Annotated in this window: 53 protein-coding genes and 1 other RNA gene (2 of these 54 only partly in view); 41 read left to right on the forward strand and 13 right to left on the reverse strand. The window is 31.4% G+C overall.

Annotated features, from left to right (window positions below):
• Positions 1-1,094, forward strand: partial view of an MFS transporter gene (locus RD055328_RS03025; RefSeq protein WP_244087331.1) — the 3' portion only. The gene continues 73 nt to the left of window position 1, outside the view; 1,094 of the gene's 1,167 nt are visible here — the last part of the coding sequence; its start codon lies off the left edge, out of view; its stop codon occupies positions 1,092-1,094.
• A gap of 220 nt (positions 1,095-1,314) precedes the next feature.
• On the opposite strand, the gene RD055328_RS03030 is transcribed toward RD055328_RS03025, so the two are convergent.
• Complete coding sequence (locus tag RD055328_RS03030; RefSeq protein WP_244087332.1) at positions 1,315-1,824, reverse strand: aminoacyl-tRNA deacylase; 510 nt, start codon at positions 1,822-1,824, stop codon at positions 1,315-1,317.
• Positions 1,825-1,987: 163 nt separating this feature from the next.
• Between RD055328_RS03030 and RD055328_RS03035 the strand changes: the two genes are divergently transcribed.
• The 7 genes from RD055328_RS03035 (at position 1,988) to RD055328_RS03065 (ending at position 7,796) form a co-directional block, all read left to right on the forward strand.
• Positions 1,988-2,404, forward strand: coding sequence for a hypothetical protein (locus RD055328_RS03035; RefSeq protein ID WP_244087333.1), 417 nt, complete (start codon positions 1,988-1,990; stop codon positions 2,402-2,404).
• 83 nt (positions 2,405-2,487) lie between these two features.
• Entirely contained in the window at positions 2,488-3,384 is an 897-nt protein-coding gene (prmA, locus tag RD055328_RS03040; RefSeq protein ID WP_244087334.1) for a 50S ribosomal protein L11 methyltransferase, read from the forward strand.
• Positions 3,384-4,145, forward strand: a complete 762-nt coding sequence (locus RD055328_RS03045) for a 16S rRNA (uracil(1498)-N(3))-methyltransferase (protein WP_244087335.1) — start codon at positions 3,384-3,386, stop codon at positions 4,143-4,145. The genes prmA and RD055328_RS03045 overlap by 1 nt, the downstream gene beginning before the upstream one ends.
• Before the next feature lie 6 nt (positions 4,146-4,151).
• Positions 4,152-4,493 carry a hypothetical protein gene (locus RD055328_RS03050; protein ID WP_244087336.1) on the forward strand — a complete coding sequence of 114 codons (342 nt, stop codon included), beginning with the start codon at positions 4,152-4,154 and terminating at the stop codon, positions 4,491-4,493.
• 10 nt (positions 4,494-4,503) lie between these two features.
• Positions 4,504-6,717 (forward strand): bifunctional (p)ppGpp synthetase/guanosine-3',5'-bis(diphosphate) 3'-pyrophosphohydrolase, encoded by a 2,214-nt coding sequence (locus RD055328_RS03055; protein ID WP_244087337.1) that lies wholly within the window; start codon positions 4,504-4,506, stop codon positions 6,715-6,717.
• 4 nt (positions 6,718-6,721) lie between these two features.
• Positions 6,722-7,174 (forward strand): D-aminoacyl-tRNA deacylase, encoded by a 453-nt coding sequence (gene dtd, locus RD055328_RS03060; protein ID WP_244087338.1) that lies wholly within the window; start codon positions 6,722-6,724, stop codon positions 7,172-7,174.
• The gene (locus tag RD055328_RS03065; protein ID WP_244087339.1) at positions 7,161-7,796 is read left to right on the forward strand and encodes an HAD-IA family hydrolase; all 636 of its coding nucleotides are present in this window, start codon (positions 7,161-7,163) and stop codon (positions 7,794-7,796) included. Before dtd ends, RD055328_RS03065 begins: the two co-directional genes overlap by 14 nt.
• Positions 7,797-7,866: 70 nt before the next feature.
• Here RD055328_RS03065 and RD055328_RS03070 read toward each other — a convergent pair whose 3' ends face one another.
• Complete coding sequence (locus RD055328_RS03070) at positions 7,867-9,219, reverse strand: N-acetylmuramoyl-L-alanine amidase (protein WP_244087340.1); 1,353 nt, start codon at positions 9,217-9,219, stop codon at positions 7,867-7,869.
• A gap of 386 nt (positions 9,220-9,605) precedes the next feature.
• Here RD055328_RS03070 and hisS point away from each other — a divergent pair, with 386 nt between their 5' ends.
• The 5 genes from hisS (at position 9,606) to RD055328_RS03095 (ending at position 15,016) form a co-directional block, all read left to right on the forward strand.
• Entirely contained in the window at positions 9,606-10,889 is a 1,284-nt protein-coding gene (hisS, locus tag RD055328_RS03075; RefSeq protein WP_244087341.1) for a histidine--tRNA ligase, read from the forward strand.
• Positions 10,890-10,897: 8 nt separating this feature from the next.
• On the forward strand, positions 10,898-12,655 hold the full coding sequence (gene aspS, locus RD055328_RS03080; RefSeq protein ID WP_244088130.1) for an aspartate--tRNA ligase: 1,758 nt from the start codon (positions 10,898-10,900) through the stop codon (positions 12,653-12,655).
• A 63-nt stretch (positions 12,656-12,718) separates the two neighbouring features.
• The gene (msrB, locus tag RD055328_RS03085) at positions 12,719-13,141 is read left to right on the forward strand and encodes a peptide-methionine (R)-S-oxide reductase MsrB (protein WP_244087342.1); all 423 of its coding nucleotides are present in this window, start codon (positions 12,719-12,721) and stop codon (positions 13,139-13,141) included.
• An 83-nt stretch (positions 13,142-13,224) separates the two neighbouring features.
• Positions 13,225-14,103, forward strand: coding sequence for a YitT family protein (locus RD055328_RS03090; RefSeq protein WP_244087343.1), 879 nt, complete (start codon positions 13,225-13,227; stop codon positions 14,101-14,103).
• 10 nt (positions 14,104-14,113) lie between these two features.
• Entirely contained in the window at positions 14,114-15,016 is a 903-nt protein-coding gene (locus RD055328_RS03095) for a deoxyribonuclease IV (RefSeq protein ID WP_244087344.1), read from the forward strand.
• A 24-nt stretch (positions 15,017-15,040) separates the two neighbouring features.
• Here the strand turns inward: RD055328_RS03095 and RD055328_RS03100 are convergent, their stop codons facing one another.
• Complete coding sequence (locus tag RD055328_RS03100; protein WP_244087345.1) at positions 15,041-15,868, reverse strand: pyruvate, water dikinase regulatory protein; 828 nt, start codon at positions 15,866-15,868, stop codon at positions 15,041-15,043.
• Between the two features lie 159 nt (positions 15,869-16,027).
• Here RD055328_RS03100 and rpsU point away from each other — a divergent pair, with 159 nt between their 5' ends.
• From rpsU to RD055328_RS03170, 14 genes are all read left to right on the forward strand, one after another.
• Entirely contained in the window at positions 16,028-16,216 is a 189-nt protein-coding gene (gene rpsU, locus RD055328_RS03105) for a 30S ribosomal protein S21 (RefSeq protein WP_244087346.1), read from the forward strand.
• 107 nt (positions 16,217-16,323) lie between these two features.
• The gene (locus RD055328_RS03110) at positions 16,324-17,283 is read left to right on the forward strand and encodes a PhoH family protein (RefSeq protein ID WP_244087347.1); all 960 of its coding nucleotides are present in this window, start codon (positions 16,324-16,326) and stop codon (positions 17,281-17,283) included.
• A 12-nt stretch (positions 17,284-17,295) separates the two neighbouring features.
• Complete coding sequence (ybeY, locus tag RD055328_RS03115) at positions 17,296-17,760, forward strand: rRNA maturation RNase YbeY (protein ID WP_244087348.1); 465 nt, start codon at positions 17,296-17,298, stop codon at positions 17,758-17,760.
• Positions 17,761-17,762: 2 nt separating this feature from the next.
• A complete protein-coding gene (locus RD055328_RS03120) occupies positions 17,763-18,167 on the forward strand; it encodes a cytidine deaminase (protein ID WP_244087349.1) in 405 nt (134 codons plus the stop codon).
• Positions 18,168-18,170: 3 nt separating this feature from the next.
• Entirely contained in the window at positions 18,171-19,079 is a 909-nt protein-coding gene (era, locus tag RD055328_RS03125) for a GTPase Era (protein ID WP_244087350.1), read from the forward strand.
• Positions 19,079-19,837, forward strand: coding sequence for a DNA repair protein RecO (gene recO / locus RD055328_RS03130; RefSeq protein ID WP_244087351.1), 759 nt, complete (start codon positions 19,079-19,081; stop codon positions 19,835-19,837). Before era ends, recO begins: the two co-directional genes overlap by 1 nt.
• A 233-nt stretch (positions 19,838-20,070) precedes the next feature.
• On the forward strand, positions 20,071-20,970 hold the full coding sequence (glyQ, locus tag RD055328_RS03135) for a glycine--tRNA ligase subunit alpha (protein ID WP_244087352.1): 900 nt from the start codon (positions 20,071-20,073) through the stop codon (positions 20,968-20,970).
• Position 20,971: 1 nt separating this feature from the next.
• Positions 20,972-23,023, forward strand: a complete 2,052-nt coding sequence (glyS, locus tag RD055328_RS03140; protein WP_244087353.1) for a glycine--tRNA ligase subunit beta — start codon at positions 20,972-20,974, stop codon at positions 23,021-23,023.
• A gap of 19 nt (positions 23,024-23,042) precedes the next feature.
• Positions 23,043-24,878: a DNA primase gene (gene dnaG, locus RD055328_RS03145; RefSeq protein ID WP_244087354.1), complete on the forward strand. Its 1,836-nt coding sequence runs from the start codon at positions 23,043-23,045 to the stop codon at positions 24,876-24,878.
• Between the two features lie 12 nt (positions 24,879-24,890).
• Complete coding sequence (gene rpoD, locus RD055328_RS03150) at positions 24,891-26,012, forward strand: RNA polymerase sigma factor RpoD (protein ID WP_244087355.1); 1,122 nt, start codon at positions 24,891-24,893, stop codon at positions 26,010-26,012.
• An 80-nt stretch (positions 26,013-26,092) separates the two neighbouring features.
• Positions 26,093-26,782, forward strand: a complete 690-nt coding sequence (locus RD055328_RS03155; RefSeq protein WP_244088131.1) for a tRNA (adenine(22)-N(1))-methyltransferase TrmK — start codon at positions 26,093-26,095, stop codon at positions 26,780-26,782.
• Complete coding sequence (locus RD055328_RS03160; RefSeq protein WP_244087356.1) at positions 26,775-27,560, forward strand: Nif3-like dinuclear metal center hexameric protein; 786 nt, start codon at positions 26,775-26,777, stop codon at positions 27,558-27,560. Before RD055328_RS03155 ends, RD055328_RS03160 begins: the two co-directional genes overlap by 8 nt.
• A 12-nt stretch (positions 27,561-27,572) precedes the next feature.
• Entirely contained in the window at positions 27,573-28,808 is a 1,236-nt protein-coding gene (pepT, locus tag RD055328_RS03165; protein WP_244087357.1) for a peptidase T, read from the forward strand.
• A gap of 23 nt (positions 28,809-28,831) precedes the next feature.
• Entirely contained in the window at positions 28,832-29,020 is a 189-nt protein-coding gene (locus RD055328_RS03170; RefSeq protein WP_244087358.1) for a 2-hydroxymuconate tautomerase, read from the forward strand.
• A gap of 211 nt (positions 29,021-29,231) precedes the next feature.
• Here the strand turns inward: RD055328_RS03170 and RD055328_RS03175 are convergent, their stop codons facing one another.
• Positions 29,232-29,408 (reverse strand): LBP_cg2779 family protein, encoded by a 177-nt coding sequence (locus RD055328_RS03175; protein WP_244087359.1) that lies wholly within the window; start codon positions 29,406-29,408, stop codon positions 29,232-29,234.
• 18 nt (positions 29,409-29,426) lie between these two features.
• Entirely contained in the window at positions 29,427-30,062 is a 636-nt protein-coding gene (gene lepB / locus RD055328_RS03180; RefSeq protein ID WP_244087360.1) for a signal peptidase I, read from the reverse strand.
• Positions 30,063-30,153: 91 nt separating this feature from the next.
• On the opposite strand from lepB, the gene RD055328_RS03185 reads away from it, so the two are divergent.
• Genes RD055328_RS03185 through RD055328_RS03195 form a run of 3 tightly spaced genes read left to right on the forward strand, consistent with a single transcriptional unit; the run spans position 30,154 to position 33,262 of the window.
• On the forward strand, positions 30,154-30,927 hold the full coding sequence (locus RD055328_RS03185) for a hypothetical protein (protein WP_244087361.1): 774 nt from the start codon (positions 30,154-30,156) through the stop codon (positions 30,925-30,927).
• A gap of 11 nt (positions 30,928-30,938) precedes the next feature.
• Positions 30,939-31,913 carry a hypothetical protein gene (locus RD055328_RS03190; RefSeq protein ID WP_244087362.1) on the forward strand — a complete coding sequence of 325 codons (975 nt, stop codon included), beginning with the start codon at positions 30,939-30,941 and terminating at the stop codon, positions 31,911-31,913.
• Positions 31,913-33,262: an RsmF rRNA methyltransferase first C-terminal domain-containing protein gene (locus RD055328_RS03195; protein ID WP_244087363.1), complete on the forward strand. Its 1,350-nt coding sequence runs from the start codon at positions 31,913-31,915 to the stop codon at positions 33,260-33,262. Before RD055328_RS03190 ends, RD055328_RS03195 begins: the two co-directional genes overlap by 1 nt.
• A 20-nt stretch (positions 33,263-33,282) precedes the next feature.
• On the opposite strand, the gene fni is transcribed toward RD055328_RS03195, so the two are convergent.
• From fni to mvk, 4 genes are read right to left on the reverse strand one after another with little or no spacing between them, the layout of a single operon-like run.
• Entirely contained in the window at positions 33,283-34,320 is a 1,038-nt protein-coding gene (fni, locus tag RD055328_RS03200; protein WP_244087364.1) for a type 2 isopentenyl-diphosphate Delta-isomerase, read from the reverse strand.
• Between the two features lie 2 nt (positions 34,321-34,322).
• The gene (locus RD055328_RS03205) at positions 34,323-35,396 is read right to left on the reverse strand and encodes a phosphomevalonate kinase (RefSeq protein WP_244087365.1); all 1,074 of its coding nucleotides are present in this window, start codon (positions 35,394-35,396) and stop codon (positions 34,323-34,325) included.
• Positions 35,397-35,415: 19 nt separating this feature from the next.
• A complete protein-coding gene (mvaD, locus tag RD055328_RS03210; RefSeq protein WP_244087366.1) occupies positions 35,416-36,378 on the reverse strand; it encodes a diphosphomevalonate decarboxylase in 963 nt (320 codons plus the stop codon).
• A 12-nt stretch (positions 36,379-36,390) separates the two neighbouring features.
• Complete coding sequence (gene mvk, locus RD055328_RS03215; RefSeq protein WP_244087367.1) at positions 36,391-37,326, reverse strand: mevalonate kinase; 936 nt, start codon at positions 37,324-37,326, stop codon at positions 36,391-36,393.
• Between the two features lie 127 nt (positions 37,327-37,453).
• Here mvk and RD055328_RS03220 point away from each other — a divergent pair, with 127 nt between their 5' ends.
• Genes RD055328_RS03220 through nth form a run of 7 tightly spaced genes read left to right on the forward strand, consistent with a single transcriptional unit; the run spans position 37,454 to position 50,516 of the window.
• Positions 37,454-40,948, forward strand: a complete 3,495-nt coding sequence (locus tag RD055328_RS03220; protein ID WP_244087368.1) for a PD-(D/E)XK nuclease family protein — start codon at positions 37,454-37,456, stop codon at positions 40,946-40,948.
• Positions 40,938-44,543, forward strand: coding sequence for a helicase-exonuclease AddAB subunit AddA (gene addA, locus RD055328_RS03225; RefSeq protein WP_244087369.1), 3,606 nt, complete (start codon positions 40,938-40,940; stop codon positions 44,541-44,543). Before RD055328_RS03220 ends, addA begins: the two co-directional genes overlap by 11 nt.
• Positions 44,544-44,559: 16 nt before the next feature.
• Positions 44,560-47,364 carry a helicase C-terminal domain-containing protein gene (locus tag RD055328_RS03230; protein WP_244087370.1) on the forward strand — a complete coding sequence of 935 codons (2,805 nt, stop codon included), beginning with the start codon at positions 44,560-44,562 and terminating at the stop codon, positions 47,362-47,364.
• Positions 47,365-47,407: 43 nt separating this feature from the next.
• Complete coding sequence (locus RD055328_RS03235) at positions 47,408-47,884, forward strand: hypothetical protein (RefSeq protein ID WP_244087371.1); 477 nt, start codon at positions 47,408-47,410, stop codon at positions 47,882-47,884.
• Positions 47,885-47,899: 15 nt separating this feature from the next.
• Positions 47,900-49,198, forward strand: coding sequence for an asparagine--tRNA ligase (gene asnS, locus RD055328_RS03240; RefSeq protein WP_244087372.1), 1,299 nt, complete (start codon positions 47,900-47,902; stop codon positions 49,196-49,198).
• Positions 49,199-49,245: 47 nt separating this feature from the next.
• On the forward strand, positions 49,246-49,872 hold the full coding sequence (locus tag RD055328_RS03245; protein WP_244087373.1) for a DnaD domain-containing protein: 627 nt from the start codon (positions 49,246-49,248) through the stop codon (positions 49,870-49,872).
• Positions 49,872-50,516, forward strand: coding sequence for an endonuclease III (gene nth / locus RD055328_RS03250; protein WP_244087374.1), 645 nt, complete (start codon positions 49,872-49,874; stop codon positions 50,514-50,516). Before RD055328_RS03245 ends, nth begins: the two co-directional genes overlap by 1 nt.
• 24 nt (positions 50,517-50,540) lie before the next feature.
• Here the strand turns inward: nth and RD055328_RS03255 are convergent, their stop codons facing one another.
• Together RD055328_RS03255 and recU are read right to left on the reverse strand one after the other, a co-directional pair.
• Entirely contained in the window at positions 50,541-52,820 is a 2,280-nt protein-coding gene (locus RD055328_RS03255) for a transglycosylase domain-containing protein (RefSeq protein WP_244087375.1), read from the reverse strand.
• Positions 52,795-53,448, reverse strand: a complete 654-nt coding sequence (gene recU / locus RD055328_RS03260; RefSeq protein ID WP_244087376.1) for a Holliday junction resolvase RecU — start codon at positions 53,446-53,448, stop codon at positions 52,795-52,797. Before recU ends, RD055328_RS03255 begins: the two co-directional genes overlap by 26 nt.
• A gap of 69 nt (positions 53,449-53,517) precedes the next feature.
• On the opposite strand from recU, the gene RD055328_RS03265 reads away from it, so the two are divergent.
• The 4 genes from RD055328_RS03265 (at position 53,518) to RD055328_RS03280 (ending at position 56,246) form a co-directional block, all read left to right on the forward strand.
• Positions 53,518-54,075, forward strand: a complete 558-nt coding sequence (locus tag RD055328_RS03265) for an SLOG family protein (RefSeq protein ID WP_244087377.1) — start codon at positions 53,518-53,520, stop codon at positions 54,073-54,075.
• A 96-nt stretch (positions 54,076-54,171) separates the two neighbouring features.
• Positions 54,172-54,624 (forward strand): DivIVA domain-containing protein, encoded by a 453-nt coding sequence (locus RD055328_RS03270; RefSeq protein WP_244087378.1) that lies wholly within the window; start codon positions 54,172-54,174, stop codon positions 54,622-54,624.
• A 60-nt stretch (positions 54,625-54,684) separates the two neighbouring features.
• Positions 54,685-55,048: RNase P RNA component class B (rnpB, locus tag RD055328_RS03275), an RNA gene on the forward strand.
• An 82-nt stretch (positions 55,049-55,130) separates the two neighbouring features.
• Positions 55,131-56,246 (forward strand): class I SAM-dependent RNA methyltransferase, encoded by a 1,116-nt coding sequence (locus RD055328_RS03280; protein ID WP_244087379.1) that lies wholly within the window; start codon positions 55,131-55,133, stop codon positions 56,244-56,246.
• Positions 56,247-56,259: 13 nt separating this feature from the next.
• Here RD055328_RS03280 and RD055328_RS03285 read toward each other — a convergent pair whose 3' ends face one another.
• Together RD055328_RS03285 and RD055328_RS03290 are read right to left on the reverse strand one after the other, a co-directional pair.
• A complete protein-coding gene (locus tag RD055328_RS03285) occupies positions 56,260-57,180 on the reverse strand; it encodes a magnesium transporter CorA family protein (RefSeq protein ID WP_244087380.1) in 921 nt (306 codons plus the stop codon).
• An 82-nt stretch (positions 57,181-57,262) separates the two neighbouring features.
• Positions 57,263-57,671, reverse strand: partial view of a lipoate--protein ligase gene (locus tag RD055328_RS03290; RefSeq protein WP_244087381.1) — the end only. Its footprint extends 605 nt past the window's final position; only the last 409 of its 1,014 coding nucleotides appear in the window; its start codon lies off the right edge, out of view; it ends in the stop codon at positions 57,263-57,265.

Below are 57,671 nucleotides of genomic sequence, written 5' to 3' on the forward strand. Positions count from 1 at the left end.
TAGTAATTCCAGTAACACCTTTTATCAAAACAACTTATAATTACACAACTACACAGATGGGATTAATGACATCTTTATTTGCTCTTGCTCAATTTATAGCTTCACCATTTGTTGGACGTTTATCAGATAAAATTGGTAGAAAACCATTAATTGTTGGTGGATTATTTTTCTATATGATTTCCGAAATTATTTTTGCTTATTCTAACAGCTTATTATTATTTGATGTTTCAAGAATTATTGGTGGATTATCAGCTGCTATGTTCGTCCCTACATCAATGGCTATGGCGGCAGATTTAACTACAACGGCTCAACGTGCTAAGGTAATAGGATGGATTTCTGCGGCATTTAGTGGAGGACTAATCTTAGGACCAGGTATTGGCGGAATGTTAGCTAATATCACTTATAAAACACCATTTTGGGCCGCTGCCGTACTAGGATTGATTAGTACGATTTTTACATTAATATATCTACCTAACGTTAAAAGTGAATCGGCTACTATGGACCAACCAAAAGTGAAAATTCGTTCTATTTTAACAGTACCAATGATTATTCTTTTTGGTATGATACTTGTTGCTTCGTTTGGTCTTCAAGGATTTGAAAGCATTTATAGTATTTATGTTAATCAAGTCTTTGGGTTTACACTAGGCACTATTGCACTAGTTTTAACATTGAACGGTATAATTTCCTTGTTCTTACAATTAGTAATGTTTGATTGGTTAGTTAGAAAAATGGGGGAGATTAAGTTAATTGCTTATTGCTTCTTGTTTGCCGCAATTTCCGTTGTTTGGATTACAATGGCTCATGTACAAGTTGAAGTTATAATTGCTACTTTAATTATTTTCTCCGCATTTGATCTGTTAAGGCCTGCTATAACAACTTTATTGACCAAATTTGGAAAATCTAATCAAGGCCTAATCAATGGACTTAATATGTCTTTAACAAGTGTTGGTAATGTTATAGGTCCAATTATGTCAGGTATGCTAATGGACTGGAACACTCATTATCCATACTTGGTAGTCGCAATTATCTTATTTGCTTCTTATGTTATTACCTTTGGAGTGAAAAGAGTTATTAAGCCTGAAGATTTACAATGATAAAAATGTTAGGGTTGAACAGTTAACCCCTTGCACAATGTTTCACGCTATGATATATTTTTATTGCACTAAGTGATGGGGATGATTTAGTGCTTTCATATACTTTTAGGTTAGGACTTCCCTCCTAACCGCCTTCAATTTACATCTAAACTACTTTTATTTATAACTGTCCTTTGGATGGTAAATTAAAAAGAGAGGCATTTGAGCCTCTCTTTTTTGTTTACTCTTGTTCAGTAACTGCAAAATCGCCAAATTTAGCATTTACTGATTTTGCTAATGAATTCGGATCTATGCGAATCGAACGACCAATCTTACCAGCTGAAACAGTTATGATTTCTTCTTGTAATGCAACATTATCAATATAAATAGGGAAGTTGTGTAATGATCTAATGCCAATAGGACTATTAGCTCCATGTTCAAAACCACTCGTTTTAACAAGATCTTTTAGGGGAACCATTCCTATTTTTTTATTACCAGATAATTTAGCTAATTTTTTATAACTTAAATGCATATCAAGAGGGAGTACAGCCACAACAGGGCCTGTTTTATTACCGGTTGTTACCAAAGTTTTATAGATATTATGTTCTTTGATATCTTGATCACTTGTATCTAGACTTTTAGTATCACCGTGTTTAGTAACTGAAAATGAAATTGATTCATAACCAATATTTTGTTTATCAAGAATTTTTTCGACTAAGGTTTTTGAAGGAGTATTTTTGTTTTTTTTCATTATCTACACCACTTTGCTTTATATAGAGTAATAATATCAAAAATTCAAATACATGAAAAACCATACAAGATCTGGAATCCTTTACATTGTTAATATCTTATGTTGTTCATTAGAAAAAAATATGATAAACTATATTTATTCAAAAGTATTGGAGATGACGCATATGATTAGAGAATTGAGAAGAGTGGCAACTAAAGATATGATTTTTTTAGTGGAAAGATTCGCCATGTATGATGATGTATTCAAAGAATATCTTAATACTTTAAAATTAATTGATGAAGGCAAAGCTCTAATGTTCGAAAACTTTCAAAGCTTGAGTCGTAATTATCGTAAGAATGTTCAAGTATTTGCTAGTGAAGCGTTATTAATTATGAAAAAATTAAATGAAAGAATAGATAGTTATTCTCTCCAAAAAATAGCAACAGGAATTAGTAACTATATCAATGGATTGAATGAAATTTTAACTTGTATTGATTTACAAACTGAAGTTTTAGATCAAGCCAAACAAAATGAAATTATGATGAAAATTGAAAATGCAAAGAATGAATTGTGCAATTCAATTAAAGAAGCATCAATTTAATATAAATTAATCTTAAAGAAGACGAAGCTTTCGTCTTTTTTTATTACTCTAATTCTAGTAATCTATTACCAAGAGGTATATTTATGAAGTGGACGAAAATTGAAGTAAGAATTACTAAAAAAGAACTAGAAGAAATAGTTAGTACGGTATTAATGAATAACAATGCTGGCGGTATTGAAATTAATGATGAGAATACAAATGAAGTTATATTAACTACTTATTTTGATCATGTGAATATTTCTGATGAGTTGATATTGAAAATAAAACAAGATGTACTTGATTATCGAGAATTTGGATTTGAAATATCTGATAGTGACGTGCTTGTAACTAAAAGCGTAATTGATGATGATAATTGGAAAAATGAATGGCAAAAATATTACCATCCAACTAAAATTAGTAGATACTTAACGGTAGCGCCTGAATGGGAAAGTAATATTGAACTTCGTGAGGATGAAAATTTAGTCATTATGAATCCAGGAGAATCTTTTGGAACTGGAACTCATGCCACTACTTTTACGTGCTTACAAGCATTAGAAATCATTATAGATAGACAACAGAGCATGTTTGATGTTGGAACGGGTTCTGGAATTTTATCAGTCGCGGCTAGAAAAATGGGAATCAATAATATCGAGGCATTTGATATTGATCAAGTGGCTGTTGATGCAACTAAATATAATTTTTCATTAAATAAAGATTGTAATGATATACCTGTCAAAAAGAATTCATTATTAGACGGTATTAATAAAAAAGTTGATATAATTGTTGCTAATATTTTAGCTGAAATTCTGTTTGATTTTATACCAAAAATGGATAAAAACTTAAATGTTAATGGAACAATAATTTTATCAGGTATAATAAATGAAAAAGAAGAGAGAATTACTGAAGAACTTAAGAATATTAACTATGTAGTTGTTAGTGTCATAAAAAAAGATGGCTGGTCAACTATCATTACAAAACGTAAAGAGGACATTGAAAACTAATGCAACAATATTTTATTAATGAAATTATTCCCCAGAGTTCTGACAAGATAGAAATCCTAGATAATGACTTATATAAGCATTTGATAAAAGTTCTGCGTATGAAAATAGGGGATGAGTGTTTACTAGTAGACACTCATCAGCATAGGGTGAAAGCTGTCTTGAGAAATTATGAAGAGTCATTGGAATTTGATTTGAAAGAACTAACCGATGATATTGATACTGAATTTCCTATTATTCCGATTATAGCCTGTGCTTTATCAAAAAAAGATAAACTTGAATGGATTGCTCAGAAATCAACAGAAATGGGCGTTAAAAAAATTATATTTTTCGATTCTAGATTTTCAGTTATGAAATGGGATGAGAAATCAATTAATAAAAAATTGTCAAGATTACAAGAAATCGTAAAAAATGCAGCGCAGCAGTCGCATCGTAAACTAATACCTGAAGTTTTATACGTTAAATCATTAAAAGAATTAATTAAATCGTATGAAGATATAGATTATAAGTTAGTTGCATATGAGGAAGTAGCAAAAAAAGGACAAGCTAGTCAACTTTCACAAGTTTTTGATAAATTGGATAATAACCAAAGTATCATGTGCCTGTTTGGTCCCGAAGGTGGATTTGATCCAACAGAGATTGATTTATTAGTTAAACACAATTATTTAAAAGTTGGACTAGGTCCAAGAATTTTAAGAGCAGAAACAGCTCCACTGTATTTTCTTGGAGTTCTTTCATACAAATTTGATTTAGCATTGAGGTAATTAATTATGAAAAACAAAGTTATGAATATAATGAAAAAACCAGCATTTAAATTGTTAATTTTATCAATTGCTTGGATTATTATAATTATTCCTACTTTAAGTTCTCTTAGATTATTGGATAAGGCCGTTCGTGTAAGTTGGATTTTCACAATCATTAATCCTATTTTTGCAGCTTTAATAGGTCGATATATTAAATTGCGAAAATTGAATTTTTATATTACTTTCATTTTTCCCGTAGTTTTTATTATTGAAGTTATTATTAGATATGGAAACTATGGATTCTTATTTGGAATAATGTATTTATTGATATCATGGTTATCTTACATTCTTACATCAAATAACAATTAAGGAGGTTAGTATGGCTCAAGAAAAGATATATACTCCAGATGAAGTTTTAGAAATGTGCCAAAATTATATGAACTCATCGCATGTTGAGTTTGTTAATCGTGCATACGAAACAGCAAAATATGTTCATAAAGACCAAACTAGAAACTCCGGTGAGCCATATATAACACATCCTGTTCAAGTAGCTGGGATCTTAGCGGAATTGAAGATGGATCCTGAAACGGTTGCTGCTGGCTATTTACATGATGTAGTTGAGGATACAAAGCTAACGCTTGGTGATATTGAAGAATTATTTGATCCAACTGTCGCAAAAATTGTTGATGGAGTAACAAAACTATCTAAATATAAATATCAGTCACATCAAGAACTACTTGCTGAAAACCATCGGAAAATGCTACTAGCAATGTCTGAAGATTTACGAGTTATTATGGTTAAATTAGCTGACAGATTACATAACATGAGAACACTTAAGGCGTTACGTCCCGATAAGCAAAGACGCATTGCAAATGAAACATTAGAAATTTATGCTCCATTAGCTGATCGTCTGGGTATTAGTAAAATTAAGTGGGAACTTGAAGATCTTTCTTTACATTATTTGAATCCACAACAATATTATCGAATTGTTCATCTAATGAAATCTAAGAGAGAACAACGTATTTCTGATATTGATTCAGCTATTACTTCAATTAAAAAATCATTGTCTGATTTAGATATTAGTTATGAAATTTATGGACGGCCTAAACATATTTATTCAATCTATAAAAAAATGCACGATAAACATAAGCAATTTTCTGAATTATACGATCTATCAGCTATTAGAATCATTGTTGATTCAGTTAAAGATTGCTATGCAGTTTTGGGTGAAATTCATACTAAATGGAAGCCTATGCCAGGTAGATTTAAAGACTATATTGCAATGCCTAAAGCCAATGGATACCAATCATTACATACTACGGTTATTGGTCCGAATGGAAAACCTTTAGAAGTTCAAATTCGTACTGAAAAGATGCATGAAGTTGCTGAATTTGGTATTGCAGCTCACTGGGCTTATAAAGAAGGTAAATTCTCAGAAGTTAATTTAGATAACAATGATCATAAAATTGATGTTTTTAGAGAAATTTTAGAACTTCAAAATGAATCTAAAGATGCTACAGAGTTTATGAATAATGTTAAAGGAGATATATTCACTGACCGTGTATATGTCTTTACCCCTGATGGTGAGGTTTTAGAGTTACCTGCAGGTTCAGTAACCTTGGACTTTGCCTATCAAGTCCATTCTGAAGTTGGGAATCATTCTGTTGGTGCTAAAGTTAATGGAAAGATTGTGCCTCTTAACTATCAACTTAAAAATGGCGATATTGTTGAAATGATGACGTCTAGTAATGCCAAACCAAGTCGTGATTGGTCTAAGTTAGTTTATACAACTAAAGCACGTAATAAAATTAAACGCTTCATTAAGAATGAAGATAAGAGCAAAAATGAGCAAATTGGTCGTGAATTAATTGAAAAGCTACTAATTGACAGAGGCTATCAGCCAAAGGATTATTTTGAAAAAGATAAGATGGCAGAAGCTTTGAAGAAATATGACTTAAAGAGCGCTGAAGAATTATTTAGTGCAGTTGGTTATGGTGAGTATTCTGCTGAAAATGTTGTTAATAAATTAACGGCTGAAGATATTCAATTAAAAAAAGAGAAAGCTCAAACAGAATTAGAAGAAAAAATTCTTAATGGTGAAGTTGAAACATCTAAGTCTGAAACAATTAGTCCTAAGATTACTAAAGATGATGAGGCGGTTGTTGTTGAAGGATCAGATAATCTATTGATTCGCCTCGCAAAATGTTGTAATCCTATCCCAGGAGATGAGATAGTTGGGTACATTACAAAAGGACGTGGGGTAACGATTCACCGTAACGATTGTCCTAATGTTTTAAATGATGAAGCTCAAGCTCGATTAATAGACGTTAGCTGGAATGACGTATCAAAAGATAAACGATATATTTCAGAGATTGAAGTATACGGATATAATCGAAATGGATTACTCAATGATGTATTACAAGTAATTAATTCATTAACTAATACGTTAAATAATATTAGTGGAAAAATTGATAGTAATAAAGCGGCTCATATTAGTGTTAGCGTTGGCGTGCAATCACTTGAGCATTTAAACAATATTCTTGATCGAATTAGATCTGTTCAAGATGTATATGAAGTAAAAAGAAAGCTGTAAAGATATGAAATTAGTAATTCAAAGAGTGAAAAAAGCTTCGGTTTCTGTTGATGAAAAAGTCGTTGGCGAGATTGATCAAGGATTTTGTATTCTTGTTGGGATCAAAGAAACTGACAATTTAGCTGTAGTCAAAAAAATGGCACAAAAAGTTGTCAAATTACGAATATTTTCTGATGATGAAGGAAAAATGAATTTATCAGTTAATGATGTTGCAGGAGAAATTCTGTCTATTTCACAATTCACATTATATGCAGATACAAGCCATGGTAATCGTCCTGGATTTGCGGATGCTGCTAAACCTGACTTAGCCATAGATTTATATGAAGCTTTTAATTCTCAACTTAGAAGTGAAGGTATAGAAGTTAAAACGGGTAAATTTGGAGCCGATATGCAAGTTGATATAACTAATGATGGTCCCGTAACAATAGTAATGGAAATAAATAATGAAGACTTATAATTTGATTTGGGATTTTGATGGTAATTTATATGATACTTATCCTGTTATGTTCAAAGCATATAAAGAAGCAATGAATATTTATGGTGTTAATTTGTCGAAGGATGAAATAACTAAATCTTACAGACATTCAAAATTTAATTCATTAAAGTCTCTGATTGAATTAAATGCTGAGAAGTATAACTTTAATGCAGATGAGTTTAATCAGCTATATCATAAATTAGAATTAAAGGAACAGATAAAACCAAACTATTTTGAAGGTGCTGATGAAGTACTAAAAAAAGTATCAGAAAATGGGTATAAGAATTTTTTACTCACACATAGAGATAAGTCAGCAATTGATTTTTTAAAACAAGATAATTTGGATAAATATTTCACTGACTATGTGACTTCGGAAATGGATTTAAAAAGAAAACCTGATCCAGAAGCAATTAACTATTTAATTAATAAGTATGACTTGAATATCAATGATACTTATATGATAGGAGACAGAAGTCTAGATTTATTAGCTGGTGTTAATGCTGGAGTAAAAACTATTTACTTTAATGTTGATAGTTTTGATGACAAGCAGTATGCTGATTATTGCGTTGACAATTTATTAAATATATTAGAAATAATAGATTGATTAAAAGCAAGATTACTAAAAAACAATCTGTAATAATTGTGAAAAAAGACACCCAATATTGGGTGTCTTTTTATTTGAAATATTCTTGTAATCCGCGATATACATCGTCAGCAATTTTCTCACGATATGCTTTAGTTTTAATTTGTGCAAAGTCTTTATCAGAGTTTATGTATCCCATTTCTAGAAGAACGGAAGGGCGATCGTTTTCACGAAGAACATAATAATCTCCGAATGCAGTACCACGATTGTCCAACTTCAATCCTTTTAGTTGACTATTAATACTCGAAGCTAGTTTTGAATCACGAGCATTATCGTAATAATAGGTTGTAAAACCAGAAGCAGAGTTTGTGCTAGCGCTTGAATCAAAATGAATACTGATAAAAGCATCAGCTTTTTTCTTATTAGACAGGCGAGCTCTTGGTCCAAGGGCAACTGTTTTATCAGAGTCTCTGGTTAAAATAACATTCGCACCAGATTGTTTTAATTTGTCGCGAATAGCTTTAACGGTCTTTAATGTATAGCCAGCTTCATGTTTATTAGTAGAAGATTCAGCACCGACATCTTTTCCACCATGTCCGGCATCTAAAACAATAGTAGCTTCTGATAAATTATTAGCATTAATTTTTACAGGTTTATCAGTATCAGAGATGGATACTAACCAACTAGCAACCCAGCCAACAGTTCCAGATTTTGTCTTAACTTTGTACCAATCATTTTCTTTTTCAAGGAAAGTCATTGTTTTATTGGCTGGTAGTTTAGTGATTTCTGCACTAGATGTTGTTGCGTTTTCACGTAGAGTCACACCAGCTTGTATAGTTGTGACTGTTTTAATATTGTCTTCTTTTAGTTTCCTATTTGAAGTTTTATTATTTTCGGTATTTTTAGAATCGGGTTTATTAACTGTATCGGCTATTTTTCCAGTCGTTTGAATATCATCATTTTGAACCCAACCAACAGTTTTTCCAAAGAGTATTTGGTTCCAATTGTTTTCTTGGTATACGACATTTACTTTTTGATTTGCTTGAAGAGTTCCTAATAATTCACTAGTAGTATCATCAGTTTTATATACATTGGCTCCGTTTTGAGAAATAATTCCGATATGATTAGAAGAAGGGCTAACTTCTGTATTATCAACTAACCAACTAGCAACCCAACCAACTTTATCGCCAGCTAGTCGAACTTGCCACCATGAATTTTTTTTATCAATTATTGTTAATTTTTCATCTTTTTTTACTTGGGTAATCAAATCATATGAAAGACCAGGCCCAACACGAACATTTACAGCGTTTGCTTTGACAGTAACAGTTGATAGATTTGCTAAAGCAACTGTTGATGTAGTGGAAATAATCAGCAAAATAGCAATTAGAATGAATGTCCAATATTTATTCAAATATTGTTTGAATAAATGGATAATTTTTTTCATAGCCCCAAACTCCTCAAAAACTTTCTTATATAAGGTTATAATAAATATGATAATACTTCCATAGATATTGTTAAATTAATTAAAAAAGGCACTGATACACTAATCATTATCTTGACAATAATATGCATAATAAGTAAATTAATAGACATAGGTCATTGAAGGATTAAAGATAGGTTCAACTATTAAAAGAGAGATAACATTTGCTGAAAGTTATCATGAATCGAAAAGACACTCTGGAGACTATTCGTATGGCAGGCGTTAACTGTAGCAATTGTTAAGGTGGTACCGTGTCAGTAAATAACTGCACCCTTATTCTATATAGTAATTAGAATAGGGGTGTTTTTTCTTTTTAATTAATAAATTACAATTTGTGTGGAGGCACTATTATGAATTTCCAAAAACCTAAAGGAACAATGGATATATTACCTGGTGAGTCAAAGTTATGGCAGTATGTTGAAAATACTGCTGAAGAAGTGTTCTCAACTTATAGATTTGAAGAAATCAGAACTCCAATTTTTGAACAGTATGAAGTTTTTCAAAGAAGTTCGGGTGAAACTTCAGATATTGTTTCTAAAGAAATGTATGATTTTGAAGATAAGGGTAATCGTAGAATGGCATTGCGTCCTGAAGGGACTGCTGGTGTGGTTCGTGCCTATGTAGAGAATAAATTATTTGCACCCGAACATGTCAAACCAGTGAAGGTTTGGTACAAAGGGCCAATGTTTAGATATGAACGTCCGCAATCAGGTCGTCAAAGACAATTTCATCAAATTGGAGTTGAAGCATTTGGCTCAACTAGTCCAGATATTGATGCTGACACAATTGCTATGGCTATTAATTTTTTAAGCAAGTTTAATATTAATGAATATAAATTAGCAATTAATACACTTGGTGACAGTGAGTCACGTGAAAAATACCATAATGCATTGATAAATTACTTAACACCATTTAAAGAAGAGTTAAGTGATGACTCGAAGCGTCGTTTAGAACAAAATCCATTACGAATCCTTGATAGTAAAGACAAAAAAGATCAAGAAATTGTAGCTAATGCTCCATCAATTTTAGATTTTTTAACTGAAGAATCTCAATTGCATTTTGATCGCGTAAAATCCTTATTAGAAGTATTAAATATTGATTACATAGTTGATTCTAATATGGTTCGAGGTTTAGATTACTATAACCATACTATATTTGAAGTTATGGTAACTGATAAAGCCTTTGATAATAAAGAAACGACAGTTATAGCTGGTGGAAGATATAATGGCTTAGTTGAAGAACTAGGAGGCCCAGAAACACCAGGTTTTGGTTTTGGAATGGGTATTGAGCGGTTGATGTTATTAATCGATGATGATACTAAAGCCAAAATGAACAGTGAGTCATTAGATGTTTTTATAACTACATTAGATGAAAACTCGGCTACTCAAGCTTTAGTATTATTAGATCAATTTAGAAAAGAAGGCCTAAAAGCTGATCGCGATTTTCTTGATCGCAAAGTAAAAGGACAATTTAAGATGGCAAATAATTTGCATTCAAAATTTGTTATCACTTTAGGTGAAGAAGAATTAACTAATAAAAAAGCACCCTTAAAAAACATGGAAACTGGTGAACAAGTTGAGGTTGAATTTGATCATCTTGCAAATAAAGTTAAAGAACTAATGGGAGATAATTAAACGTGAAAATGAGAACAGATTATTGTGGAAACATAACTGAAAAATACTTGAATGAAGAAGTTGTTTTATCAGGATGGGTTCAAAAACGTCGTAGCCTTGGAAATTTGATTTTCATTGATCTTCGCGATCGTGAAGGAATTGTACAAATTGTCTTTAGTGCTGAGTTTGGTGAAGATGCACTGGAAATAGCTAATACACTGCGTTCAGAATTCGTTATTCAGGTTAAAGGAAAGGTTGTTAACCGTTCTGACAATGCTATTAACGAAGAAATGAAAACAGGAAAAATTGAAGTAGAAGCAACTGAAGTGAAGATCTTAAATCAATCTAAGACTCCTCCATTTGAAATTAAAGATGATGTTGATGCTTCTGAGGAAACAAAGTTAAAATACCGTTATCTTGATTTACGTCGTCCAGAGATGGCAAAAGGAATTAAAGTGCGTTCTGAAATTAAACGTGCTACGAATAATTATTTATACGATAATGGGTTTGTTGATATTGAAACTCCCAATTTAACTAAGTCAACACCAGAAGGCGCTCGTGACTATCTTGTTCCATCGCGTGTTTATCCAGGGTCATTTTATGCGCTTCCTCAATCACCACAACTATTCAAACAAATGTTAATGACTAGTGGATTTGATAGATACTTCCAACTAGCACATTGTTTCCGTGATGAAGATTTACGTGGTGATCGTCAACCAGAATTTACACAAATTGATATAGAAACAAGTTTCATGACAGCTGATGAAATCCAAGAGATAACCGAAGGATTAATTGCTAAAGTTATGAAGGATGTTAAAGGTATTGATGTAAAATTACCATTTCCTAAATTAACTTGGGATGAATCAATGGCACGTTACGGTTCAGATAAGCCTGATGTCCGTTTTGAAATGGAATTACAAGATTTATCTGATTTATTTGCTACATCAGAATTCAAAGTTTTTAGTGGCGCAATTGCTGATGGTGGAGAAGTAAAAGCTATCGTTGTTAAGAATGCTGCTGACAAGTATTCGCGTAAGGATATCGAAAAACAACAAGATTACATCAAACGATTTGGTGCTAAAGGTTTAGCTTGGCTAAAAGTTGCAGATGGAGAACTAACGGGTCCTGTAGCCAAATTTGTTACCGATCAAGCTGATGATCTGAAAGAACAACTTGTTCTTAATGATAATGATTTAGTATTATTTGTTGCATCAAGTAAGAAGATTGTTGCCGACTCGTTGGGTTATCTACGTACTTATTTTGCAAAAGATTTGCAATTGTATAATGAGAACGAATATGCATTTACTTGGGTAGTTAACTGGCCATTGTTTGAATATGATGAAGGAATAGAACGCTGGATTGCTGCACATCATCCATTCACAATGCCAAATATAGAAGATATTCATTACCTAGATGAGGATTCACACAAAGCTTATGCTCAAAGCTATGATATTGTATTGAATGGATATGAACTAGGTGGTGGATCAATACGTATTCATGATCGTGGAATTCAAGAAAAAATGTTAAAAGCATTAGACTTCACAGCTGAAGATGCTCAAGAACAATTTGGATTCTTATTAGATTCACTTGAATATGGTACACCTCCATTGGGTGGTTTAGCACTTGGCTTAGATAGATTTGCAATGTTGCTTACAAATAGAGATAACATTCGCGATGTTATCGCTTTCCCTAAGAATTCCAATGCTACAGAACCAATGACACAAGCTCCAACAGTTGTTTCAAATGAACAACTAGATGAATTGGGATTAGAAAAAGAAAATAAATAGGCATAATAAATGACGCTTTCACTTCAATGGTTATACTTATAACTAGAAGGGAAGTGTTTTTTTATGGATAAAAATGAATTAAGAAGTAAATTGACGCCTGAACAATATGAAGTAACTCAAAATGGTGCTACGGAAAAACCATTTTCAGGAGAATATGATAATTTTTATAAAAAAGGAATTTATGTTGATATTGTTGATGGCACGCCACTTTTTATTTCAGATGACAAGTATGATGCTGGTTGTGGCTGGCCATCGTTTAGTAAACCAATTTCAAAGTTAAAAGAAAAAAGAGACACTTCTTTTGGAATGGAACGAGTCGAAGTACGTGGTAAGGATTCTGATTCACACTTAGGGCATGTATTTACAGATGGACCCGAAGACCTCGGTGGTTTAAGATATTGTATTAATTCCGCTTCTTTAAAATTTATTCCTTATGAAGAGTTAGACGAAAATGGATTAGGTGAATATAAAAGTAAATTTAATTAAAATCTCTTGATTATAAGATTCGTATAGCTATATTTATGTTAATATATTTCAGTAATACTTATCATTAGAGGGATTAATTATCGATGGAAGAAATAGATCGGATTTTTCAACGTCATCAGACTGCTACTAAACTTTCAGTAGCGTTTATTTATGCTTTATGTGTTTCGGTTGCTGTTAACTTATTTTGGTCAGCCGGACATACATATGGTTCAGGTATCACTGGATTTGCTCAAGTAGTTACTACTTTTTCAGAAAAATATTTACCATTTAAATTAACAACATCATTAATGGTCTTTGTACTTAATGCGCCATTGTTTTATGTTTCATATAAGAAAATAGGTAAGAAATTTACTTTTTTCACTGCTGTTGCAGTTATTATGTCTTCCATAATGTTGCAATTTATTTCACCAATTGTGATAACAACCGACCCATTAATATGCGCAATTTTTGGTGCATTAGTTAACGGATTTGGAACAGGATTTGCCTTAAAGAATGGTATTTCTACTGGTGGATTAGATATCATAGGAATACTTTTAAGACAAAAAACTGGGCGTAGTGTTGGAACCACAAACATCATGTTTAATGCTCTAATAATTATAGCCGCTGGTTTATTATATGGATGGCCTAATGCGCTTTATTCTGCAGTTGGTATTTTCGTCAATGGTCGGATTATTGATATGATGTATACGGGAAACCAAAAGTTACAAGTTATGATTGTAACTTCAAAACCTAAGAAAGTAATTTCTGAGATACAGGATAATATGCGTCGTGGGATTACTGTGGTTCACGGTGCAGAAGGAGCTTACCGCCATGAAGAAAAAACAATTCTTTTTACGGTAATTGCTCGTTATGAAATGGATAATTTGAAACAAGCAATGAATGCTTCTGATCCAGTTGCATTTGTAAGTATTACCGATTCAATTAAAATTCTCGGTAATTTCTATCAAGACAAAATTTATTAAGGAGAATGTCATGTTTAAGATAGGGTCTCATGTTGGAATGAAATCACCTGATATGTTAGTAGGTTCTGCTAAGGAAGCGCATAGCTATGAAGCTAATGCGATGATGATTTTTACTGGCGCACCACAAAATACTCGTCGTAAAGATGTATCTGATATGAATATTCCGGCCGGTATAGAACTCATTAATGAATACGGAATTAATGATATTATTGGCCATGCTCCTTATATTGTTAATCTTGGTAATACCACTAAACCCGAAAGTTTTGAGTTTGGTGTGAAGTTTTTACAAGATGAAATCAAGCGTTGTGATGCTCTTGGAATTCAAGCTCTAAGTTTTCATCCAGGTGCACACGTGGGTGCAGGTCCTGAGGCTGCGATAAATAAAATTTCTGAAGGCTTGAATGAAGTTTTAACAACTGATCAAAAAGTTTTGATTGCGATTGAAACAATGGCTGGTAAAGGGACTGAAGTAGGAATTAACTTTGAACAATTAGCTTCTATTTTGGATAAAGTTACTTTAAATGATAAATTGGCTATCACATTTGATACATGTCATACAAGTGATGCTGGATATAATATTAAAGATGATTTTGATGGAGTATTAAATGAATTTGATCATTTGATTGGGATTGATAAAATTGCCACAGTTCATTTAAATGATTCAAAGAATCCGCAAGGGTCACATAAAGATCGTCATGAAAATATTGGTTTTGGTGAAATTGGCTTTGAAACAATGAATTATATAGCCCATCATCCACAATTAGAAAATGTGCCTAAGATTATGGAAACGCCATATGTTAAGAGAAATGATGATGACAAAAAAGGTATCGCTCCATACAAAGAGGAAATTGCTATGTTAAGAGCTAATAAGTTCGATCCTGAATTAAAGAATAAATTAATTGAAAATAATTAAAAAAGCAGCCATCGGCTGCTTTTTTTATACTATCGTCTTATAATGACCTAAGTCTAATTTTTCTGTGATTATTGATGCAGTTTCTTCGATTGAGCGATCGGCAGTATTAATTACTAAACAGCCAATTTTTTCATAAAGTTTTTTTGAGAATTCTAATTCATCAATTAACTCTTGCTCATCGGAATATGTGGTATCTGGATTTAATCCATAAGCAATCATACGTTGACGACGAATTTTGCGAAGAACATTTAGGTCGGTAGTTAAACCAACAATCTTTTTCGGATCAACTTGCCATAATTCTTCCGGGACTTCTGCTTTTGGAACTAACGGAAGATTAGCAACTTTAATATTATTATTAGCAAGAAATAGTGCCAACGGTGTTTTTGAAGTTCTTGATACGCCGAGTAAGACGATATCAGCCTCTAAGAATCCAGTAGGGCGTTTGCCATCATCATTAACCAAAGCAAATTCAACGGCTGAAATCATATCAAAGTAACCTGTATCTAGTTGATGAACTGCACCAGCTTCATAATTAGGAGTTATTTGTGTAGTTTGTTCGATTACTGAAATCATTGGATTCAAAATATCGTGATATGCAATATTATTTTCTTTACAGAAATCAATAATCAATTTAGTATTATCGGGAGAAACAATTGTGAAAAACAAAATTGGATCTGTATCTTCTCTAATAGTTTCAAGAACAGATTTTATTTTGGAAGCATCAGTCATAAACGACTGACGATGATAGGTTACATCTAGATCCGAAAATTGAGAAATTGCAGCCTTAGTTGTACTAAAAGCTGTATCTCCGGCTGAGTCTGAAATAATGTAAATGCTCTGTTTTTTCTTCATAGTATTTTACCTCACGAATTCATTTTACCAATAAATCGTTTCCATTATCATGATAAATGAAATAAATCAAAAAAACTTTTGACGGATACTGACTTTTTGGTATAATAGTCCAAGTAAACCAGAAACGGTTTAACGTTAAAACGGAAGGGAGGGATATCATTGGCTAGAACTGTTGTTCGTGAAAACGAATCACTTGATGATGCTCTTCGTCGTTTCAAGCGTTCTGTTTCTAAAGCTGGTACTCTTCAAGAATACCGTAAAAGAGAATATTACGAAAAACCAAGTGTTAAACGTAAGTTAAAATCAGAAGCTGCGCGTAAACGTAACAAGAAGAAACGTCGTGGTTAATATATATTTAAGAGATTAAAGTATTATACTTTAATCTCTTTTTTTGTATAATTGTTTGATACATTATGTGATAAAATCTTTATATAAACAAACAATGGAGGCAGCTATTGGCAGAATCGTCTGTAAAAAAAGAGCTAATTCTTAAGAATCAAGAAATTTCGAGTAATTTATTTGGAATCAATGATAGTAATTTAAATGTAATCGAAGAAAGCTTGAATGTAGAGATTAGTGCTTTCGGTGAGAAGATAAATATTATTGGATTAAGCCGAGATGTCGATCTAACTATTGATGTAATTAACACGCTTATAAAAGTTAGTAATACCGGAATTACAGTGGGAAGTGCGGATATAGTCAGTGCAATCAAAATGGCTGAAAAAGGCACCTTAGAATATTTTGAAGATCTTTATAAAGATGAATTAATCAAAGATGCTAAAGGAAACCCCGTTAGAGTTAAAAACTTTGGTCAACGTCAATATATTCAATCCATTAAGAAAAACGATGTGTCTTTTGGAATTGGTCCAGCAGGAACTGGTAAAACCTATCTTGCTGTTGCTATGGCTGTTGCAGCATTAAAAGAAGGACGTGTTCAAAGATTAATATTGACACGCCCTGCCGTTGAAGCTGGAGAGAATTTAGGTTTTCTACCTGGTGATTTGAAAGAAAAAGTAGATCCTTATATGAGGCCTATCTATGATGCTTTATACGCAATAATGGGACCGGAACACTCAGGCCGATTATTAGAGCGTGGAGTTATTGAAATAGCTCCATTAGCGTATATGAGAGGACGAACTCTTGATGAAGCGTTCATAATTCTTGATGAAGCTCAGAACACAACTCAAGAACAAATGAAAATGTTTTTAACAAGGTTTGGTTTTGGATCTAAAATGATTATTAATGGAGATATTTCACAAATCGATTTACCTAATAACGCTAAGAGCGGATTAGTTCAGGCTAAACGAATTTTAAAAGATGTGCCACACGTTGGTTTTGCTGAATTCTCTTCTGCAGATGTAGTTAGGCATCCGGTTGTAGCAGAAATAATTGATGCATACGAAAATAAAGAATAAATAGGAGTAATTATGGAATTAAATCTATTTGCTAATGATCAAATTGATAATAATCGCATTAAGTGGGTTGAAGATATAGTTGATTTCACTTCTGATGAGTTAAAAATCTCTGATTTAACTGAAGTGTCTATTCATTTTGTCGATAAGGAAGAAATACATCGTATTAATAAGGAATATCGGGATACTGATCGACCAACAGATGTAATAAGCTTTGCTATTGAAGATGGTGAAGATGAAGCTTTCATGAAGCAATTTGAAGATATTGAAGAACACGATATCGGTGATTTATTTATCTGTAAGGAAATAGTTGCTGACCACGCCAAAGAGTATGAACACTCTTTTGATCGTGAATTGGGGTATACAATTGTGCATGGAATTTTACATCTAAGTGGTTATGATCATATTGACCCTGAAGATGAAAAAACAATGATTGGGCTACAAGAAAAAGTTCTAACAAAATTCGGACTGGAGAAATAATTATGTCAATGACTCAAGATGAAGAAGTTATGTATAATGCTGCAAAATCCGCTTTCGATCAAGCTTATGTTCCATACTCAAAATTTCATGTAGGGGCTGCTGTAAAAACTAAAGATGGCAAAATATACAGTGGTTGTAATATTGAAAATGCATCATACGGTTTAACAAATTGTGCAGAAAGAACAGCCATTTTTAAAGCTGTTTCAGACGGTTATCGAGAATTTGAAAGTATTATGGTAATAGGTGATACAGAAGGTGGTTGCAAGCCTTGTGGTGCTTGTCGTCAGGTTATGTCTGAATTTATCAATAAAGAAGCTAGCGTTTATTTAACTAATATAAAAGGTGAAATTGAAAGATATACTATGGAACAAATTTTGCCATATTCATTTGAAAAAGAGGACATGTAATTAATGGAAAACAAAGAATTTCATTCAGGATTCGTCGCAATTGTAGGAAGACCTAACGTTGGTAAGTCAACATTCATGAATCGTGTTCTTGGACAAAGAATAGCGATTACTTCGGATAAAGCACAAACAACTAGAAATAAGATTTCAGGAGTATTTACCGATAAAGAAAAGCAAATTGTTTTTCTTGATACCCCGGGAATTCATAAACCCAAAAACAAACTTGATGATTATATGGATAAAGCTGCGCTTTCAACTTTTAAAGAAGTTGATTTAATTTTATTTATGACTGAAGCTGGGCAAACTGCAGGTCCTGGAGATAATTTTATTCTTGAACAATTAAAAGAAATTAATAAGCCGGTCTTTTTGGTACTAAACAAAATTGACTTGATTCATCCGGACACAATAATGTCTCAAATTGAAGAATATCGACAAATAATTGACTTCAAAGAAGTATTTCCAATTTCTGCCACTATGGGAAATAATGTCGATGAATTATTAAATGGAATTGGTCAAGAATTAGAAGAAGGTCCAATGTACTATCCAGAAGATCAAATAACTGATCATCCTGAGTATTTTATTGTTGCTGAATTAATACGTGAAAACATTCTACAATCAACACATGATGAAATACCTCATTCAGTTGCTGTTGTTGTTGAAAGAATGAACGAACGTGTTAATGGAAAACTTCAAGTTGAAGCTAACATATATGTTGAACGCGAGGGCCAAAAAGGTATTATTATTGGCCAAAAAGGGAGTATGCTAAAACATATTGGAATTGGAGCACGTAAGAAGATAGAAGATTTACTTGGCGAAAAAGTTAATCTTAAGTTATGGATAAAGGTAAAGAAAAACTGGCGTGATAATCCAACATTCCTTAATTCCGCAGGATATTCAGCACAGGATCTAAAATAATGTCATTAATTAAAGATCAAACATTTGATGGATTGGTATTAAAAGTTAACCGATACAAAGAAAATGACGCACTTGTATATATGATTACAAGGCAATTTGGTTTGAAAACTTTTTATATTAGAGGATTTGGTAAAGCTAAATCAAAATTAACTGGAGCATTAATGCCATTTAATTATGGAGAATACATTGGATCAATTAGTGACGATGGATTTTCTTATATCTCAAGTGCCAATCACGTTGATGAATTCGGTAGTATATCGCTAGATATTAAGAAAAACGCATATGCTTCATTTATTGTTGATTTATTTTCACATGCATTTGAACAACAAGTTAATATTGATGAGTATTGGTTTGATTATATAAAAAAAGCACTATCACTTATTAGTGAAGATCTTGACCCTCAAATAGTTAGCAATATCGTACAGATTAACTTATTAAAGGCATTTGGTGTTGAACCGAACTTTAGAAGTTGTGTAGTTGGTGGTGAAACGGAAGGGACTTTTGACTTTTCAATTGTTCTGGGAGGAATTATCTGTAGTCATCATTTTATCAATGATCCTAATCGTATTCATGCAGGTCAACGTGTTATCTATTATTTAAGATTATTTTCGAATATTGAATTGAATAATATCAACACGATTGATGTGAAAATAAATACTAAAAATCAAATTCAACATGTAATTGATATGATTTATGATGATACTGTTGGTATAAATCTTAAGAGTAAGAAATTTATTGAGCAATTGAATGATTTTTAAATAAAGTTTTTTATATTTGACAGTTATTGAGTTAAAAAGTATTATTAGTACGTAATAAAAGCGATCGTGTGTTGGTGAAAGTCACGAATAAATTACTGGCGATTTTAAAAATATAATAACTAAAGAGCTAATCATTTTTGATTAGAACTAGGGTGGAACCGCGATTTATCGTCCCTTGTAGAAGAAATTCTGCAAGGGACTTTTTCTTTAGTTGAATACATAAAGGTGAAATTATGGCAAAAAAAATAGATGTACAAACTATGATTTTGACATTACAACAATTTTGGAGTGACAAAGGTTGTATGTTGATGGAATCCTACGATACTGAAAAAGGTGCTGGGACAATGAGTCCATATACTTTTTTAAGAGCAATTGGTCCAGAGCCATGGAATGCGGCTTATGTAGAACCATCTCGTCGCCCCGCTGATGGTCGTTATGGAGATAACCCTAATCGTTTATATCAACATCATCAATTTCAAGTTGTTATGAAACCATCTCCTAAAGAGGTTCAAGAATATTATTTAGATTCATTGAGAGCTTTAGGAATTGAACCTTTAGAACATGACATTCGTTTTGTTGAAGATAACTGGGAAAATCCATCAATGGGTTGTGCTGGTGTTGGTTGGGAAGTTTGGCTTGACGGAATGGAAGTGACTCAATTTACTTACTTCCAACAAGTTGGAGGACTTCAATGTGATCCCGTAACTAGTGAAATCACTTATGGAGTTGAACGCTTAGCATCATATATTCAAGATGTTGATTCTGTTTATGATTTAGACTGGGGTAACGGAGTTAAGTATGGTGATATCTTCAAAGAACCTGAATTTGAACATTCTAAGTATTCATTTGAAGAGAGTAATCAAGACATGCTTTTAAACTTCTTCAATGATTATGAAAAAGAAGCTAATCGCTTAATGGACTTAGGTCTTGTGCATCCAGCATATGATTATATTTTAAAATGCAGTCATACGTTTAACTTACTAGATGCTCGTGGAGCTGTTTCAGTTACTGAACGTGCCGGTTTCTTATCACGAATTAGACGTATGGCACATAAAGTAGCTCAATCATTTGTTGAAGAACGTGAAAAATTAGGGTTCCCACTCCTAAAAGATAATGAAAAGGTTGGTGAATAATATGTCTAATACATTTTTATTGGAACTTGGGCTGGAAGAAATGCCTGCACATGTAGTGACTCCAAGTATCAATCAATTCGCCCAACGTATAACTGAATTTTTAAAAGAAAATCGTTTGAATCACGGTGAAGTTTATAATTATTCGACACCACGTCGTCTTGCGGTCATTATTGAAGATCTTGCTGATAAACAAGAAGATATTGATGAATTAGCTAAAGGACCTGCAAAAAAAATAGCACAAGATGAAGATGGTAATTGGTCAAAAGCAGCAATTGGATTTGCAAAAGGTCAAGGTGGTAGTCCTGACGATATTTTCTTCCAAGAATTAAAAGGAACAGAATATGCTTATATTCAAAAACATGAAGTCGGACTACCGGCTAACAAAGTACTCGAAAAAATCAATGAACCGTTGGAAGCAATGGTATTTCCAACTAGAATGCACTGGGGTTCTACAAGATTCGAATACATTCGACCAATCCATTGGTTAGTTGCAATGCTTGATAATCAGATTATTAATACTAAGATACTTGATATTCAAGCTGGTAACAGTACTCGCGGTCATAGATTCTTAGGCCACACGGATATCGAAATTAAAACTGCAACAGATTACGTTCAAACATTAAAAGATGATTTTGTTTTTGCAGACGCTTTGGAAAGAAAAAATATAATCGAGTCACAAATTGAAAAAATAGCAAAAGATAATGATTGGAATATTGACATCGATCAAGATTTACTAGAAGAAGTTAATAACTTGGTTGAATATCCAACAGCTTTTTATGGAAACTTTGATTCTAAGTATTTATCAATTCCGGATGAAGTTTTAATAACTTCAATGAAAGATAACCAAAGATATTTCTACGCTAAGACAAAAGATAACAAATTAGCACCTGTATTTATTGGTGTTCGAAACGGTAACCAAAAGCATATCGAAAACGTGATAGCTGGTAATGAAAAAGTCCTTGTTGCTCGTTTAGAGGATGCTCAATTCTTCTATCAAGAAGATCAAAAACATGATATTAATTTTTATGTTGAGAAACTTAAAAATGTTACATTCCATGTAAAAATTGGTTCAATTTTTGAAAAGATGGAACGCACAACTGTAGCTGCTCAAGTTCTGGCTAAATACCTAAGCTTAAACGCCGATGAATTAGAGGCCTTAAAACGAGCAAGTATGATTTATAAATTTGACTTAGTTACTAATATGGTTGATGAATTCCCTGAATTACAAGGTATAATGGGAGAGAAATATGCTGAATTGATGGGTGAAACCTCTACGGTTGCTAAGGCGATTAGAGAACACTATATGCCAACAACAGCTGAAGGGAATCTTCCAGAATCAAAGGTTGGTTCAGTTCTAGCAATTGCTGACAAATTAGATAGCATTATGTCATTTTTTGCGGTTGATTTAATACCTAGTGGATCAAATGATCCATACGCTTTGCGTCGCCAAGCATATGGTATTGATCGAATTATGCAATATCAATCTTGGGATATCCCGTTAGATATGATACAAGATGAGATAATTAAACAACTTGATACGAAGATTGATTTTTCAGCACATAAAAATGATGTAACTGATTTTGTTTTGGAACGTTTACGTCAATTATTTAAAGGTGAAGATATTGATAAGGATATCGTAGAAACAACAATTAAGTCTTCTACTAAATCACCATTAATAATTATTGAACTCGCTGAATTACTGAAGCAAAAACGTAACAATCCTGAATTCAAAGGAATGATTGAATCATTGTCTCGTGTTAATAAATTAGCTTCTAAGGCTGATTCAACAAATACAGAGATTGATATTAAATTATTCCAAAACGACTCAGAACAAGCATTATTTGATTCAATAAGTAAGATAGACACTAAACAAACTATCGAAGTACTATTTGAACAAATGAATGATTTATCACCAATCATTAACAAATATTTTGATGAAACAATGATTATGGATAAAGATGAAAAAATCAAAAATAATCGTTTAGCACAATTAAGAGCTATTTCAGATATCAATGCTATTTTTGGTGATTTAGAAGAGTTAGTTATTAAATAAATATTGGAAAGGAGCAATCATGGCAGGAAGGATTCCTGAGGATTTTATTGAACAAGTCCGAAGTAAAACAGATATAGTTGACGTTGTCAGTAATTATGTTCAATTAAAGAAATCTGGTAAGAATTTATTTGGACATTGTCCATTTCATGATGAAAGAACAGGCTCCTTTTCAGTGGCTGAAGATAAACAAATCTTTCATTGTTTTAGTTGTGGTCGCGGTGGGAATGTATTCAGTTTTATAATGGAAATTGAAAAAATGAATTTCCCAGAGTCGGTAATTAAAGTTGCTGAAATGACTGGAATTTCAGTTCCTGAAAATTTAGACACAAATTCTAATAATGATAATCCACAAAACGTTAAATTTAATGAACTACAAAAATTATATAGTGAAGCCCAAGTTTTATATCAACACATTTTAAAACGTACTACTACCGGTGAAGAAGCGCTCGAATATCTTAAAAATCGTGAATTAACGGAAGAAACGATTGAAACATATGGAATTGGATTTGCACCTGATAAAAAAGATTTTCTTTATACTTTTTTCATAGAAAAAGATATATCTAAAGAATTGTTACGTGAATCAGGTTTATTTTCCGAAAATGAAGAAGGTGAGATGTTTGATCGCTTCCGTGGTAGAGTAATGTTTCCCATTAAAGACCAAAACGGAAAAATAATTGCTTTTTCTGGTCGTATTCTTCATAAACAAGATAATGTAGCAAAGTATTTAAACAGTCCAGAGACCTTGTTGTTTAATAAGAGTAAGGTGCTTTTCAACTATGATTTAGCTAAGAAAAATGTACGAGATAGTGGACAAGTTGTATTATTTGAAGGATTTATGGATGTCATAAGTGCTTATCAAGCCGGAGTTATGACTGGAGTAGCTTCAATGGGTACGAGTTTAACCGATCAGCAAATTCATTCGCTTAGTCGCTTGTCAGACAAGTTAATAGTTTGCTATGACGGTGATCAAGCAGGGCAAAATGCTACACACCGATCAGTATCGTTATTACGTAATCAAAATATTGATATTGGGATAGTTATCTTACCTGAATCAATGGATCCAGATGAATTTATCAAGAATAAAGGTAAAGAAGCTTTTCAAAAAGTTATTAAAAGTGGAACTCAGACAATCATTTCATTTGAATTAAATCGTATGAGTCAAAATTATAACTTTAACAATGATCGAGATAAGTTAGAATTTTTAGATGCGGCTATGCGCGAATTAGCCAAGGTTAATTCTGCAGTTGAAATAGAATTATATCTTCAAAAATTAGCAGATACATTAGATATTGCTTTTGAAACATTACAAAAACAATTCACTAGTATTCAAAGAGAAGAATTAATCAAACGTCCACCAGCAGATTTTGGTACCACTCATGCTGAAAAGAACTTTGCAGAAGTTGCAGTTAAACCGGAAAAAATAAACACAAAGCTTGATATTGCACAGCAAAATTTGTTATATTTAACTTTACGTTTTAAGGATGTCTTTAATAAATTAGTATCAATGCCAAATTTTGCTTTTATCGATGATAAATACAATAAAATATTTGGGTCATGGGCTGAAATAGCAAATGATAGCATGGGTATTTCTGAATTCATGGATCATCTTTCTAACGAATTAAAACCGGTTGTTGCACAATTAGAGCTAAAAGACTTCCCAGAAGAGTATACTGATGAGGAAGTTAATGACTATATAAGCGTGATTATGAATAATTCTCTAGTAGAGGATTATGACAATATCAAAAAATTATTGAGTCAGGCTGCTGCTAACAATGATGATGAACAAGTCTTAGAGTTAACGAGTCAGTTGATTTTGTTAAAAAATAAGATTTTAAACTTAAATAATACAAACTAGGGGGCTTATTGAATGGCTGAAAAAAAGAAAAGTGTTATTAAGTCAAGTAAAGAACTAGAAACAGCAACAAAAAGTGTCATTAAAGATTACAAAACAAAAAAAGAAATTAATGAAGAGGATTTACTTGAAAAACTAATCAAGCCCTTTGCTTTAAAAGATGATTCAATAGATGAACTTATTGAACGTTTAGAAGATGAAGGTATTGGTGTTGTCGATGAGAGTGGTGATCCAAGTAAATTAAGTCTTTTAAAAGAAAAAGATGTCGACAAAGCTGAATTGAATAATTTATCTGCACCAACCGGTGTTAAGATTAATGACCCGGTTCGTATGTATCTTAAAGAAATTGGGCGTGTTCCGCTTTTAAATGCTCAACAAGAAGTTGACTTGGCATTAAAGATTGAAGAAGGCGACGAAGTATCTAAGCAAAAATTAGCAGAAGCTAATTTACGTTTAGTTGTTTCAATTGCTAAACGTTATGTTGGACGTGGTATGCAATTTCTTGATTTAATTCAAGAAGGTAACATGGGATTGATGAAGGCTGTTGAAAAATTTGATTACCGTAAAGGTTTCAAATTCTCGACATATGCTACATGGTGGATTAGACAAGCTATTACTCGTGCTATCGCTGATCAAGCCAGAACTATCCGTATCCCAGTTCACATGGTTGAAACAATTAATAAATTGATTCGAATTCAAAGACAATTGCTTCAAGATTTAGGTCGTGAACCTACACCTGAAGAAATTGGTGCGGAAATGGATCTTCCAACTACAAAAGTCCGTGAGATTCTAAAAATTGCTCAAGAACCAGTTTCATTAGAAACACCAATTGGTGAAGAGAATGATTCACATTTAGGTGATTTTATTGAAGATTTAGATGCAACAAGTCCTGAAGATCACGCTTCTTATGAATTATTAAAAGAACAATTGGAAGATGTGCTTGATACTCTTACTGATCGTGAAGAAAACGTATTGCGTTTGAGATTTGGATTAGATGATGGAAGAACACGCACGCTAGAAGAAGTTGGTAAAGTTTTTGGAGTAACTCGTGAACGTATTCGTCAAATTGAAGCAAAAGCATTGCGTAAATTAAGACATCCATCAAGATCAAAACAACTGAAAGATTTTATGGAATAAACAATTAGAGGACCTTTGGTCCTCTTTTTTTATGGTATTATTTTTATAACAAATATGAAGTAGGTGTTCTATTGAGTAATATGCTTTCTAAAAGATTAATTGAAGTATCAAAATTTGTAAAACCTCAAGCAAGATTAGTAGATGTAGGATCTGATCATGCTTATTTACCAATATCATTAATAGAAAATAAAACAATCGATTTTGCAATAGCTGGTGAAGTTGCAGCAGGACCATTACATAATTCAGAGCAAAATATTTCTTATCATAATTTAGAAGATAAAATTCAAGCACGATTAGGTGATGGACTAGATGTAATAGAAAAAGAAGATCAAATTGACACAGCTGTAATTGCTGGCATGGGTGGTATTTTAATTACTGAGATTCTACAAAGATTTGTGAATCGTCAAGAGTTCACAATAGAAAGCTTGATTTTACAACCCAATATCGGAGAAAGTTTAGTCCGCTCGTGGTTAATGGAGCATAATTATGAAATTGTGAATGAGAATATTTTAGCAGAAGATGGCCATTCGTATGAAATTATAGTAGGTAAATTAGTTTCAACTACCCCCGAATATTCAAGAGAAGATTTATTAGTTGGACCAATATTAAAGAAGAATAAAAATTCAGCATTTATTGATAAATGGAATCGTAAACTAAAGAAATATCGTAAAACATTAGTTGGGATAAGCAATGCTCAACAACCTGATCAAGAAAAAATTCAGCAAGTAAAAGCTGATATTAATATTTTGGAGGGACTTTTAAATGACTAACGTTCAGAATATTTTAGATGAAATTGAAAAATTTGCGCCGCTATCTCTGAAAGAAGAGGGCGATCCTACTGGATTTCAGATAGGTGATAGAACAAGAACTGTAAAAAAGGTACTAGTTACACTTGATGTTCGTCCTAATGTTGTTCAAGAAGCCATAGAAAAAGATATTGATTTAATAATTGCACATCATCCGATTATGTTTCGACCTACGGCAAATTTAGATATTAATGACCCTCAAAATAAGATGTATTACGATTTAATGAGCCATGATATTGCCGTTCATTCAGCACACACTAATATTGACAAGACAGTAAATGGAATGAATGATTGGTTAGCAGAAGCTTTAAATCTTCAAAATATTCAGTCAATTGATGAACTTGATGGATTGGGTCGAATTGGTGAAGTACAACAAGAAACAACTTTAGATGATTTTTCAGAAGAAATAAAAAATAAGTTTAATTTATCAGGATTAAGAACAGTTAAACCATATATTGAAAAACCAGTTAAAAAAATTGCTATCATTGGTGGTGATGGAGGCAAGTTCTTTAGAACTATTAAAGGCATTGGTGCAGATACTTTTATCACAGGTGATGTTTATTATCATACAGCCCATGATATGCAAGCAATTGGGTTAAATGTTATTGATCCTGGGCATCATGTTGAAGAAATTTTCATAAATAAAATGGAGAATATTTTACAATCATGGAATGAGGATTATAATTGGGATATCCAAATTGTACCTTCAAGAGCTAATACTGAACCTTATATTTTTAAATAGAGGAGAGATTATATGGAAAAATATGAAAAATTGCTACCAAGGTTTTTAGATTATGTCAAAGTAAATACACGCTCTGATGATAATTCAAAGACAATACCTTCAACGAAACGTCAAATTAATTTCTTGAATACATTAAAAACAGAATTAGAAGAAATAGGATTAGAAGAAGTAAAACTTAATACTAAAAATTATTATCTAACTGCTAAAATATCTTCTAATATTGATAAAGATGTACCAACAATTGGATTTATTTCACATATTGATACAGCAGATTTTAATTCTGAAAATGTTAATCCTCAGGTTGTAGAAAATTATGATGGTAAAAGTGCAATAACATTGGATAAATCAGGTGAATATGTTCTAGATCCAAAAGAATTTGAATCTTTAACTAAATACAAAGGTCAAACCTTAATAACAACTGATGGATCAACTTTATTAGGCGCTGATGATAAGTCTGGAGTTTCTGAAATCGTTACTTTTGCGGAATATTTGTTACAACATCCAGAACTTAAACATGGTGATATAAAAATAGCTTTCGGTCCTGATGAAGAAATCGGTACTGGTGCTAATCTATTTGATGTCAGTGATTTTGGTGCTGATTTTGCTTATACCGTAGATGGCGGTCCTCTGGGAGAATTAGAATATGAAACATTCAATGCAGCAAGTTTAAAAGTTGATATTCAAGGAAAAAATGTTCATCCTGGATCAGCAAAAAATATAATGATTAATGCTATTAGTCTAGGTATTGAATTTCAAAATCAATTACCTCAATCTGAAGTCCCCGAATTAACCGATGGTAAAGAAGGATTCTTTCACTTATTAAACTTCGAGGGTACTGTTGACAGTGCTCATTTAGATTATATAATTCGTGACTTCACAAGAGACGGTCTAAACAAACGTAAAGATATAGCTCAAAAAATTGCGGATGAGATTAATAGCAGATTTGAAAACAATCCAATTGCAATAATCATGAATGATGATTACTACAATATGTATGAAGTTATTAAAGATAATATGGAAGTTGTTCATTTGGCTCAAACTGCTATGAAAAACCTCAATATTAATACAATCGAAGATCCAATACGTGGTGGAACTGATGGATCAAAAATTTCATTTATGGGACTTCCAACGCCTAACTTATTTGCAGGTGGAGAAAACATGCATGGACGTTTTGAATATGTTTCTCTACAAACTATGGAACAAGCAGTAGATGTGTTATTAGAAATTAGTGAACTTAATGCGAAATAAAAAATAGAAATGGAGATATAATTATGCCAATTGTACATATAGATTTAGTAGAGGGTAGAAGTAATGAACAATTAAGAGGTTTAGTAAAAGATGTTACTAAAGCTATTAGTAAGAATGCTGATGTTCCTGAAGAAAGAATTCATATTATTTTAAATGAAATGAAAAAAGATAATTATTCTGTCGGTGGCACATTGAAAAGTGATGAGAAATAATAATTAAGATTTCTGTAATATCTATAGATGATAATCATGTCTTAATATAATATTAAACTTGCAGATATATTTTGGGGGATAATATTTTGAGACAAGTAAAAGTAGTTATCATAGATATTATTATATTCTTAGGAATAATAGGATTAGTTTTACAAATGGTACAGAGATTAACGATGCAATAAAAAAGAGCTTCCATATTGGAAGCTCTTTTTTATCTATGTAGTCTTAGAAAATCTAATATTTTCTTTTCTTCTTCGGCAGTTGCTAATGCACTATTACCTTTAATTGTATGTATTCTTTCAACGGATAAATGTATTTCAAAAGCTAATTGTGTATCATTAGAGTTCTTTTTCTTTTGATATTCAATAATTTCGTGTGCTAAATCCATAATTACAACTCCCTTAAATTAAAATGTTTTCATTTCGTTAAGAGGCCAATAGCGCCATTTAACAACTCCAACAATTTCATCTTTTTTAATAAAACCAATCATACGACTATCTTTTGAGACGTTTCGATGATCTCCCATAACAAAGTAATAGCCACTAGGAACTTTTCCTGTTTTCTTAACTTTATTTAGTAATTTTTTATTATCAGCGTAAATTGATTTATAATATGAACCTTCAGCTAAAGATGAAAGACTGAAGTTTGTTGTATAAGTGTAGCCTTCAGCATGACTTTGTTCTTTATACTTGTTATCAAGATAAGATTCTGATATTTTTTTACCATTAATGTACATTTTGTCATTTTTTGATTCAACTGTATCTCCAGGCATTCCAATTACACGCTTAATGTATTGAGCACCAGGTTGATCAGGGGCGTTAAGAATAACAACATCATTTCTTTTAGCATCAATTGTGCGTATAGCAATAATGCGATCTTTATCTTCAAAGGTTGGTTGCATTGAAGGACCCGAAACTTTATCATTAGCAATCAATAATGATTTAATTCCCCAGACAGCTAAGAATACGACTAGGGCACTAATGATAGTAGTTACCCAGAAGTGAAGAAGGGTTTCTTCTTTTTTTTCTTTATTTTTTTTCATAACAGAAAACTCCTATAAATTAATATTTCAATTATAACATTTAATAGATTTATGCGTATAATAAACCTATTACATTTACTAAGGAAAATAAATGATTGATATTGATGAATATTTAAATGAATTAACAAATTTATCATCTCCATTTAAAAACGACAAGCTTATTAAAAAACGCATTAACTTTATTGAAGAAACCGTTCATGAATTAATAAATAAAAGAATTCCAAAACAAACTTTTTTTGATTTGATTTTTGATGAAGATGAAATAATCCAGATTTTAAAAAATACTGATCCTAATGATTTAAACCAAAACATTAATAAATTAGAAAAGCTAGATTCATTACTTAGCTATTTCAGACAGTTTTTACAAGAAAATTTTGGATATTGGGCCACTATTACAAGACCATTTATGGATACTTTTATTCAAGAGTTTCATTGTCAAAAATACTTGGAGTTAATGGCTGGGAATGGTTATATTTCAGAATACTTAAGAGAGCATGATATATTATCGATAGCAACTGACTCTACTCAATGGGCACAAAACAGTAAAACTGGACAAGATACAATTACCGATATTGAAGAGTTAGATGCCTTAACTGCATTTAAAAAATATGCTAATGAAGTTGATGCAATTATAATTGCTTGGAGTCCAGATTATGATGAAATTGATTATCAAATATTGCAAGAATATCGTAAAATGAAAGAATCAAAGCCATATTTCTTCATTATAGGAGAAAAAAATGGCGCTACTAACAGTAAAAAGTTTTGGGAAAATGTTCATATTATTTCTGATAATAGGGTAACTAACATTAATGAGAAATATCCAAAATATGATATCGTAAACGATAAATTGTATTTAATTGAATGAGGAGTAATATTTTGAAGAGAAATATTCTAATAACGATTCTTATGACACTATTGTTACTTGCAGCAGGGGTCATTGTGTCTAAACACGACAGTGTTAAATATAAGAGTGTAATGAATCGAAATGGTGTAACTGAAGATGCATTTATATTAAAAGCAAATTCTAATAAAAAGATAGTAACAGCGTTAAAAGAAGTTTCTAAACATGAGAAATTAAAATTTAGAATGCATTTTATTGATAAAAAAGATGCAGATAAATCTTATTTTTATGGACAAAATGAAAAAATCAGCTTACCAATAAAAACAGGACGAAGTTTTTCGAATTTAGATTTCTCCGCAGCTGTTCCATTTGTAATTGTCGGAAAAGATGTTAAGGATGTTATTAAACCACAAGAGCAAAGATATATTAAACAATCTGATAATTACTTACCTGTAATCGGAATTACCGAGATGGATGATAATAGTAATCTTAACAATCATATTTTTACATCGATATCACCTAATATCACAGATAATGATGCTAAAATAGCAGACTATCGCATCATACTAGATGGTGTATATACACATAAAAAAGAAACAGTTAGTTTAATAAAAAAAGAATTTAAAGCAAAAAAAGTAGGGACTTCTACAAATAAAATTAATAATATCAAACAAAAAACTATCGAAAAAAATTATGTTCTTTTTATTATTTTGTCATTAATAACTGTGATATTAATTGTGTTGAACTTTAATCTAATAATTCCGATGAAGTACTCAATCAATAATTCACAATTAGATGGTGATTTACAAAAAGACTTTAAATTTGGATTTATTTTTCAATTTATAATTTATAATGCAATTGCGTTTATAATCTCGTACACAATAATTAGCAATTGGATTCTTATTATTAATTACACACCAATAACTATCTTTTATGTGGCAAACATTATTTTGACAATAATTCTTGGTAGTTATGTAATCTTTACAAAGAATAGGAGTTTTTTACGTTAATGGTTCTAAAATTACCCGAAAAATTCATTAATAAATATCAAAAATTATTAGGTACAAGATATTCAAAATTTGAAGATGCCTTATTTCAAGAAGCAATTGAAGGCTTTCGATTAAATCCTCTAAAAGAAGATTACCAAGATGTAGATCAAAATTTAGACAATCCAATCACTTATTCAAAAATTGGATTTTATGGTGATATTAATGGAAATAGTGTTGATCATATAAGCGGATATTTGTATGGTCAAGATCCAAGTGCTATGTATGTTGCCGAAGTTTTAGATGTTCAACCAGAAGAAACAGTTTTGGATCTTTGTGCAGCCCCAGGTAGTAAATCTACATATTTAGCCTCTAAAATGGCAAATAAGGGCGTTTTAGTAGCTAATGAGATAAATACTGCACGTTCTAAAATATTGTCTTCAAACATCGAAAGAATGGGTATTACTAATACAGTCGTAACAAATAATAGTCCGGAACAATTAGCACTAAATTTTCCCAATTATTTTGACAAAATTGTTGTTGATGCTCCATGTTCTGGCGAGGGTATGTTTAGAAAAGATCATAATGCTACTCAGTATTGGTCACCTGAATATGTTGAACAATGTGCCACAAGACAAAAGGACATTTTATCTGAAGCATATAAAATGTTAAAACCTGGTGGAACAATAGTTTATTCAACATGTACTTTTGCACCTGAAGAAGATGAAATGACAGCTTTATGGTTTGCAGATGTATTCAACTTAAAAATTGAAAATATTGAAAAATTTCCTGGAATGGAAGATGGAAAGCCTGAATGGTGTGATAACGATCAACGTTCTTTGAATTTTTTAAGGATGTTTCCTGATCAATTTAACGGTGAAGGGCATTTCATTAGTAAATTCACTAAAAATGCAGACGATAATTTATCTTCAAAAACCAATCCATCAGTTGTTTCTGATTCGTTAGATAAATCATCGGAAAAATTATTTAATGATTTTATTTCAGATAACTTAAATATTAGTTTTTCAGTATTACATCAAAACAGAGATAATCTTGAAGCACCAGTTTTGAATACAAAAGATTTAAATAACATTAAAGTTGTACGTAATGGATTACGCTTAGGGACTTTTAAAAAGAATCGTTTTGAACCTAATCATGCATTAGCACTTGCTTTAAAAAGAAATGAATTCAAAAAGGTTATTGAATTAACTAATGAGCAATATCTAAAATTTGCCCATGGAGAAGCCATTCGAATAAACGAACAGCTATCAAGTTCATGGGTAGGGGTTAGTTATAATAAAAAGACTTTTTCTTGGGGTAAATTTTCTAATAATACCGTTAAAAATTTCTTCCCTAAAGGATTGAGATTATAAAAAAAGCTAAGGACTAATCCTTAGCTTTTTCTTTGTTCAAAATAATTATATAAATCTTGATCTAAAATAATTGGCTTATTTCTTAATTCAGTTATATTTCGAGCACCAATTGCAGTTGCTCCGATTTTTACCATATCTAACCAATTAGTCATAAATTCTAAGACTTCTTCATACGATTTCTTTTGTACTTGATGCAAAATCAGACCTGATATACCAACATAATCAGCTCCTAATCGCAAGCATTTCAATACATCTAAAGGTGTTCTAATACCTCCGGAAGCAAAAATTGTAATTCCGTCAGTTTCTACTTGGGTATCTAATAAACTTTCAACAGTTGTTATTTTGAGTTCTTCTAAAAATGACATATCAAATTCATGATTTCGTTCATTTTCTATTTGAATAAAATCAGTCCCACCAGCACCAGATAGATCAATATTAGTCACACCAATACTTTTTAATTTGGCAATAGCTTCTTTACTCATACCAAATCCAACTTCTTTGACAATGACTGGTACAGAAACTGAGTTAATAATATCTTTAATATTATCTAACCAGTAAAAGTTTCTATCACCCTCAGGCATTGATAATTCTTGTAAGGTATTTACGTGAATTTGAAGTGCATTTGCTTCAATCAAATCAATAACTTGTTGGGCATCTTTTGCAGAATGATTAGCAGAAATATTAGCGATAATGACTCCATCGGGATTATTTTTTCTAACAATTTTAAAACTATCAGCAACTTCTGGATAGTTAATTGCTGCACTCATTGAACCGACAGCCATAGGAAGATTCAATCTGTTAGCAATTTTAGAAAGAGTATCATTAATTTTCTCAGACTGAAGGGAACCACCTGTCATTGCATTAATATAAATAGGCATTTTAATAGTGTGATCAAACATGGATGATGTTAAATTAATTTCACTCACAGATATTTCAGGAACACTATCATGAATAAATCGAACTTTTGAAAAGTTCTTATTATTTGTCTCTTCGTAAAATTTTTCAGCTAAAAAAAGATGTTCATTTTTTCTTTGTTGTTGCTGTGGTTGTTTAGGCATTTTTAGCTCCGATCAGTTATATTTAATTTAAGATCAATAACATCAATCTCTTTCCAGGCAGTTAATATATTATCGATAATTTCATTATTATCTGGGACTATAGCAATTCCACAATCTCCGCCACCAGCACCAGAAGACTTAGCTGCTTGACCAATATTTTCAACAACATTACACATTTCTGTAAGTTTTTCAGTTTCAATCACAACATTTGTAATCTTGGATAAACTAGTTAGTAATTCTCGATTTTTGGAAATTTGAGCTTGGATAGCAGGCAAATCAGCATTTAAAAAACCTTCTTGCATTCTTTCTAAACAAATCTTGCTATCCTTCAAGAATTTCTCATATAGTTTTAACTTTTGAGCCTTAGAATATGATATTTGCTCTACTAAAATCGATGTAGAGGCAGGACTTCCAGTCCATCCAATTAATAATTTTGAATTATTTGGCATATCAAGTGGTTCTATGCTTAAATTAGGCCATTCTTGATGAACTATTGTAAACAGTGGTTCTTTTTTCAGAGAATTAATAATCCAATTACGGTCGGGAGAGGTATAGTAAATAATTCCTCCGTAAGTACTTGCAGCAACATCACCTAATGAACCATTACCTTGAACAGATAAATGACTTAATGCGGCTAGTTTATAAATAGTCTTATTATTCAAGTCTAACTTATAAAATTTTGATAGGGCACGGACAGTAGCAACTGAAACCGCCGCAGATGATCCAAGACCATATTTTCTTCCGTTATCGGAATCAAGTTCACTTTCGATATTTATATTAAAATAGGACAATTTTTTACCCAGTTGTAAGGCATATTCTTCGACACAATTGATAGCTGCAATGATGAATTCTAATTGATTATCCCGAGTGTCAATTTGAAACTTACCATTTTCACGATTCCAATGGATCATATTGTCAGTGAATCTGTTTGAATTAAGAGTTCCTTCACTTTCTGAAGCCTCTACTGACACGGTTACAAATTTATCGACAGATGAAATAATTGCTGGATAGCCTTTTTCTACGACAGCATATTCACCAGCTATATATAATTTTCCTGAAGCTTTAGCAGTTATCAAAATTAAAAACCTTCCAATATTATTTATAAGTAATTCCTGGTCCTGGTTTGGTGATAATAATTCGTGCATTAGCAAGTTGTTGCTCTAATTTTTCTTTAATAAGGGTAACATCTTTTTTGTGACAAATCACTTTTACGTTAGGACCTGCATCAATTGTAAAATAAACAGAGATATTTTCATTTCTCATATTCGAGATAATATTCATTATTTCAATTGTTTCAGGGTCAAAATATGTAAATGGTGGGTTAGCGCTCATTGTTAATGCATGCATTTCCATAGCATTGTGTTCTGAAATTTCACCAATTGTTCTTATATCATTATTTTTGATGGCAGGTTTAATTTTAATAAGATCATGTTCAACAACATCTGGCCAAATCTTGTAAAAAGGGGAGGTCATACGTGTACGATTCATACCCTCAGTCGAAGAAATATTCTTCTTATTTTTATTAACGATTACTGACAAAATATTGATATCTGAATTACTAGCATCATCAAACTGCTCTGCAAAAGAAGATTCATCGTCATGTCCTGCATGCCATTGAACAAAACCTCCATATATTGAACGTGAAGCAGATCCTGATCCGACACGAGCTAATTGACTTAACTCTTTTAAAGATAAATCTAAATTTGAAGCTTTTGCTAATGCACCACTTAGAGCAGCAAAAGCAGAAGAAGAGGACGCAAGCCCAGCAGAATTAGGGACGTGATTGTTTGATTCAATTAAAAAAGAATTTTTTACATTATATTTAAGACGGAAATAGTTTAAAAAATTAAAAACTCGTTGACTATCTGCATTGGATTTTAATTCTCCATCTAAGAAAAATTGATCCTCATCTGATACTGTAACTGATGTTTCAGTATAGAAATCATCTAACGTTAAAGAAAGACTGTCCGTGTATGGTAGTCTCAAAGCTTCATCTTTTTTTCCCCAATATTTGATTAGGGCAATATTTGTATGTGCGATAGCAGTAACTTTATTCATTAAATTCCTCTATTAGTTATAAACATTTAGTGGTTGGATCCAAGTTTTTATTGCAGAATTATTTTCTAAAATCTCTGACAATAATTGAGCTTTTATTTTCGATTCAACAACTGCGATTATGCAGCCTCCACGGCCACCACCAGTCAACTTAGTACCTAAACTACCATTATTATTAGCTATTTCAATTAGTTTATCAATTTCATTACTTGAAACACCTAATTTCGAAAGATTTAGTTGAGCATTATTAAAAATTTTCCCCAAGGTTGTCAGATCATTAACTGCTAAAGCAGTATTTGCTTCTGTTGTTAGTTCACCTAAGTTCTTAAGATACTGAGAATATTGTTCGGGATTATCTTTAAGTGATTGTTTAACGTCAGCTACCGCTTCGCCAGTTTTCCCACGAATGCCAGAGTCAGCAATTACTAAGTAACCAGTAATATTCATATCAATATTCACCGGTGATTCTCCTTTTTTAAAACACAAAGGAGCGTTAGCAGTTACAGAAACAGCATCTACGCCACTAGCTTGTCCGTGAATAATTGATTCCGAAACGTTAATTTCTTCAATTAATAGTGTCTTAGTTAATCGCTTTTGGAAAAACTGATAAAAGCAGCGAATAATTGCTGCTGAAGCCGCCGCTGATGAACCCAAACCTCGTTCAATAGGGACATCACTTTTGATGCGTATACTATATTTAATATTTTTAGTATTTAATTTTTTATCTAAATTGGTAATAAGTTTTTCAATACCTTTAAGGTGTTCAGGTATATCTATAATTTTTCCTGTAAAAAAACGTGACTCAATAATTGATTCTTCGGTTTTAATTGACTCCATCTTTACTATAACCGGAATACTTGTGATTGGAATAGTAATTGCGGGATAACCATATACAACAGAATGCTCACCAATTAAAATTAATTTTGCATGACTACGTCCAATTGCATTCATAATGTTTTATCCTCGCTTTAAGGTTATAATTTATAGTATGAAAGTTTTGAAAAATCTTATGTAAGACTATATTATACATAAAAAATGATCAATTCGTTAAATTTTGTCAAGAGAAGTAGGGAAAATCATGGCTTTAACATTTGTATTAGGAAATAGTAAGAAAAATCATTTACAACAAATAATGGATAACTTTATTGCTGATTATAAAAATAATCCACATGATAAATTCTTTTTTGTTGTGCCTAACCATATTAAATTTGAATCTGAGATAGAAATAATTAAACAATTCAAAGAAAAAATTAAACCTAATTCTGAAATTATTGCGACAAATAATCTTCAAATTTTTTCATTATCACGGTTAGCTTGGTACTTCCTGCGAGATGAGGAAGTCTTAAACAGACAAACATTAACATCAACAAAAAAATCAATGATTGTTCGCAATATTTTAAATAATCGAAAAAAAGAGTTGCAGATTTTCAAAGGCGAAATTCAAAATAATGGTTTTATTGATGAAGTTGTTTCTCAAATAGAGGAATTACAAAATGGACAAATCGATTCAGATGATTTGGATAATATAATTTCTAATCTTAATGCAACTTTTGAAATCAAGAAAACGAAAGAATTAAAGCTTATCTACGATGACTACAACAGTAATATTAATGAGAACTATTTACATAACAATTTGCTTGTAGAAAAACTACTTGAAGTTTTCAAAAGTGAAGATTTATTATCAAAAACACATTTTTACTTTTTAGGATTTTCGACGTTTAAAAATATTGAATTCGAATTATTAAATACAATTAGTCAAGATAGTAATTTAACAATCAGTTTGGAATTAGATAAGCCTTATATCGAGCTTCCAGAATCAACCGATTTCTATTACCGTCCAGCACGTACCTACTCTTTACTATATTCAGCTGCTAGAGATAAGAAAGTAGTAATAAACAATAACTATGCCAATCTTAATCGTGTAAGTAATGATATCGGTTTGCTAGAGGATTTTTGGATTTCGTCAAATTCTGTAAATAAATCTTTAAATAGTGCTGTCCTAGAAACAAAAAATAGTATACAAATCTGGGAGTGTACAGATCGTCAAACCGAAATTCAGGCAATATCAACATATATTCGACAACTCGTAGCAACTCAAAACTATCGTTATAAAGATTTCTTGATTTTAAGTCGTGACTTGTCAAGTTACGAATCATTTATTAAACCAATCTTTGACACAAATGAAGTGCCAATGTTTTTTGATCTACAAAAAGATATGTCTAAGCATCCATTGAAATTACTAATAGATTATTTATTTGCTTTTGCTCAAGGTAATCTAAATCATGAGTCGATTTTTCAATTATTAAAATTGAATTTATTACTGCCTAGTGAAGATATTTCTGAAGAATATTTTTCGTCAGCAATTGATTTGGCTGAGAACTATTCTTTGGCTCAAGGCTTATATAAGAGTGATTGGTTGAGTCAAGAAGATTTCACATTAGTAATAGATTTAAGTTCAGTTAACGATGAAATACTAAGAAACAAATATCAAGAAAATATCAACAAAATTAATTCAATTAAACATTATGTTGCTAATATTTATCAAAATATCAATGAAGTATTTGATAGCGTAACCACCAATAGACAATTAATAATTGAATTATATAAATTTCTTGAAGATAACCTTGTATTTTTCACGCTTAGAAATTGGCAAAATAATGATTTAGAGAAGGGAGATCTTCTTAATTCCAGCAAACCTGAACAAGTTGTAAATGTTTTGAATCAGCTTTTGAGTGAATTTATTGAAATATTCGGTGATGATACATTTGATGCTAAGAATTTCTTAGATGTATTAGATAGTGGTTTTTCACAATCACAATACTCTCAAATTCCATCAACTTTAGATGCAGTTAACATATCTGAACTTGGTATGGTTCAAATGAATAATCGAAAAATAACATTCATTCTTGGAAGTACATCGGATCAAATGCCCAAATCTAATAAGAATAATTCTTTGATTAGCGATGAAGAAAAAATGGAGTTTAGTAAGTATTTAAAACCAAACAGTGAATTTTCAGATACAGCCGAAATAATTAATAATGATGAACCTTTCTTACATAATTCAGCATTTACAAGTGCCGAACAAAGGATTATTTTTTCGTATCCTTTAATTGGCGATAGTGATCAGGAACAAATTTCTCCATATGTACAACGAATTAAAGATTACTTTGGAATTACTCCAAGAGTTATTACGAATACACCTAAAGCGGATGACGATTATGCACTTGAATACGTTGGATCAATTGATTCAACACTAAATTATCTAATTAGATTAAATCGCTCATTAAAAGACCGTAGTATTAAAATGTCTAACAATTGGAATACAATTCAAAGCTTATTATTAGCTGATACATCTCTCAAAAATAAAGTCCAAGGGTCATTAAACTATCAAAACACAGTTACTAATCTTGACCCCGAGGTTGCTCAAAGCTTGTATGGTGATACTTTAAATGTTTCAATTTCTCAACTTGAAACATTTTACAGTAATGAATTTGAATACTTCTTAACTTACGGTCTCAAGTTGAAAAAACGAGATATCTTTGAACTTAATCAAGCGAATATGGGAAGTTTCTTCCATGATAACTTGGACTATTTTGTTAAATATTTGAATGACAAAGATATTAACTTAGCTCAATTAAGTATGGAGCAAACTAAAGAAGTTTCTAAGAAAATCATTAAAGAACTTTTAGAATCAAAAACTTATAAAATCTTTTCGTCATCACCACAAATGAAATATATTGCATCAAACTTATCTGACATATTAAGTGGACTTATGATTTCAATCAATCAGCAATCAAATCTATTGAATTTTCAACCAATTAATTCAGAAATAGTCTTTGGCACCATTGCTAATAACAAGGGGATTGAGGGGCTCAATTATATCCTTGATGATGGTAAGAAAATTTTTGTACGAGGTAAGATTGATCGTATTGATAAATTTAAAAATAGTGATTCAATACAAATTATTGATTACAAATCTTCAAAAAAAGAATTCAAATATAATATGTTTAGTGCAGGGTTACAATTGCAGATTCCAACATATATTCAAGTAGTTATGAATGACCAATCACAGTTAGGTGTTAAGTCTGTATTAGGTGCGTTTTATTCACGCATCTATTCACCAATCAATGATGCGGAATATATAGTAAAAGATAATTATAAGAACCGCCAGCTTACAGGAATTATTGTTAATGATGGTAATAATATTGACCAATTATTAACCAACGGTGTAGATTCAAAAAATAGCTCTGATATTTATAAGCTAGCACTTAAGAAAAACGGTGAGTTATCGGCACAAACAAACGATTCAGTCACAAAAGAACAACTAGAATTAATGTTGAATTATAACAAATCATTAATTATACAAGCAGCACAAAGGATTTTTTCTGGAGAAATTAAGCTTAATCCTTATCGTGTTAACGATAACGATACTGGATTTAAGTTTACCAACTACAAATCAATTTTTGAATTTGATGCGATGTTACCAGAGAATAGCTACAATGACATTTCAAATATAAGTAAAAAACAATTCTTAGACCAATTAAGTAATGGAGGTGAATACAATGTCGATTAACTGGACAACTGAACAAAAACAAGCGATTTTTGATACCGATAAAGATATTCTTGTTTCGGCTGCTGCAGGCTCTGGGAAAACCACCATTTTAATTGAGCGTGTAATCACCAAAATTATGAATGGACAAGATGTTGATAAACTTCTTATTGTCACTTTCACCAAATTAGCCGCTAAAGAAATGAAGGATCGATTGATTAGTCGATTAAGATCTGAGATAAATAATACAACTGATACGATCGTAAAACTAAACTTACAACAACAACTGGCGAAAGTTCCAGCTGCCGATATCAGCACATTACATTCTTTTTGTTCAAATGTAATCAAAAAGTTTTATTACTTAATAGATTTAGATCCAAGTTTTCGTCTAATGACGGATGATACAGAACAAATGTTACTTAAAGAACAAGCTTGGAATATAGTTCGTGATGAGTACTACCAAAATAATGATCAAGACTTCATTGAACTAACTAAGAACTTTTCTAAAGATCGTGATGATCAAGGATTGCAGGACCTGATTTATAAACTAGCTAATTTTGCTATCACAAGTCCTAATAGTGATGAATGGCTTGATTCATTAAGTCAGTTATATCAACTAAACGATGACGATTTTGAAAAGTCTAACTTCTACAAAGAAATTTTGCTACCAAATATACTTCAATCACTAAAAGAACAATTGAATTTAATGAAAAAAGCTCAATCACTCGCTCTAGAAAACGAGAGTTGTGCTAAATATATTGATCCATTTAGCGAAGCAATTCTTTGGCTAGAAGATTTTATAGAAAAAATTGGTATTTATTCATTTGATGATCTTGCAACAAATATTTCTAGTTTTAAATTTAAGACAGCTCGAAAGAAACCTGGAACCCAAGAAGATGAAATGACTAAAGTAGTCCAAGATATTCAAACAAATATTAAAGACAACTTTAAAAAGAAGATTTTAAACGATTTGGTTATTACTAATAGTGAAAATATGACTCAAATCATGAATAACTCTTATAAATTAATAGTTAAGCTAGTTGAAGCCGAAAAAAGATATTTGGAACAATTTAAGGTGATTAAACTACATAATAAAACTTTAGATTTTAATGATTTAGAACATTTTACTATGGATATTTTTAAAGTTGAAGAAAATGGAACTAGAGTTGCAGCAGAGTATTATCAAAATAAATTTACTGAAATAATGATTGATGAGTATCAAGATGTTAATCCCATGCAAGAAAGTATTGTACAAAGTCTTCAACAAAATTCTAATAATTTCTTCATGGTAGGGGATATTAAACAATCGATTTACGGTTTCAGACAAGCTGCACCCTATTTATTTGCGGGTAAATATGATGAATTTGGCAGAAGCAATGATACAAACGAACTAATTCTTCTTTCGAATAACTTTAGATCATCAAAAACAGTTACATCTTTTGTTAATAACATTTTTGAAATGATGATGGACAATCAAGTTGGTGGAGTTGATTATGATGATCGAACAAAACTTATACCGGGAGCTAAGTTCCCTGATAATGTGGATACTTCAGTTGAAATTAATATTATGGATATTAATTCTGCTGATGAAGAGGGTGTTAATAAGCGTATTGTTGAAATTACGCAACTTAGATCGCGTATTCAAAAGTTAGTAAGTGATAAATATCAAATATTTGATGCTAAAAAAGGTACAAACAGGGATATTCGATATAGTGATATTGCTATTTTAAGTCGTAGTAAAGGCTATTATACTGATATTGTTTCTTCTTTTGGTTCTGCTAATATTCCAGTATATGTTTCCGATTCACAAAATTATTTCCAAACAATGGAAGTTCAAGTGATGATTGAGATATTAAAACTAATTGATAATCCTGAACAAGATATTCCTCTAGTTGCCGTTTTACGATCACCTATTGTTGGAATTAATGAAAATGAATTGGCTCAGATTAGAATTGATAACTCAGGTCTTAATTTTTATCACACCGTACTAACTTATTTAGAGAATAATGATAATCAATTAACTAATAAATTAGAGGTATTTCTAAAGCAATTAAAGAATTTCCGTGAAAAAGCAAATCAAGCATCAATTTCCGAATTAATTTGGTCTATTTATCAAGAAACGGGATTTTTAGATTTTGTTACTGGAATGCCCGGTGGTAAACAGCGTTCAGCAAACTTGCATGCTTTATATCAAAGAGCTAACGAATTTGAAGCAATGAATTTTCAAGGCTTATTTCGATTCATCAGATTTATTGAAAGAATTGAAGCTAATCAAAAAGACTTATCTCAACCAAGTTCTATTGAGTCTGATGAAGATGCTGTTAATGTTATGACTATTCATGGTAGTAAGGGATTGGAATTTCCTATTGTTTTTTTAATTGATGCAGCAAAGAAATTCAATACTGATGACTTAACGGGTGATGCATTAATTGATGTTCAACAAGGACTTGGAATTAAATATATTGATTATGATCGAGAACTACGTTTTTCAACTCCAGTTAGAGGATTGATTAAACAAAAGAAGAATATTTCAAATATTTCCGAAGAATTGCGTTTATTATATGTTGCATTAACACGTGCTAAGCAAAAATTGATAATTATTGGATCAACAAAATCATTATCAAAAAAAATAGAAGCTTGGCAAACTGTTGATTTAACAAATTCAAAAATTGACTTATATGATCGTTTAAACTTCAAATCATATTTGGATATTATAATGTCTTGTATATTACAAGATTCAACAAGTACATCAGGGAGTAGCTTCTTTAATAAAGAATTAAATACTCAGATTCTGTTTATTAAACCTGAGAATATTGATCTATCAATAATTAGTCCCAAGAAGATATTTAAAATTAAAAACAAACCAACAGCTGATGATAAATTTACGCAGACAGTTAAGAAAATTCTTGATTTTCAATATCCATATGAGAAGTCTGTCAAAACTACCGCTTATCAGTCAGTTTCAGAGATTAAATTTTTATTTGGTGATCCAGATGAAGATTCATTAGTTAAGTCGCAAATTATAGATAGCGGTCGTTACACTCTAAACGATTTTCAAAAACCTAAGTTCTTGATGACAGAAGAAAATGTATCTGGAGCTGAAATAGGTAGTGCAACTCATTTGATATTACAAAAGTTATCTTTAGATCAGAAACCGACAATTGAATCCGTCCAGAAATTAATTAACAATTTAACGAATAACGGGCTAATTTCCTCAGCTGTAAGTAAAAAAATTAACATTTTAAATATCATTGATTTTTTTGATTCTGATTTAGGAATGCAAGTTATGAATAATCGTGATACATTGCAACGAGAATATCCTTTTTCAATGGTAGTACCAGCTAAAAAACTATTTGATTCAGGTAGTGTGGATGACGATATCCTTATACATGGAATAATTGATGGCCTTATTGAAACAAAAGAGGGTATAATAATCTTTGATTACAAGACTGATAATGTAATTAATGATAATTCTGCTAAAAATTCAGTTGATTCTGCTGTTAAGAATTATAGCGGTCAACTTAATCTATACGAAGCAGCAATTGAGAATATTGAAAATAAACAAGTAATAGGTAAGTATTTATATTTCTTAAGACTTGGTAAATGCGTAAAAATCTAATGTGAGTAGGATTTATATGGATATATCAAAACACTTTGCCGTTGTCGATTTAGAAACAACGGGAACAAATAAAGGCGAAGATCGGATAATTCAATTTGGGTGTACATTAATTGATAATGGTGTGATTTCGGATTCTATTTCAATTCTAGTAAATCCGCATCAACGAATTTCAACGAGAATTCAGGAATTGACAAATATTTCTAATGACACTGTGAAGAATGCCCCAAGCTTTGAAGAGGTTGCCGATCAAATATTTAATTATTTAAAGGGAAGAACATTTGTAGCTCATAATGTTAACTTTGACTTTCCCTTTATTAAAGCAGCATTAAAAAAATCAGGATATGACAATTTAGATATTCCAGCTATTGATACTGTTGAACTTTCACAAATATTATTGCCACAATTGAGCAGTTTTAAATTACAAGATATTTCAGATTATTTGAATATTGAACATGATCATCCACATCGTGCAGATGATGATTCTAATGTCACAGCTAAATTATTATTAATATTAATTCAAAGAATCAATATGCTACCAATTACGACTCTAAAAAAAATATGCCTAATTGGTGAATCCACTATTCGTGAAACTGGTGAATTATTCTCCAGTATATATCAAAAGAGAATCAATGATGCCAATATCTTACAAGATTACTTATACGAGAAAAACGGACTGGTTTTGCGTCGTAAAACTGTAAAAGTTAACTCTAATGTTGATTTGAATACTGAATATCCCGTTTCAAAAAGCGATAAAATTTCAAGTTTTAATAACGTTTTAGAATATCGAAGTGAACAAGCAAAAATGATGAATTCAATCCATAGTACATTACTCGAAAATTCATCAAAAAAATGGACTATATTGGAAGCTCCAACTGGGATTGGTAAAACTATAGGATACTTATACCCAATTTCTTTTCAAATATCTGATAGACATAAATTAGTCATTGCTACTACAACAACAGTTTTACAAAATCAAATTTTGGATGAAGCCATTCCATTTTTGAATCAATTGCAAAATTATTCTTATCATGCACAAGTAGTTAAGAGTAGTTATAATTATTTAGATTTAGATCGTTTCTATAACACGTTGTCACAAGACCTGAAGGGGCATAAAACTACAGCAATTCTAAAAATGAAAATTTTAGTTTGGTTAACAATGACCACTACTGGTGATTTAGACGAATTGCGTCTCAGCAATACAAATATAGATTATTTATCATTAATATCCCATCGTGGAGAAGATAAGATAAACACATTATTTGCTGAAGATGATTTTTGGAAATTCAGTATAAATGAGGCTAAACGCGCTGAGATTTTGATAACTAATCAATCATATTTCGCGTTACATTTGAGTGACAAAATTTGGGGTGATAATCCTTATCTTGTTATCGATGAAGCTCATCATTTTGCAGATAATTTAAGAAAAAATAATTCGCCAAGTTTTAATATGAACAAGCTTAATAGTGAAGTGAAAAAAATATCTGATACCTTATATCAGAATAGAGAAGATTTAAAAGAAAACTTCAATAATAATTTCATTGGGAAATGGAGTAGGAAAGATCTTCAGTTAATGGAATCTTTCTTCCAAGAGTTTGAAACTGCAACAGCTAAGCTTGATGATTATGTATATCAAAATTATTTTCTTAATAAGTTGCTATCAGATAATAAGAGTAGTTATTTAGAAACACGAATGTTGAATAAAGATATTAAACAACCGGCACGACTTATTTCATACTTATCAGAAATAAAAGAATCTTTGACAAAAATAATACTAGAAATTGATAAACTAATTCGTAACTATTTTGGCCAAAACGATTTTATTGGTCTGAAAATATCGGGAATTATTTCTAATTTAAGCTTGTACAATAATTCATTACGTCGACAAACAGTATTAATGTTAGATCTTATTACTAAACTAAATGATGAGCATCAGCTATTTGGTGTTAGCTTCCAGCTTAAAAATCAATTTAATTCATCTGGTACTAATATTGTTTGGTATAAATTAGATATTAATGACGAAATCAATACCGTTAATCAAAAATTCAATCATATATTCATGGTTGGTGGGGCATTGAATAGTAGTGATAATTTTAATTTTTTCAAGCGAGATTTACAGTTAACTGATGAGTTGATTCATAATGCCGAAATATTTAAGAATCAATATAACTTAGATGACAGAACACGAGTATATATACCTAATGATTCTAAAAATATAAAGAATATGAACGAAGATGAATATAGTTCTTATTTAAGTGAAATGATAAAAAAATTCTTAGGCGATAATCCACATCAGGCTCTTGTTTTATTTAATTCTTTGTCTACTATGAATGAAGTTTATATTAAACTATCCGAGAGCTCATTAAGTAACAAAAAAGAAATACTTGCTCAGGGTATTAATGGTAATAATGAAAAGATTAAAAAACGTTTTTCTCATAGCAAGAACTCTATTTTACTTGGATCCAATTCATTTTGGGAGGGTGTAGATTTCCCACAAAAAGTTCTTGAAATTGTTATTATTACAAGGCTTCCATTCGATTCTCCAGATCAAAACGAAACAATGATTCGTAGTAAATATCTTTCAAAATTGCAGTTGAACGCATTTAACGAGGATGCATTACCTAGAGCAACTCTAAAACTTCGTCAAGGTTATGGAAGGCTTATCAGAACCCCAACGGATAAAGGTGTAATGATTATCTTAGATGATAGAATAATCAAATCCAAATATGGAAAAGAAATGTTAAGTAATTTTCCAGAAAAATCGATTAAAAAGAATTATTCATCCAATGAAATTAAAGAAAATCTAGAAGAATTTTTGAACTAACTTTTGGTATACTATAGTTAGTCAATTTTTTGAGGTATTAAATATGCGTAGATCCACCATAAATTGGATAATTATTGGAATTGTAGGGGTTATTGCTACTTCTATTTTTGTTTTTTTCTCTATAGCTAGCGAACCATATACTAGCGCTCGATCACAAGCAAATAAAATTGCATACAAGTCGGCAGACATTGATAATCCTAATTATTTCTCAAATTTCACACAAGATAATCAATATTACAGTGTGGGTGGTTGGACAAAAGAAAATAAATACCGTTATGTAATGATTAATGCTAAAAGCGGTAAAATAAAGATTCTTAAGAGTAATAAATATAATAGAGAGACTACTAAAAACAAAATTTTGAGTAAGTATAATCCAAAGAGAATTAATGATATTAATTTAGGAATTATCCATAATAAACCAACCTGGGAAGTTTCATTTACAAATAAGAACAATTCTATAGGTTATGCAATGGTTGACTACGAAACAAATAAAATAACACAATTGATTAACAATATTTAAAGGAGTATTACATTCATGGTTAAAACAATAAAAATCATTGATGCAAAAAAACATATTGATGAAGAAGTAAAAATAGGCGTTTGGCTAACAGATAAACGTTCTTCAGGTAAGATTTCATTCTTGCAATTACGTGATGGAACAGCATTCTTCCAAGGAGTTGTTGTTAAGAATAATGTATCAGAAGAAATTTTTGAATTATCAAAATCATTACGCCAAGAGACAAGCTTTTGGGTAACAGGTGTAATTCATGAAGATTCAAGATCTCATTTTGGTTATGAGATTGAAGTTTCTGGAATTGAGGTTATTGGCGAAAGCGAAGATTTCCCTATAACACCTAAAGAACATGGTGTTGACTTCTTGCTTGATCATAGACACTTATGGTTACGCTCAAAACGTCCATACGCAATCATGCGAATTAGAAATCAAATGATTAATGCCACTTATGAATTCTTCAATAAAGAAGGGTTCATTAAAATGGATCCACCAATTCTTACTGGTAGTGCTCCAGAAGGAACAACAGAATTATTCCATATTGAATACTTTGATCACGATGCTTATCTATCACAAAGTGGTCAACTTTATGCTGAAGCAGGGGCTATGGCCTTTGGTAAAGTATTTACATTTGGTCCAGTTTTCCGTGCGGAGAAATCAAAAACACGCCGTCATTTAACAGAATTTTGGATGATTGAACCAGAGATGGCATTTATGGAACAAGACGAAAGTTTAGAAGTTCAAGAACGTTATATTGCATACTTAGTTCAAAGTGTTATTGATAACTGTGAATATGAATTAAAAATACTTGATCGTGATATTGAACAACTTAAAAAGTATACTAAATTACCATTCCCTCGCATTTCATATGATGAAGCTATCGAAATGCTACAAAAAAATGGTGCAGATGTTAAATGGGGAGACGATTTTGGCGCTCCTGATGAACAATACATATCAGAACAATTTGAACAACCTGTATTTATTATGAACTATCCAAAAGAAATCAAATCATTCTATATGAAACCACATCCAGATCGTGATGACGTTTACCTTTGTGCTGATCTTCTAGCTCCCGAAGGTTACGGAGAAATTATCGGTGGTAGTGAGCGTGAAACTGACTTTGATGCACTTGAAAAGATGATTGATGAAAAAGGGCTAAACAAAGAAGAATACCAATGGTATCTTGATTTACGTAAATACGGTTCAGTTCCACATTCAGGATTTGGTTTAGGATTCGAACGTGCAGTAACTTGGATTTGTAAACTAGATCACTTACGCGAAGCAATTCCGTTCCCAAGAATGATTAACAGATTAAAACCATAATATAAGTTGAAAGGTTGGAATATTTCCAACCTTTTTTGAGGAAAAATATGTCAATAAATATATTAGATAAATTAATTAAAGACGGATCAACATCAATTAATAATGTTATTTTATTAAATTTACATAATCTTTCTCTTAATGCAGAGGAGTTTTTGATTTTTTCAGTTCTCGAAATGTATTCGCAAAAGAATAATAAATTTCCAACTCCTGAACTAATTCAAAAAACTACTGGATTAGAACAATCAAAAATCATGAATATTATTCAGAGTCTTATCAAAAAAAATATAATTGATATAAAAACAGAGATAAATAGAAATCATCAGCAACAAGATGCTTATGATTTAACTCCGGTCTATTATCAATTAGAACAAATTTTGTCAAAGACTGATGAAGAAGCTAATAAATTAGCCCAAGAAAACAAACTTCGTACTTTATTCAAAATGATAGAAGTAGAATTTGGTCGCCCAACTTCACCGATAGAACAAGAGACTATTCATGATTGGATTAATCAAAGTCATTATAGTATTGATTTAATACAGTTAGCATTGAAAGAGGCTGTTTTGAATCAAGCTTATTCTTTCAAATATATGGATCGTATCTTATTAAATTGGGAAAAACAAAACATAAAAACTCCAATTCAGTTAGAAGAATCGAAAAGGAGAAATGAATTATAATGCTAGCAAATTCTGATATTGTATGGGCAATTCATAAAATGATGGATGAAATTGGTCCTGTTAAACCGTCACTTGATTCGAGAACTGATTTCCAATACTTAATATCAGTTATTTTAAGCGCACAAGCAACGGATGTCTCTGTTAATAAAGTAACACCCAAATTATTCCAAAAATACCCAGACGCATCAAATATGGCTGATGCTGACATCTTAGAGATTGAAGACATAATTAAAAGTGTCGGTCTTTTTCATAATAAAGCAAAAAACATAAAGAAATGCTCTCAGGAACTTATTGAAAATTTTGATGGTACAGTACCACAAGATCGAGAAAAATTAATGCAACTATCTGGGGTAGGTAGAAAAACAGCCAACGTTGTTATCAGCGATAGATTTAATATCCCTGCATTTGCTGTTGATACACATGTCTCTGCAATTTCTAAACGACTTCACTTTGTAAAAAAAGATGCTAACCCTTTGGAAATAGAAACAAAAATAACTTCGGTTTTACCTAAATCCGAATGGACTAAAGCTCATCATACAATGATTGAATTCGGTAGAAAGTACTCGATGAAACTGACAGTTGAAAAAGAGATTTGTTCATTAATAATTGAGTGCGATAAATTAAACAATAAAAAAAAGCAATGATATTATTTAATATCATTGCTTTTTTTATATCATTAGATTAAATGTAAGTAATTTAATCAATTTCTTATTATTCTCAGATTGGCGACGCCAATTTTTACTATTTGTTTTATGCGTACTAGTAATGGAGCGATTAAAGTTTCTTGCTTGTTGTGTATCTACGGAAGGATCAGTTGTAGTATCACCAACTTCATTATTATCCATATTTTCATCTGGTTCAGTGGTTTCATCCGGATCCTCAACAACATCTTGATCTGATTCACTGTCTGTTTCTGTTTCATCAGTAGTAGTATCATCAGTTGATGATTCTTCTTGATGAGTAAATGAGGCAGGTACTGTTCCACTTAAGAACCATTCGCCATTTACTTGAACGATATCACCAGGAGCTGTCCAGTCTTTATTTTCGGTATTTTGTTGCAGATACTGCATCATATATTTATAAATTTTTTGAGATATGGTTCGACTTGTCATTGATAAACCATTTTCAGACGGCTTATCATAACCGGCCCAGATACTCATTGAATAATTTTTAGTATAACCTGCAAACCATGCATCTTTTGCAAGTCCTGAAAGAGCTGGATTTCTTTTTAATTCTTGTTCTGAATAATCTGTTGTTCCAGATTTTCCAGCTTGATATAATCCAGCAATATATGCATTTGCACCAAGACCACCAGGTTTGATAACATCTTTTAACACATCAGTAATCATAAATGCGGTTGATTCTTTCATAACACGTTTCGCAGAAGAACTGTATTTATGAACAATACCATCAAAAGTTTCAACTTTTGAAACGTAATAAGGTTTTCTATAATAACCACCATTAGCAAAAGCACTATACGCCGCAGCATTTTGTAAAGTTGATACTTCGGAACCAATTCCAGCAGATAAACCTGCATTATCTGGAATATTAATTCCCAATTGTTTAACAAATTCTTTAGCACGGTTAAATCCAACTTCATCCAAAGTTTTTACGGCAGGGATATTTCTAGACTTTGAAAGTGCACTACGCAAGCTCATTTTCCCCATGTATTGATTATCTACATCATGTAGACTTATCGATGTACCAGGATAGTTATATGCTTCATCGTACACTTGATGATATGTTGACCAATCTAAATATTCAATTGCTGGTGCATAATCGAGTAGAGGTTTCATCGTAGAACCATTACTTCTGGAAGATTGAACTGCTCGATTATATCCTAACTGCACATCTCCTTGATTACGTCCACCAATCATTGCAATCACTTTCCCATTATTTGGGTCTACAATTGTTGAAGCAACTTGCATTGTACTATCAGGATAATAAACATAAGTATTACTATTAACAATTTTGTACAATAATTTTTGTGCATCATAATCCATATTTGTTGTAATTTTTATATTGTCTCGATATGGATCGTATCCTTTTTTCTTTACTTCAGAAATTACTTCTTTAATATATGGATCTGATATTTTTCTGGTTTCAGTAGCAGAAGTTATGCTAGATTTTTCTTGAAGACCATCTGTGATAGGAGTATCCATAGCTGCTTTCATATCAGTTTTTGATATTTTTTTGTTATTATACATGGCTTGTAATACTGTATCACGACGATTTTTTGCCTCTGTCGGATGTACATAGGGGTCATAACCTGTTGGAGATTGCGGCATACCCGCTAACATTGCAGTTTGAGCTAAAGTTAAATCTTTCATATCTTTATTAAAATAGTATTTTGATGCTGTTTTCATTCCATTAATACCATTTGAAAGATACACTTTGTTCATATAGAACTCTAAAATCTTTTTCTTCGAATATTGTTTTTCAACTTTCATTGAAAGCCAAATTTCTTTTATCTTACGTTCAAAAGTTTGATCAGACTTATTTGTTGAGAAGTAGGAGAGTTTAACCAGTTGTTGGGTTAAAGTACTACCACCACCTTGAATACTATTAGATTTAATGTTATTCAATCCAGCACCAACAATACGAATAGGATCAATTCCTAGCGGTTCATTGTAAAATCTCTTATCCTCAATTGAAATAACTGCATCTTGTAATTGGGTTGGTATCTCGCTAATTTTTGCATAATCGCGTTCTTCGTTACCCAAGTTCATAATTTTCTTACCGTTACGATCATAAATCGTTGCAGATCCTGCATCTTGCAGAGTACTTGTAGAGATTTCTGGAGCTTGACTTGCGTAATATGCAAATACCCCAACTCCGGCAATAATAAATAAAGTAAGGACCAATAATCCCCATTTAATAATCGTAAGAGCTTTTCTTTTTGGCTTTTTATTTCGAATTTGTTTACGGGTCGTTTTTTCTTCGGCCATTTTTTGTCCCCTTTAATTTATCAATCATCTTGTCACAAGCTTCTAAATAAGGAAGTACCGGATTATATCCTGGCTCAATAGATACAGAATTTTTTACAATGATATTGTATTCGATGGATTTTTTCCCATCTTGTTTCTGTAAATCCCAATATTTTATTAAAATAGAAGCTGGAAGTATATAATACTCATTAAGAGTTGAGAATCTCATTATAACAAAACATATTCCACCTTGTTTTAAACAACTTCTCAAATGTTCAATTTGATGTGAATGAAAGTTTTTAAGTGGAAAAGCGGTTTTGTTCTTTGTTTCCTTCGCTTCAAAGTCAATATACTTTCCTTGATAAATTCCGTTATAATCAGTAGTTGAAGGTTGTCTAAAATATGCCTCTTTTACTACGGCCTTACTTCTCTTAGGGTAGTCAACCTTTACAATTTGTAAAGGAACCGGCTTTTTATAAATAACGGCTATTTCATGAGCTCGATAGTATTCATTACTTCTATTCAATTCTTCTTCAAGTGTCATACCACGATCACCAAAAATAGTCTTTTGACGTTTCGAATTTGAACTATAGTTTAATGAATTTTGCTCATTGTCATATGAACTACCATCAGGGTATTTAATATTCAAGTTATCAACTCCTTTAACTAATGAATTATACCATTTTACATTAATGAAAAAAATCCAAAGGAATTACAGATGATTACAAGATTATGGATTACTGGATATCGTTCTTTTGAACTTGGAATTTTTAATAAAAACGATAAAAAAATTGAAGTTTTAAGTATGTTTTTGAAAAGAAGAATCGAGCAGTATCAACTTGATGGGTTGGAGTGGGTGATCACAGGAGCACAACTTGGGATTGAACAAATAACAATTAATACTGTTGCCAATATCAAAGAAAATGATACTCACTTAAAAAATGCTGTAATGCTTCCTTTTAAAGACTTTGGAGCTAATTGGAATGAAAATAACACACTTAATTTCAAAAGTTCATTAAATAAATCTAATTATGTAAATTATGTTAGTAATGAAGACTATCAATCACCTCAGCAGCTTAAAAATTGGCAACAATTTATGTTGAATCATACTGATGGACTATTGATAATTTATGATCCCGAAAAAGAGGGAAAGCCTAATTTTGACTATTTAGCTGCTATCGATTTTGCTAAAAATCACAACTATTCAATTGAATTAGTGACCTTTGAAGACTTGGAAGATTTCACGCGAGAACTGGCTGACGAAGAAATTAATTAAATTATTATTAAAAAAGAATAAGTTAAACACTGATTATGTAATATTAGTGTAATATTTGCTATAATTCCAAGTGAACAATATTGAGAGGGAAATAATATGAATATAAATACTAAATTACAATCAAGTGACATCTTAAAAAAAGAATTTCGTACAAAAACTATTGGTGGATACAATCCTGATGAAGTTGATGCATATCTAGATGACATAATCCAAGATTATGAAGGTATGGAAAAATACATTAGTCAACTAGAAGCTGAAAACGCCTCACTTCGTGAAGATGTATTAAGAACGTCTGAAGATACACAACAAGTAGAAGAGTCTGAAAATATTATTTCAGATACGAGAATTGATGACACAATGATTTCTACAGCAGAGCAATCTCAAGAAACAAATAATGTTTATGCTCCTGTAGATGAATCATATCCAAGTACAACTAACTATGATATTTTACGCAGATTATCAAATCTAGAACGTAAAGTATTTGGGGAAGAAAAAACAACAACAGAATCAGCTCAAAACTTCTATGGTGATGATTCAAGTAACAATTAACTTGCAATATATTATAACTCGTGCCTATAATATCAAGGTGTTTTAATAACAAACTGAGTAGATTTCGAGTAATCGCGGCTTACTTTTGTAAGCTGAGGAAGGTCCATGCCCGCACAAGCTGCGATGCTTGTAGTGTTCGTGCTTGGCCCAATAAGCCAAGGTATCTCTTTTGAGATAACGGCAATGAAAGTGCTAAGGTTTATAACTATGCATTAGTAGTTTGAAAGTGCCACAGAAACGCGTGTTCATCAGAAATGATGGAATTGGAACGGGTAAACCCCGCGAGCGAGCAACCCAAACTTTGGTAGGGGCGCTTCACAACGGAAATTGAACCTAGTGTGAAGGCATTTAATGTAGATAGATGATTACTGAAGGTATTAGAAATAACCTGTTTTAATACTTGAACAGAACATGGCCTATAGGGTCTACTCTCAGGTTGGGCGAAGTTTACTTCGCCTTTTTTTATGCAAAGACTTATAAAACTCAAATAATTAAGAGGAATAAATATGACATACAAACTAGTAGCAACAATGGCAAGTGGTTTTGAAGCAATCACCGCCAAAGAATTGAATGATCTTGGATATGAAACAAAGACTGACAATGGTCGCGTGTTATTTCATGGTGAACTAGAAGATATCGCAAGAACAAATCTTTGGTTACGTTCAGCTGATCGCGTAAAAATCATTTTAGATGACTTTGATGCAGTAACTTTCGAAGAACTATTTGATAAAATTTATAACATGCCTTGGGATGATTACTTACCAATGAACGCACATATACCAGTAAATGCTCGTTCAGTTAAATCAAAACTTTTCTCGACACGTGATATTCAGGCTATTTCAAAAAAAGCTATCGTTAAAAAGATGGCTGAAGTTTACAATCGTCGTAATGGTATGTTGCCTGAATCAGGTAGCACTTTTTCAATTGAAGTACGTATAATTAAAAATCATGCTGAAGTTACACTTGATACAACAGGAGATAGTTTATTCAAACGTGGCTATCGTATTGAACATGGTGGGGCACCATTGAAAGAAAACTTCGCTGCAGCATTGGTTATGATAACTAATTGGCGCTCTGATATGCCATTTTGGGATCCAACAACTGGCTCAGGGACAATTGCCATTGAGGCGGCAATGATTGGTAAAAATATTGCTCCTGGATTAAATCGTCATTTTCTTTTCGAAGGATTTAATTGGTTTGATCAACAAATTCTTGAAAATCAAAAGCAATTAGCAAAAAGCGAAATTAAGGATGTTAAATTAAATATTAATGCAAGTGATATTGATCAAAATATGATTGACGTTGCTAAGTTAAACGCTAATAATGCTGGAGTGTTACACGACATTAACTTCAAACAAATAGCATTAAAAGACTTGAAAATTGAAGAAGATAATGGCGTTCTGATTGCTAATCCACCTTATGGTGTTCGTATGAAAGATACCGAAGAGGTACACATATTGTACAAACAAATGGGGGATATCTTTGAAAAATTAAATCATTGGAGTAAATACTATTTAACTAGTGATTTAGACTTCCAAGGATTCTATGGCAAGCAAGCAACTAAACGTAGAAAATTATATAATGGAGCAATCAGAACTGATTACTTCCAATATTGGGCATAAAAAAGACGACACTTTACATAAAGTGTCGTCTTTTTAAATCATACCAAATCGCAATAGAGCCGACTCCAACTAATACTAATGAAAAAATCCAGGACCATGGTTTTCCAGCAATTGGTAAAAACATATTCATACCATAAAAGCCTGAAATAATCGTTGGTATCGAGAGAATAATAGAATATATTGTCAAAATTTTCATAGTGAAATTAGTTTGATTATTTAACAGATTATTAAATGAATTAGATAGTTTATCTGTTATATCGCCTAATAATTCAACCATTTTTTGAATTTGTTCAAATTCTATTACGGCATCATTGACGTATTCTCTATCTTTTTTAGTAATTAATCCGTGCATTTCAGAGCTCTTAATAAATAGTTGAGCTTCTTTTAACATTATGTAATTACCATTAACAGCCGTTAATAGATATGATATTTCTTCTTGGATTTTAGATAGTTCTAAAATTTCGCTATCACTAATTTTATGTGATGTTAGTCTCTGCTGAATTAGAGAGCGACGGTCAGATATTTCTTCGATCTTATCTATGAAATCTTCTGATAATTTATCATCAATATCAAAATATATTCCCCACGAAGTGACACTATTAGACTCATTTTCACGTAATTCTTTAAAATAACGTTCAACATATTGTGTTTTAGATGTTGTAAATAAGATAATTTGTTTATCACTTAATAAAACAGAAATAGGGAATGTAACTTGATGAATATGTGGACTATTAGAAATAACATGGAAAACTATTAACCATGATTTAAGCGCTTCTATATACTCGATCCTTGGCCGTTCTTTCATATCAGAAGCATATTCAATTATTTCTTCAGTCAATTTATAGTCATTAAATAATTCCTCAGCATCATCTGCAGTTAATTCATTAACTGAAATAAAGTTCAATTCATTACTTACTTTGTATTTTGAAATCATAATAATTACCTCTTATTTATTATAAAAAAAAGCAAACAAAAAGGCGAGTTTTAAAAATTCGCCTTTTTGCGTATTTATTTTATTAGGGAGTAACTAGTTTCAAAATATCTTGCTTATCGATTCCTTTAAAGTAGTCATCTAAATTAAAATTGTCTAAAACTGAACTAACATCATCTGTTTCAAACTTAGTTCCATTTAATGCCTCTTCAATGTCAGATACACTTTGTGATCCAAAGAAATCTCCAAAAATCTTTATATCGTTAATCATTCCATTAGCAATATTCATACGGACATCAATTGTCCCCATATCAAAGTGTTTTCTTTGTTTAAGAGTGAATTTGGGTGATTTTCCATAAACCCAATCCCAATTTTTATAATATTGATCGAGCAACTTATTAATTTCTACTTGATCTTCAGGTGTAACTACATATTCATGTTTTTTTATCTCTGAAATATCATTTTTTTCAAATAACTTAGGTAGAAGTAAGTCT

This window comes from Companilactobacillus sp. RD055328, assembly GCF_022835675.1.
GTDB lineage: Bacteria > Bacillota > Bacilli > Lactobacillales > Lactobacillaceae > BQUT01.

Coding starts and splice junctions, on each gene's coding strand:
- RD055328_RS03030 (WP_244087332.1), bottom strand. CDS start 1,824: ATGAAAAAAAACAAAAATACTCCTTCAAAAACCTTAGTCGAAAAAATT.
- RD055328_RS03035 (WP_244087333.1), top strand. CDS start 1,988: ATGATTAGAGAATTGAGAAGAGTGGCAACTAAAGATATGATTTTTTTA.
- prmA (WP_244087334.1), top strand. CDS start 2,488: ATGAAGTGGACGAAAATTGAAGTAAGAATTACTAAAAAAGAACTAGAA.
- RD055328_RS03045 (WP_244087335.1), top strand. CDS start 3,384: ATGCAACAATATTTTATTAATGAAATTATTCCCCAGAGTTCTGACAAG.
- RD055328_RS03050 (WP_244087336.1), top strand. CDS start 4,152: ATGAAAAACAAAGTTATGAATATAATGAAAAAACCAGCATTTAAATTG.
- RD055328_RS03055 (WP_244087337.1), top strand. CDS start 4,504: ATGGCTCAAGAAAAGATATATACTCCAGATGAAGTTTTAGAAATGTGC.
- dtd (WP_244087338.1), top strand. CDS start 6,722: ATGAAATTAGTAATTCAAAGAGTGAAAAAAGCTTCGGTTTCTGTTGAT.
- RD055328_RS03065 (WP_244087339.1), top strand. CDS start 7,161: ATGAAGACTTATAATTTGATTTGGGATTTTGATGGTAATTTATATGAT.
- RD055328_RS03070 (WP_244087340.1), bottom strand. CDS start 9,219: ATGAAAAAAATTATCCATTTATTCAAACAATATTTGAATAAATATTGG.
- hisS (WP_244087341.1), top strand. CDS start 9,606: ATGAATTTCCAAAAACCTAAAGGAACAATGGATATATTACCTGGTGAG.
- aspS (WP_244088130.1), top strand. CDS start 10,898: ATGAGAACAGATTATTGTGGAAACATAACTGAAAAATACTTGAATGAA.
- msrB (WP_244087342.1), top strand. CDS start 12,719: ATGGATAAAAATGAATTAAGAAGTAAATTGACGCCTGAACAATATGAA.
- RD055328_RS03090 (WP_244087343.1), top strand. CDS start 13,225: ATGGAAGAAATAGATCGGATTTTTCAACGTCATCAGACTGCTACTAAA.
- RD055328_RS03095 (WP_244087344.1), top strand. CDS start 14,114: ATGTTTAAGATAGGGTCTCATGTTGGAATGAAATCACCTGATATGTTA.
- RD055328_RS03100 (WP_244087345.1), bottom strand. CDS start 15,868: ATGAAGAAAAAACAGAGCATTTACATTATTTCAGACTCAGCCGGAGAT.
- ybeY (WP_244087348.1), top strand. CDS start 17,296: ATGGAATTAAATCTATTTGCTAATGATCAAATTGATAATAATCGCATT.
- RD055328_RS03120 (WP_244087349.1), top strand. CDS start 17,763: ATGTCAATGACTCAAGATGAAGAAGTTATGTATAATGCTGCAAAATCC.
- era (WP_244087350.1), top strand. CDS start 18,171: ATGGAAAACAAAGAATTTCATTCAGGATTCGTCGCAATTGTAGGAAGA.
- recO (WP_244087351.1), top strand. CDS start 19,079: ATGTCATTAATTAAAGATCAAACATTTGATGGATTGGTATTAAAAGTT.
- glyQ (WP_244087352.1), top strand. CDS start 20,071: ATGGCAAAAAAAATAGATGTACAAACTATGATTTTGACATTACAACAA.
- glyS (WP_244087353.1), top strand. CDS start 20,972: ATGTCTAATACATTTTTATTGGAACTTGGGCTGGAAGAAATGCCTGCA.
- dnaG (WP_244087354.1), top strand. CDS start 23,043: ATGGCAGGAAGGATTCCTGAGGATTTTATTGAACAAGTCCGAAGTAAA.
- rpoD (WP_244087355.1), top strand. CDS start 24,891: ATGGCTGAAAAAAAGAAAAGTGTTATTAAGTCAAGTAAAGAACTAGAA.
- RD055328_RS03155 (WP_244088131.1), top strand. CDS start 26,093: ATGCTTTCTAAAAGATTAATTGAAGTATCAAAATTTGTAAAACCTCAA.
- RD055328_RS03160 (WP_244087356.1), top strand. CDS start 26,775: ATGACTAACGTTCAGAATATTTTAGATGAAATTGAAAAATTTGCGCCG.
- pepT (WP_244087357.1), top strand. CDS start 27,573: ATGGAAAAATATGAAAAATTGCTACCAAGGTTTTTAGATTATGTCAAA.
- RD055328_RS03170 (WP_244087358.1), top strand. CDS start 28,832: ATGCCAATTGTACATATAGATTTAGTAGAGGGTAGAAGTAATGAACAA.
- RD055328_RS03175 (WP_244087359.1), bottom strand. CDS start 29,408: ATGGATTTAGCACACGAAATTATTGAATATCAAAAGAAAAAGAACTCT.
- lepB (WP_244087360.1), bottom strand. CDS start 30,062: ATGAAAAAAAATAAAGAAAAAAAAGAAGAAACCCTTCTTCACTTCTGG.
- RD055328_RS03185 (WP_244087361.1), top strand. CDS start 30,154: ATGATTGATATTGATGAATATTTAAATGAATTAACAAATTTATCATCT.
- RD055328_RS03195 (WP_244087363.1), top strand. CDS start 31,913: ATGGTTCTAAAATTACCCGAAAAATTCATTAATAAATATCAAAAATTA.
- fni (WP_244087364.1), bottom strand. CDS start 34,320: ATGCCTAAACAACCACAGCAACAACAAAGAAAAAATGAACATCTTTTT.
- mvaD (WP_244087366.1), bottom strand. CDS start 36,378: ATGAATAAAGTTACTGCTATCGCACATACAAATATTGCCCTAATCAAA.
- mvk (WP_244087367.1), bottom strand. CDS start 37,326: ATGAATGCAATTGGACGTAGTCATGCAAAATTAATTTTAATTGGTGAG.
- RD055328_RS03220 (WP_244087368.1), top strand. CDS start 37,454: ATGGCTTTAACATTTGTATTAGGAAATAGTAAGAAAAATCATTTACAA.
- addA (WP_244087369.1), top strand. CDS start 40,938: ATGTCGATTAACTGGACAACTGAACAAAAACAAGCGATTTTTGATACC.
- RD055328_RS03230 (WP_244087370.1), top strand. CDS start 44,560: ATGGATATATCAAAACACTTTGCCGTTGTCGATTTAGAAACAACGGGA.
- RD055328_RS03235 (WP_244087371.1), top strand. CDS start 47,408: ATGCGTAGATCCACCATAAATTGGATAATTATTGGAATTGTAGGGGTT.
- asnS (WP_244087372.1), top strand. CDS start 47,900: ATGGTTAAAACAATAAAAATCATTGATGCAAAAAAACATATTGATGAA.
- RD055328_RS03245 (WP_244087373.1), top strand. CDS start 49,246: ATGTCAATAAATATATTAGATAAATTAATTAAAGACGGATCAACATCA.
- nth (WP_244087374.1), top strand. CDS start 49,872: ATGCTAGCAAATTCTGATATTGTATGGGCAATTCATAAAATGATGGAT.
- RD055328_RS03255 (WP_244087375.1), bottom strand. CDS start 52,820: ATGGCCGAAGAAAAAACGACCCGTAAACAAATTCGAAATAAAAAGCCA.
- RD055328_RS03265 (WP_244087377.1), top strand. CDS start 53,518: ATGATTACAAGATTATGGATTACTGGATATCGTTCTTTTGAACTTGGA.
- RD055328_RS03270 (WP_244087378.1), top strand. CDS start 54,172: ATGAATATAAATACTAAATTACAATCAAGTGACATCTTAAAAAAAGAA.
- RD055328_RS03280 (WP_244087379.1), top strand. CDS start 55,131: ATGACATACAAACTAGTAGCAACAATGGCAAGTGGTTTTGAAGCAATC.
- RD055328_RS03285 (WP_244087380.1), bottom strand. CDS start 57,180: ATGATTTCAAAATACAAAGTAAGTAATGAATTGAACTTTATTTCAGTT.